The sequence below is a fragment of the Mesorhizobium amorphae genome (genome assembly GCF_014843845.1).
Lineage (GTDB): Bacteria > Pseudomonadota > Alphaproteobacteria > Rhizobiales > Rhizobiaceae > Mesorhizobium > Mesorhizobium amorphae_A.
In genome coordinates, this window is sequence record NZ_JHQS01000062.1 from 1 (window position 1) to 53,991 (window position 53,991).

Here is a 53,991-nt window from a genome sequence, read left to right on the forward strand (position 1 = left end):
CCCTCACAGGCGTCGAACATCGTCTCTCACAGCGCGATCCGAAAGGTGGCGTCAGAACACCGCTTACCGCGCGCTGGCGGGGCTCCTACCTAAGCTGCGGCTAGGGCCAAGGCTTAGAGGCACGGAATTTGCGACTGCATCATCATCAGGAAGCGGAGGCAAAATGATGCGTCAAGATGGAACAACAGCGCGAAAAGCAACAACACGGCATGTGCCAGAATGGCGCCTCAACAAGAGAGCGTTTGAGGTTCCGTACCTCATGAAGCTCGGCAACATTGGCCACCAGGAAGCGCTGGCTTTGATCGCTAGGCATAGTGGGGACAGAGATGAAATCACTGCCGAGCTGTTTTCGCAAAGGGGTCGATCACAATTAGCTATCACAACAGGGTTGGACCCATGACCCACTGAGCGTTCGCCGAAAGGTCCTGATCTACACGCCCGACAGCAGCCCCAAGGATGGCTGAACAGTGAGGCATCTTGCGCGGGCTTAGAGTCCATTGCGCTGCATAAACTTTGACGTCAGAAGTGCGACCGCCAGCGGTATCATGGAGGTGTACATCAGAGTTTCACTGCGCGTGGTGACACCCCAGACGAGCATGACCAAAAACAGGACGTAGCCAGCGCCGGCAACTGTACGGCACAGGACTTTCACCCCTAGCCTTAGGCGGTTTGTGCCAACAGTCAGGTTAGGTGCCGTCAGGAGAACTGCCATGATGATCGCGATAGCTGCGGCAAAAGCCCCTATGACGTGGATGTAAGAGAACGCCATAACCCCTTCCTCATGCGTCAGGACGGCGCATTCCCGCCGTTAGAAGCCAAGGGTGCCCCGACGAAGACCTTCGCCACGCCTCGCTGCAGTGACGAAGGGCTAGCGCGCAGACTGTTTCTTGGCGTGTGTGGCGACTGCGCAGAGGAAAGCCAAAGCGGCAGCATCGCACGCAATCCGCGACGGGCCGTTGGCGAAAAGCACGGCGTCCGCAGCCGGTATCGTCAGGCCATGCTTTTCGGCGAAAGAGGTAACTTCGTAAGGCTGATCGTCAGATCGAATGGCGATGCCAAAATCGTAATTCATGGGCTAGATCCTCCCAGTTCGCGGCCTCTTCCCCCCTTTTGGCCGACGCAAAAGTTAACTGCCGGTGCATCGCGCGAGTCCAGCAATTGGGGATTGTGTAAAACGATACACTCCGCAATCGCGCCTACATTTCGCTGTTTTCGATGATGCCGAGTTCGCCCTCGGGCAGGTGGTGCCGAACCGATATCGGCAGGATGTCGAGCAGGAGCACGCCGGCACAGCACCCCCTCGAAAGGCATGAAGCGGCCGGCGACGCAGTGGGTCAAGCCGGGGCTAATCGGCCGCGTGAAGCACCTGCGGGGAGAGGAAGACTTGCGGCATGCCTCGTTGCAGGATTTTCGGGAGGAGTAGCTGGCGTTTCCGAAAGTAGGGGTGGACATTTCCCGGAAACCCACGCTGCTCGAGCGCAGGGAGAATGGCCTTGCGCCAATAGTCCGCTCGCGTACGACCAACGATCGCTGTGGCGATTTCCAAATCGGTAGCGAAAAGCGGAAGCCTGTCTAGCGCTGCGTTGGTGACGGTTCTCGGCTCAGGACTCGTCATATGCGCGCAAGGCTATCCGGCATTTCTACCCAGCCAGCGCGAAACCGACGGCGACACCAAGGCCAAACACGATGCCCGCGGCGAATTTGCCGCCAAGGTCGATGGCAAAGGCGCTGACGACACCGCGCCAGCTCAAGCGGGGACGCAAAACTGCGATCGAAAGCGCGTCAAAGATATGATCATATTTCACGGACGCAGCCCGCAGTTACATCGGATGCCTATCGATTCCACAGATAAACGTGGAAGTCCATATAGATTTTTAGAGCTACAAACTCATATTATAAGGTTCTAATAGGCGTTTTCACATGTTTGTACTTCCCAAACTAGGCGTTTTCGCAAGTTCTTGAAAAAGGCGGTGGAGCGTTGCCGTCGCGATCTATTCATTCTACTGTTGAATTGGCACGCCGGATTCGGGCGTGCTGGTTTCGGCAGACCGGCATCGACGCCTCGATGACAGGGCGCGCCCTGAATTTGTGATAGGGGCGCGCTTTTCTATGCTGGCTCGAGGCGCCTACATCTCGCTGTTTTCGATTATGCCAGCCTCGCCGTCCGCTAGGGGGGTGGGTGCCTTCCGATCGCGCAAACGCACTCCACGACCTTCAGTGGAAGCCTGTCCATCTTCCAGCAGCTCAACGCCTGCGGCGCTGAAGGCATCTTTTATGGATTGCATTGTGTCCAGGCGCCCGCGAACAACCGCACTGCCCCATCCCTCAAAATTCCTGACCGTATTGATTCCAATGTTTGCCGCGTCGGCCAGTGCCTTCTGGTCCATTCCAGCTAGTGCTCGAGCTGCTTTGATTTGGTTTCCTGTTACAGGCATGTGTGTTTCCCAAATTACAATGTGGTGTTTATACTCAAAATAGCGCTTGACCGCAAGCGACGATTCGCAATATGGTTATTTCACCCAACTAAAGGGCGTTTGAAACCATGTAAGGAGCCATCTAGATGTCGAACACCTCAATCACTCGCCGCTCTGTTCTCACGGGCGCTGTTGCGCTAGTTGCCGGCACCGCTGTAACCGTTTCCGCCCCTCTGCCGGTCAAAGCGTGGTCGTTCGATGTTGGGCAGCTAGTGTCACACGCAGACCAGCCGATGCTGGCAGTGGTCGTGAGCCGTGTGCGTTCGAGTAAGGGCCGCGAAATCATAGGCGTCAGGCGCCTTGCCGACGTTCAGGTCATTGATCTGATGATCCTGGCCGAGTCTCTCGTATGTGTTCCCATACATGAGGCGGAGGCCGTTCTTGCGGCGGAGGCCGCTTGGCGCGCATTGTGACCGGATCCGCGAACCAAAAACCCCGCCTTTTGCGCGGGGTTCTTTATACCGCCCGTCGGGCGTTCACGCGTGCGCGAGGAGAACCGCATGAGCCGCACCGCTGCCAATGATAATACACCAGATGCCTTGCTGTGGACGTCGAAACAGACTGCCGCGGCGCTGGGCATCACCACCAAGACCCTGTTAGCGCATGTCACATCTGGCGAGCTTCCATATGTTCCGGCTGGCCGTGGTGTTGTTAGGCCGCGAATGAGCTTCGTTCCGAATGACGTAATTAGCTTCATCGAATTGAGGAGGACACGCAATTGTCCGTCTACAAACCCAAGAACAGCCCGTTCTACCAATTTGACTTCCAACTCGCAGGGCAGCGGTTTCACGGCTCTACGGGCAGCAAAAATGAACGAGACGCGCGCGGAATAGAGCGCGATCACCGAGCTAAGGCTAGGGCTGCCATTCAGGCCGCTAAGGCAGCAAAAGGCGGTCCGCTGACGATTGATGATGCGGCTGCCCGCTACTGGCTCGAGGTCGGCGAGCGCCATGCCAATGCCAAGACGACCTGGACGGACATCGGTCGTTTGGTCGACTATTTCGGCCCCGGCAAACTGATGGTGGAAATTACCGACGAGGACGTTGCCAAGCTAGTTCAATGGCGCCGTGCGCAAACCGCTTGGGGGAAGGTGGAAACGAAGGACGGCACTCCGATGCGGAGGGTGTCCGCCGCCACCGTAAACCGTTCCACCACGTTGGCACTCAAGAAGATGTTCACCCGCGCCAAGCGCACGTGGCATTACACCCTCCCTGCAGAGCCCGTCTGGCGCGATCATTTCTTGGCTGAGCCGCGAGAGCGCGTGCGCGAACTCCGCGCGGGCGAAAGTGCAGCGCTTCGGCTGGCAACTCGGTCTGACCACACACCGGTCTTCGAATTCGAACGCGCTAGCGGACTCCGGCTTGATGAATGCCTATTGCGATGGAGCGAGGTCGACTGGGAAACTGGCTGGATCGTCACGACAGGCAAAGGCGGTCGGATGGTGAAGACCGCCCTCACCTCTGCGGTTCGAACAATCCTATTGCCGCTGCGTGGCCATCACAAGGAATGGGTCTTCACCTACCAAGCCAAGCGAACTCGCAAGGCCGACGCCTCTTACAAAGGAGACGGCGAGGCTCGCATCAAAGGCCAGCGATATCCGATCACCTACAGCGGGTTGACCTCCCAATGGAAGCGGATCCGCAAAACGGCAGGCGTCAAAGACTTCCGGTTTCATGATTTTCGGCACGACCTGGCAACCAAGCTATTGCGGGCGACTGGTAATCTGAAAACCGTTCAGAAGGCGCTGTTTCATGCTGATATCAAAACCACAACCCGCTACGCCCATGTGCTTGACGAGGAGGTGGCTGCTGCGCTGGAGTCGCTGCAAAATGCAGCAGCGAAGTCCCGAACAAAGTCCCGAACCAGAAAACCTAAAACAGCGTAACACGATGTCTTCAAAGACTAATTCGCGTTACGCCCAATTTCCTGGGGGTCAAGGGGTCGTCGGTTCGAATCCGGCCACTCCGACCATTAATAAAAACAAGGACTTACCCCCAAAAGTCCACTCTGATTTTTCCTCTCATTTTCCGCACAGGGTACAGCGTCTCGGAAGCGCGAAACAACTTTGTGCATGCATCCTACACGATGTCGCACACCCCGAACGGCCCCGAGCTGTCATCAAGCGTTTTCTTTGGAAACCGCCGATCGAAGAAATTGGTCGACAAAGATCTGCTCGTCGACGCGGAGAAGTGCAGCAGCAACATTCATGCGCTCGACATGTTTTGCCGCAACTTGCTAGCGAGCGCCGCTTTTGGCATGCCGCTTCCCCGAAGACCGCAACTGAACTAGCGAGTAAAAGCCCGCCACCGTGAGGCGGCAGCCTGTTCGCTAGCCGTCCTTGAAGACAATGTGGGCTACGGCGCCTTTGTCCGCTTTGATCGCAGCATGGCAAGCCTTATCCTTGGAAGTCGCTGTTCCGTGTTTGGCGTGAGCCAACCGAATGTAGTCAAGCGCCCCTCGGGCCGTGTCGCTTCGTCCGTTGAACACATATTCCTCTGATGATGTTTTGATCGTGATACTCTCGTACAGCTTGTTCAGCGGCGGTCCTGGATCATTCCGAATGCTCCCGTCGTGCCGGAGAAAAACCCTCATCTCGTTCGCGCTCATTGAAACCCGCCCGCGCCCACCCAATGGCCATCCCATTAATAGTACGGATCGCGGCATAGCGCGACAAATGAAAAGCCCGCCACCGTGAGGCAGCGGGCGCTAGTTCGGGAGGAGTGTCGGGCGCGGTCCCCTTTGCCCGTGAATAACGGTACGCCTCGCTTAGCTGGATAATAAACTCGCGCCGGTTGAAGCTGTGCATATTCAAGCTGCGTGACTTTTCTGCCACAAGATAAGAAAGCCCGCCACCATCGGCAGCCGGGCAGTTTTGCCCGTACGGATCTGTGAGGTTTGTCACAGACGCATCGACGTATCGGCCTAGGCTACGTGCAGTTTCCTGCAGCGGTGAAAGGAGTGCTCCGATGCTTGTGAATCTTCCTCTTGTCGCAGTTGGTCCCCTTGTCGATTGGCTCGATCGCCGAGCCGATCAGAAGGCGCGGTTGAAGGCAATGGACGAACTGAGTGACGCACCAGACGACATGCTCAGCGACATCGGGATTTCCCGTGACGACATCACGACGTATGCGTTCCGCAGCTCGGCGTCGAGACGCAGGGGCTGAGCAATGAAAAGGCCCGCAACCGTGAGGCTGCGGGCCAAAGCGGAAAGGTTTTCCTCTTTCAGCTATATGGGTCGCAGCCTCGATCCCAGAAGTCATCCACTTCGCTAGGACGATGCCAGCCAGTCAGAAGGTGGGCTTTCCACGAGACTCGATGAGAGCTTATGCCAGTTCGGCCATCTCAACTTTGATCAACGAGGAGATACGATCACACATGCCCGACCCTTGTCGACAAGCTCTGCTCTAACTATCAAAATCGCCCCAACACATGTCGGACAGCTATGTCTGCAAACGCAGACATCTGCCGTCGCTCTTACGTCGAGCTCAGCGGGGAAGACATCCCCACGCCAATGAACGGCATTCGCGGCATCTTCGTTGTCGCTCTTGAATGCGCACTGGTCCATGCTGGTTTGGCACATGCGGCCTATGAGTTTCAGGCCGCTTTGAAACGAACACTGGCCGATCCTACAGTCGAGCAGCGATGGCTGAACGGTGAAGATGTTTTCGCCGGTTTGCCTGAAGACCCGAAAGCGCCGGGAGAGGTGGCGGCTCGGCAGAGCTTTATGCTTTATGGCTGCGGCTCTTTCCTGACCGTCGTGATCGTGATCGTCCCGCTCTACATCGCCGCAAATCACCACATCGATGCTCGCTGGCGCCGACTGGCGCTACATGCAGCGCGACGGCACGGCCGTATTCAGTGCCTAGTTGGGGCATTTGCGAGAGTCGGGTCCGCTGCCGGGGAGACAGCGGACTCAAGCTAGGGCCAAGAGGGGACAAGGCCCTTTATGATCCCTATGCGGGGATCATGGTGATAACACTGGGCGGGGACAAAACGTTCCGTCGCTGAAAGATATAATCCGCCCGATTGCGACGGCGCTTGCTAGTCGTTCAAACGTGGAGTCCCATCCTGACGATTGCCATCATCGGTTGGCCATCTTGTCGCCCAGCATCAAGCGGTAGCGCCGGTCCAGATGATTGATGACTACGTTCGCTTCGGCCGTCGTGTAAAAGATGGCTATGCCTTCCACCACTTCGCCGTCTACGCGCTCAAGGCGATAAGCATCCGGCCGCGGAGTGTCTTTGTAGGCCAATGATAAGCGCTCCCCAAGAGGGGGTATTTTAGGCGCGTTTCAATGAACTTTTCTTAAGGCGGCAAAAGGCCTGCCTGTCGGCGCCGTCTAGCGTTGTCGTTCGAAAGTCGGCTTCCAGTCGCGGTTCCGCTCCCTTTGCTGGCCAGCGTAGTCAGGAATGCATGTGAAAAACACCGGGCTGCGGTGGCGGTCCTCTGCCTTGCATTTCGAGCATCCAAACAGCCTACCAGATCGTCCTGCGGCGCCTTTATTGTTTTCGGAACGAAGGCGCTCAATTCGCTGTAATCACAGATGCTGCGAACTGGTGTTGTTGGGACGAGACGCGGGCCGATGGAACCAGGCCAACCGCGTTCGCGCCTTGATTTTCCACTTCGGCACAAGGCGCCAGTGGGTCCTGCTCAGGGGCGAATAGGGATCCCGCGAGCTTGCTCTCCTGTCGAAATGCACCGCGAGTGCCTGGTCTAGGGCGCACAAAACGGCGTACCGCTCAATCTGTTCGTCGGATAGCTCGCAGTCGGGCACTTTGTCTCGCACCGACTGAACTGCCGAATAGGTCGAAATGATACGTCCGGGACCAGCACAGTCGATATATCGCTGCACAGCGTCAATGACGTCGTCAGGAACAGGAAAGTTAAATTGGCGCAAACTGGTTGTGGTGGGAGTTATCCGCTCTAGCATTTCGCCTTCTGAAAGCCCCGGGCGACGCTGCGCCTGGATAGATGCATCAGCAAGCGCTAATGTTAGGCGCGAGGGCGTTATGCACCGAAATCTGATGCCGGGCGCGATCTTTGGCGAATCTTGTTCGGATACGCATGGGACGGCCGCTATTCGCAAGCGCCAGCAACCTGGCCCGCTAGGACTAAAAAGCCCGCCAGGGCAAACCATGGCGGGCTCGTTGGGCGGGACCCATTTTCGACTATTGCATGGACTGATTTTCGGCCGTCGGTATGTCGATCAAAACGCTTTCCGGCACCTGCAGCGCCAGGGCAATTCGTCTGAGCTTCGACGGATCGGCGTCCTTGCCGTTTTCAATGTCGGCAATCTCATGGACCGAGAGGCCGCATGTCAGGGACAGCTCTTCGACGCTGTATCCCCTGGTTTCGCGGACGGCCTTGAGGGCGCTGTAGCCGGACGTGGCAATCAATTCGGGCGGAACTTCGCGTGTTGCAGTAGCGGGCATTGGCAACTCCGTGGGCTGAAAGGTCTGATCAAATGATGGGTTGCCTGAGACGAGCGGGAGAATGCCCGCTCGCGGGCGATTTGCCAAGCGCCAAAACAGGCGTCACGGCAACGTGAATTGCCGCGAGGGAATGGCTTGCCGGAGCGGAAACCGCGCAAATGCGCCATCTCTCCCGTCATGACTTCCAATCAAGTTCTTTTGAAGAATCGAACGCCGAGTTGATCGACGTTTTCGCGCCCGCGTTCGTTACGCAGATGTCGCTGGCACCGACAGGTCGGGCCAGCCATTTTCCAGAAGGATCGAATCCCATGAATTTGAAGATATTCGCGATCGTGCTCGGCACGATTCCGGGCCTTGCCGCTGCGGCAGAGGCTCAGGCGGCAGACACGATGCGCGTGCGCGGCACGGTCGTCGGCCTTGCCGGATCGACGCTGACAGTGAAAGACCAGGCGGGCAAGACAGATGCGATAGCGTTGGCGCAGGGTTGGAAAATCTCCGGCGTCGCCAAGGCATCGGCCGCCGACATCAAACAGGGCGATTTCCTCGGCATTGCGTCCGTCTCCAAGGCCGATGGTGGCAGCGGCGCGCTGGAAGTCGTGATCTTCCCGGCCGCATTGAAAGGCACGGGAGAAGGCGACCGGCCATGGGACCTGCAACCCAACAGCCGGATGACCAACGGCACAGTCGCCGACGTGACCGATATCGATGGCCGGACGGTGACGCTGACCTATGACAATGGCCAGAAGAAGCAGATCGCGATTCCGCAGTCGACGCCGATCGTGACCTTCGCGACCGCCACGCCGGCGGACCTGACGCCCGGTGCGGCGGTATTCATTACCACCGAGCGCGGCAGCGACGGCACGCTCACCTCCCGGAGAGTCGTCGTCGGCAACCATGGCGTCGTTCCGCCGATGTGAGGCGGCGCCCGCACGGGACGACCAGGGCTTCAGACACAATCCGGAAACAAAATTCTACAGTCGGGAAAAATTGTCGAAAAAATCCAGGACGATAGTCCCGATCGCGGCGCTCGAGTCATCGATATGGTCCGGTGATCTCCAGATTGCGGCCCGCACAAAAGGAAACAATGTCATGAAGAAGTCCCTCCTCTCCGCCCTTGGGCTGGCTTTTGCCCTGGCTGTCTCGATGCCGCTCCTCGGCGCGACCAGCGCTGATGCTGCTCCGGTGCATCACAAGCATCACCGCCATCATCACCGCAAGCATCATCACCACCGTCACCATCATCACCACCACCACAAGAAGGTGGAAGCGAAGAAGGCCTAAGCATACCGGCTTACCCCGACAGGAAGGCCGGTTTTGGTTTTGGCCAAGAGCGGTTTTCCTGACGGGGCCCTGCACCTCGCGGGATGAAGGACGAACCCAAATTCCTGGGTTGGATGAAGACCAGCGCCGATATCCCGACGAGACGCCGCTTCGTCCTTCGCAATTGCCGCCTGCTGCCCACTCTCGTCACCCGGCCCTTCTCGCCCGCCTCGCCATGCGGCTCGGCTATCTGCCCAATCCCGCCTCCATCACGAGCGTATGCGCTGGCGAAAAAACGTCGACCACGATCCATTCTTTGCGCCGCCGACCGGCAAGCTCGCGGCCAAAGCCTGCCAGTTCCCGAAACGCAGCGGGCCGGGCGCGTCCTGCCGAGATCCCGGCCTGACTGCTCGCTGACGACGTCGTGGTGCCAACGCGGTGGACGCCAGATAGGTGGTCGACGCCGGCAATCGTTGACCAACAGCAGCCGCCCGCTCCCTCGAACCGGATCGAAGATCGCACCGACACCGCGCGGCAAAAAGTTGAACCGAGGCATGAACCTTTCCTCTCTCGGCCGCACTAAACCGGCATGGACGCCAAGAAGGCGATCCCCAAACCAGAAGGACGCCATGACGGCGATCCTCAAATCAAAGAGAAGGAAATGCTCAAATGACCAACTTCACCAACTTCAAGCGCATCTCGCTCGCCGCTGTCATCGCCGTCTCGGCGTTTGGCTCGGTTTCGGTTCCGAGCTCGGCTTTCGCAGGCACGCACCCCACCGGCGACGGCGGCGCGGTCTGCAAGGGTTCGGGCTCCTGTCTGGTGCTGCAGCTCGACTGTAAGGGTACCTACACCGATGCCACCGACAAGAACGGCACCGTTTACGGCAAGTGCAGCCAGGTCATGAAGATCGACCCGAAGACCCGGCTCAAGCTCGCCAACTGATCGCCTGTCGTCGAAGAAAATGGCGGCCGTCCGCGCGACGGCCGCCATTTTCTTGTCTGTAGCTTTGAGGTTCAGCGTCTGCTGAGGACGAGGCTGGCGATGAGCCCAACGACAACCAGCCCCACCGCAGCCACGGTCGCCGGATGGTCGCGTGCCGTCCTTTCGATCGCCCTGCCCTTGTTCCTGATCGCGGGCAGCGCATCCGTGAGGCGCCCGGCCAGTTCGGAATAGTAGTCGGAAGCAGCGTCGCGACCGTCCTCGAAGTAAGCGCCACCTCGTTTGGCTACGGCTTTCCGCAAGGCCGCGAGTTCCCTGGAAAGGGTCGCGACCTGCTTTTCGAGGTCAAGATCGGAGAGGGTCGAAAGCGATGCCATGATTGTCTGTCCTTCCTTTTTCAGTGAAGGCCAAACGCATGGCCGCAGAAGCGGTTCCGGTTTTGCCGGCGGGATGTCCCGTGGCGGCGGGTCGAGGGGTCAGAGCAGCTCAGCAATTGATAGAATTGCTGAGCTGCTCTGACTCTTTGCCTTTGCGCAATTCCGGACGGAAAACCGTTCACACTTTTCCTGGAATTGCTAGCGCACCTGGTCGAGCAGGCGCTTGCATTCCAGAAGATCGAACAGCGCCTCCTGCAGCAAGGCGCGATTGTCGCGCGACAGTTTCGACGAGCCCGGCTGCACCGGTCCCTCGTCGTCGCTCTTGCCCATGCCGAAAAAGCGGCGGCTCGGCTTCACCTTGGGCTGGCCGACCAGCATCTCGTCATCCGCGCCACGTGGCTGGGCTGCCGGCGTCAGCGGCACCTGATCGGCCTGACGGCGCTGTGCGATCGCCTCGACGGCGGCCATGTCGCCATTGCCGATGGCGACCAGGAAATGATTGCCGTTCTCGCGCAGCAGCTTCTGCACGCCCTTGATCGTATAGCCCTGGTCATAGAGCATGTGGCGGATGCCCTTGATCAGCTCGACATCTTGTGGCCGGTAGTAGCGGCGGCCGCCGCCACGCTTCATCGGCTTGATCTGGTTGAAGCGCGTTTCCCAGAAGCGCAGCACATGCTGCGGCAGATCGAGATCCTCCGCGACCTCGCTGATGGTACGGAATGCATCCGGGCTCTTGTCCATGGGCGAAATCCTCCACGCTGGACGGCGATTGGGCCTGTTGTGCCGAATCGGGTATTATTTCAGCGGTTTATGAAACAACATTCAAGCCCGGCGTCAAAATCGACCGCCGTTTTCAACCGAAGCTTTCTATGTCCTTGTTTTTACGCAATTCTGGAAATCCGGACGGAAAACCGCTTCCCATTTTTCCTGGAATTGCGTCCTTGTTTTTACGCAATTCCGGACGGAAAACCGCTTCACACTTTTCCTGGAATTGCTGTAGCCGGCTATTTGCCGCCCTTGGCCTTGCTGTTCTGATGCGAGCGCAGGATACGGCTCTTCAGCACATTCGACGACTTGAACGTCATCACCCGGCGCGGCAGGATCGGCACTTCCTCGCCGGTCTTGGGATTGCGGCCGATGCGCTCGTTCTTGGAACGAACATGGAAAGTGGCGAAGGACGACAGCTTCACCGTCTCGCCGCGAACGATGGCCTCGCAGATCTCGTCCAGGACCGCTTCGACGAGTTCGGCCGATTCAGTTCTCGACAAGCCAACCTTGCGGTAAACAGCTTCGGCAAGGTCGGCGCGCGTCAGTGTCTTTCCCCCCATGCGACCGTCCCATCAGCTCAAAAACATAAATCGATACAAGCAACGGCAGAGCCTAAGTAATTGATCCGTCAAGGTCAAGGACCGAACCCGTACGTTCGGCACTTACCAGCGAACCAAAACCGCGCCCCAGGTGAAGCCCCCACCCATCGCCTCGAGCAGCACCAGGTCACCCTTCTTGATGCGGCCGTCGGCGACCGCCACAGAGAGCGCCAGCGGCACGGAGGCAGCCGAGGTGTTACCGTGCAAATCGACCGTAACCACCACCTTTTGCTCGGCAATCCCAAGCTTCTTGGCGGAAGCGTCAATAATCCGTTTATTGGCCTGATGCGGCACGAACCAGTCGAGATCGTCGGCGGTGATGCCAGCCTGCGCGAAGGTCGCCTCGATGACATCGGTGATCATGCCAACGGCGTGCTTGAACACTTCGCGGCCTTCCATCCTGAGATGGCCGACCGTCCCGGTGGTCGAGGGTCCGCCATCGACGAAAAGCTTGTCCTTGTGGACGCCGTCGGAGCGCAGGCTGGCCGCGAGCACACCGCGGTCGGCGACGCCGCCAACCCCCTCGCCCGCTTCCAGCACCAGCGCGCCGGCGCCGTCACCGAACAGGACGCAGGTCGAACGGTCGCTCCAGTCGAGGATGCGCGAGAAGGTCTCCGAGCCGATCACCAGGACCCGCTTTGCCAGGCCGCCGCGGATGTAGAGGTCGGCGGTCGCCACCGCATAGACGAAGCCGGAGCATACGGCCTGCATGTCGAAGGCAAAGCCGTGGTGCATGCCGAGCCGGTTCTGGATCTCGACGGCGGTCGCCGGAAAGGTGTTGTTGGGCGTCGAGGTGGCCAGCACGATGAGGTCGATGTCGGCGGGCGTCAGCCCAGCGCTGTCGAGGGCGGCGCGCGCCGCCGCCTCGCCAAGCGAGGCCGTCGTCTCGTCGTCGGCCGCGACATGGCGCTGCCGGATACCGGTGCGCTGGACGATCCACTCGTCGGAGGTCTCGACCATGCCTTCGAAATCGGCATTCTTCATGATGCGGCGGGGCAGCGCGGCGCCCGAGCCGCGCACGACTGATCTGATCAAAGCTCTTTCCTATTCCTTTGCGTCGACGACGACGTCGGATTTCCTGTTTGCCTGGGCATGCGGATTGCGCGCATGGAACAGATCGAGATCGGCCTCGATGCGGTCAAGCAGATTGTTGCGCACCATGTCGTAGCCGAGCTCGATCGCCGCCGCAAAGCCGTTCGAATCGGCGCCGCCATGGCTTTTCACCACGATGCCGTTGAGGCCCAGGAAGACGCCGCCGTTGGAGCGGCCGACATCCATCTTCTCGCGCAGCCGGTCAAAGGCGCCCTTGGCGAAGACATAGCCGATCCTGGCCATCAGCGTGCGGCTCATGGCGGCGCGCAGATAGCCGCCGATCTGCCTTGCGGTGCCTTCCGCCGTCTTCAGGGCGATGTTGCCGGCAAAGCCTTCGGTGACGACCACGTCGACCGTGCCCTTGCCGATGTCGTCGCCCTCGACGAAGCCGCGATAGTTCATCGAGGCCATGTTGGCCTCGCGCAGCATGCGGCCAGCCTCCTTGACCTCTTCCTGGCCCTTGATCTCCTCGACGCCGACATTGAGCAGGCCGACGGTAGGCCGTTCGATGCCGAAAACCGAGCGCGCCATGCCGGTGCCCAGAATGGCGAAATCGATGAGCTGGTGCGCATCGGCGCCGATTGTGGCGCCGACGTCCAGCACCACGCTTTCGCCGCGCGTATTCGGCCAAAGGGCCGCGATCGCCGGGCGATCGATGGTCGCCATGGTGCGCAGGCAGAATTTCGACATCGCCATCAGCGCGCCGGTGTTGCCGGCCGAGATGCAGGCCTGCGCGGTGCCCGATTTGACCGCCTCGACCGCCTTCCACATAGACGACTTCCAGCGGCCGTGGCGCAGCGCCTGGCTCGGCTTGTCGTCCATCCTGACCGCGATCTCGCAATGGACGAAATCGCTGATCTCGGCCAGCTTGGGGAACTTGGCAAGCTCGGGGCGAACCGCTTCCTCACGTCCATAAATGATGAAGCGGATGTCGGGACGGCGGATGGCGACGGTCATGAGCGCCGGGATGACCACGCTCGGTCCGTGATCGCCGCCCATGGCATCGATGGAAATCCTGATCACGCGGTATTCATCTCACGGTTTGCCTGGCCTGCGACTGAGGGCTTGCCAAGGTACGGGGGGCTCGCGAAGGTTCGGCGAAAATAGCGGTTTTGGGCTGCCGCACAACCGGCTTTTCTAATATCTCGTCCGCTTTCAGGATTTTCCAAGCAGGGACCGCAGCTTTTGCTGGAATTCGCTTTCGGCGGGCTCGGTATCGCCGGCGGCCTCCACCGATGCCCCCGCCTTGCGCGGATAAGGATCGATCGCCAGGCCGAAAAACTGCTCGGCAAGCGCTCCGACGTCGATCGTATTGCCGGAAAAAGTCTCCGGGCTGTCGGGCCCGTCGGCATCCAGCACGATCTCGCCGCCGCCTTCGAAACCCTGCCGCCCGAGCTTGGACTGCTCCGGCAGGAACAGCGCCTCGACCGGCTCGTCGATATGTGCCGCGACCGGGTCGAGTGTGACGATGCAGGCCTGGGTGATGTCAGCCTCGACACGGCCGCTGACCTTGACGCCATTGCGTTTCCACGGCGCTACCAGAAGCTCGGCGCGGTAGCGTTCGACCGAGAGCAGTTCGTGCTCGCCGGCGAGTGCGGCGCGCTGCCGGTCGTCGGCATCGATCACGACAGGCAGTCCCTTGTGCGGCAGGCGGGCGACGTTGGCCACAAAGGACACTGGGCCTCGGGCATCGGCATGCTTCATCTTCCCCTCCTTCAACCTGCCCTGGCCATGGGAAACACCACCGTGCCGGACACGATCGATTCGACCGGCTGCGCGGCGAGTTGCCGTGAGGCATCGGCGACATAGGCCGCCAGCAGCGGCGCCTGCGGCCAGGCGCCGGCATCGGGCCGGACATTGCGGGCAAGCGCGGCAGCGAGCGCCTCGCGGTCGTCGCGCTCCAGCGCATCGTCATAGGCGGCCGTGCGGCCGTAGAACATTTTTGCCAGCTTCTTCATGCGCTTGGGCACACCGACATCGCCTATGCCCAGTTCCCTCAGCGAATGCTCGACATCGAGGAAGAACTCGTCGATCAGCACCTGAGCAAGCTCGGTCGCAGCACCGCTCTCGCCGCGCAGCCGGTGCTGGAACAGGAACATGTGCAGCGACAGCATCTCGAAACGGCCGAGCGGCGTGTCCGGCACATTCCAGTCGGAATAAAATATGGTTTGCCGCGCCGCTGCCACGATTTGTGCGTAGAGCGCCTCGGTGATGGCGCGGTTGGCGTGGCGTTCGCGGCCAAAAAGGCGCTGGAACATTGAGGGTGGTCTCCCGGGGACCGTTTGTTTGAATTGGCCTTGTTGCATCGGCAGGCAAGCTGGTTTACCGGTTTTGCCGCCCAGCGCAAGTTGCGGCCAGCTAATGGAGTTGTTGTTGCGCGCGCTGAAATTCAAGTCGTCTTTTTTGCCCAGGCCCGCCGGCATGGTCTCGCTGCTGGTGGTGGCTGCAGCGCTTTCCGCCTGCAATACGTCCAAGATGGTCGGTGACCTCAACCCCAGCGAGACGCTGACGCAAGGTTATGTGATCGACCAGCAGGCGATCGATTCGGTGCCGGTCGGATCCAGCCGCGAACAGGTGCTGCTGGCGCTCGGCACACCGTCTACGACGGCCACCTTCGACAACGAGGCCTTCTACTACATCTCGCAGACACGTAAGCGTTACGTCGCCTTCGACAAGCCGCGTCTGGTCGACCAGAAAGTGCTGGCTGTCTATTTCGGCGCCGACGGGCGCGTCACCCAGATCGCCAATTACGGCCTGAAGGACGGCAGGATGTTCGACTTCATCTCGCGCACCACGCCGACAGGCGGCAAGGACCAGAACTTCCTCAGCCAGATCATCAAGGGGGCCAGCAAGCTGGCGCCCGGTATTCCCGGCGGCGGCACGCCCTGATCTGTCCTTTATTCCCTTTCTTGCTTCTTCCCTGAAGCAGCAAACATCTCAGGCAGCCAAGAGCCCGCGGGAGCAATCCTGCGGGCTTTTGTTTTGACGAGGCGTTGATCGTCGCAAGAAAAACCCGCGGGATCGCTCCCGCGGGTTTTGTTTTCGAGCGATGGCTCCGTGCTCAGCCGTGCGCGAGCACGGCCAAGAGCAGCAAGGCGACAATGTTGGTGATCTTGATCGCCGGGTTGACCGCCGGGCCGGCGGTGTCCTTGTAGGGATCGCCGACCGTGTCGCCGGTGACCGAGGCCTTGTGCGCCTCGGAGCCCTTCAGGTGCTTGACGCCGTCCTTGTCGACAAAACCGTCCTCGAACGATTTTTTCGCGTTGTCCCAGGCGCCGCCGCCCGAGGTCATCGAGATGGCAACGAACAGGCCGTTGACGATGACGCCAAGCAGCGAGGCGCCGAGCGCGGCAAAGGCGGACGCCTTAGAACCCGAAATCAGCAGCACGCCGAAATAGACGACGAGCGGCGCCAGGACCGGCAGCAACGAGGGGATGATCATCTCGCGGATCGCCGCCTTGGTCAGCAGGTCGACCGCGCGCGCATAGTTCGGCTTCGAGGTTCCGGCCATGATGCCCGGATCCTCGCGGAATTGCTTGCGCACTTCCTCGACGATGGCGCCTGCCGCGCGGCCGACAGCCGTCATGGCGATGCCGCCGAACAGATACGGGATCAGGCCGCCGAAGATCAGGCCGGCTACGACGTAAGGGTTGGAGAGATCGAAGGAGATCTCGCCCATGCCCTGGAAGTAAGGATATTTGTCGCCATTGGCGGCAAAGAACTTCAGGTCGTTCGAATAGGCCGCAAACAGCACCAGCGCGCCGAGGCCGGCCGAACCGATGGCGTAGCCCTTGGTCACCGCCTTGGTGGTGTTGCCGACCGCGTCGAGCGCATCGGTCGAGTGGCGCACTTCCTTGGGCAGGCCGGCCATTTCGGCGATGCCGCCGGCATTGTCGGTGACCGGGCCGAAGGCGTCGAGCGCGACGATCATGCCGGCAAGGCCGAGCATGGTGGTGACCGCGATCGCCGTGCCGAACAGGCCGGCGAGCTGATAGGTCGAGATGATGCCGCCAACGATGACGATCGCCGGAAGCGCGGTCGATTCCAGTGACACTGCAAGGCCCTGGATGACGTTGGTGCCGTGGCCGGTCACCGAAGCCTGGGCGATGGAGTTCACCGGGCGCTTGTTGGTGCCGGTGTAGTATTCGGTGATCACCACGATAAGGCCGGTCACCACAAGGCCGATCAGGCCGCAGATGAACAGGTTCTTGCCGGTGATGGCCATGCCGGCAACCGTGCCGATCTCGCCCCAGCCGAGGGTCGCCGAAGTGGCGGCGCCGAGGCCGACGATGGACAGCAGGCCGGTGACGATCAGGCCTTTGTAAAGCGCGCCCATGATCGAGCCGTTGGAACCGAGCTTGACGAAGAAGGTGCCGACGATCGAAGTCAGGATGCAGGCGCCGCAGATGGCCAGCGGATAGAGCATGGCGGCGCCGAGAACGGGAGTGCCGCCGAAGAAGATGGCGGCGAGAACCATGGTGGCGACGACGGTCACCGCATAGGTCTCGAACAGGTCGGCGGCCATGCCGGCGCAGTCGCCGACATTGTCGCCGACATTGTCGGCGATGGTGGCCGGGTTGCGCGGATCGTCTTCGGGAATGCCGGCTTCGACCTTGCCGACGAGATCGCCGCCGACGTCGGCGCCCTTGGTGAAGATACCGCCGCCGAGACGGGCGAAGATCGAGATCAGCGAGGCGCCGAAGCCGAGCGAGACCAGCGAGTCGATGACGATGCGGTCATTGGGCTGGAGGCCCATGAAATGGGTCAGGATGAGGTAGTAGATCGAGACGCCGAGCAGCGCCAGGCCCGCGACCAGCATGCCGGTGATGGCGCCCGACTTGAAGGCGATGTCGAGGCCGGCAGCCAGGCTGTTCGACGCCGCCTGCGCGGTGCGCACATTGGCGCGCACCGAGACGTGCATGCCGATGAAGCCGGCGGCGCCCGAAAGCACGGCACCGATCAGGAAGCCGATGGCGGCGGTGATCGACAGCAGCCACCATGCGAGCAGCAGGACGACGACGCCGACGACGGCGATGGTGGTGTACTGGCGCGCCAGATAGGCCTGCGCGCCTTCGCGGATGGCCGCGGAGATTTCCTGCATGCGTGCATTGCCCTGATCGGACGCGAGGACCGATCGGGTCGCCCAGATTGCGTAAAGGACTGAAAGCAGGCCGCAGGCGATGACGGCGGAAATGATGGTCATTGCCGAATTTTCCTCGATTGATGGCCCAAAAGAACCCCTCCCTGGGCCGTTGAGACGGGGAGCGGCATTCCGCCAGGCGGATTCCGTCCCTTCGCAGCGGTGTATGCGAAACAGGGCTCGGAACGTCAAGATATTGTTCGGTTTTTGCCCGGCTTTCGGCCAAAAGGCGCAGACGGCGGCGCAGCTTCGAGCGCCGCCTTCCTTTTAGATCGATTGAAATGACGCTGCGGAATAAGGTCGCCTACTGCAATCCTGGGCGGTGCTACGCCGTCTCCTGCCCCATGCGGCGCGCCGTGTAGCGCTCGATGGCCGACAGCCCGTCATAGATCAGCACCGCAAGGGCGGCGACGATCAGGCCGCCCTGCAGGACGAAGGCGAGGTTGTTCGACAGCAGGCCGGCGATGATCACCTCGCCCAGCGTCTTGGCCGCCACCGTCGAGCCGATGGTGGCGGTGGCGAGGCTGATGACCACCGACAGCCTTATGCCGCCGAGGATGATCGGGGCACTCAGCGGCAACTCGACCTTGGTGAGCCTTTGCCAACCGGTCATGCCGGCGCCGCGCGCCGCCTCCATGACATTGGCCGGCAGCGTCGTGAGACCAGTCAGCGCGTTCTCGAAGATCGGCAAGAGGCCATAGAGAAACAGCGCGATCAGCGTCGGCTTCTCGCCGAAGCCGACGGCGGGCACGGCCAGCGCCAGCACCGCCACCGGCGGAAAGGTCTGGCCGATATTGACCAGGCTGCGCGACAGCGGCAGGAACTCGGCGCCGGCCGGCCTGGTGACGAGGATGGCGAGCGCCACGGCGACGATGGTCGCGGCCACGGTAGCAATCAGCACGGTCCTCAGATGCAGGAACGTCAGCGTCAGCAGGCTGCCCTGATTGTAGATCGCCGGCGCCCCGTTCTCGGTCAGCGGCTTCAGAAGCGGCTGGAACCAGCCGGGATTGGTGACGAAGGCGACGAGCAGCACCACCAGCAAAAGCCTGAGCAGCGAGGGCAGCCAGGCCTTCATGCCGGCCTCGCCGCGCGTTTAACCAGCCCGTCCACAGTGACGCGGCCGAGCGGCTTGCCGTCTTCGCCCTTGACCGGCAGCGCCGGGCGGCCGGACCAGAGCAGCTCAGCCAGCGCGTCGCGCTGGCTGGCATCGCCGGGGATCGCCTCGCCTTCGGCGGTCCCCTTCTCCACCGCGTCGCTGACGCGGCCGAGCGACAGCAGCCTGAACGGCTTTTCGCTGGCGCCGACGAGGGTCTCGACGAAGGCGCTGGCCGGCTTCGCCAGGATCTCGGCGGGCTTGGCGTATTGCACCAGCTTGCCGGCATCCATGACGGCGATCTTGTCGCCCATGTGCACGGCCTCCTCCATGTCATGGGTGACGAGGATGATGGTGGTGCCGAAGCGCTTCTGGATCGCCAGCAGATCCTCCTGCGCCTTGTTGCGGATGATCGGGTCGAGCGCGCCGAACGGCTCGTCCATCAAAAGCACATTGGGTTCGGCGGCAAGCGCACGGGCGACGCCGACACGCTGCTGCTGGCCGCCGGACAGCTCGTGCGGATAGCGCGGCCCGTAAGCCTCGGGATCAAGCTGGTAGAGCGTCATCAATTCATCGACGCGCGCCTTTATGCGGGCCTTGTCCCAGCCGAGCAGCACCGGCACGGTGGCGATGTTCTGTGCCACGGTGCGGTGCGGAAACAGGCCGTGACCCTGAATGGCATAGCCGATGCTGCGGCGCAGCTCATAGCCCGGCAACGAGCGGTTGTCTTTGCCGTCGAGCTTGATGATGCCCGCGGTCGGCTCGACCAGCCGGTTGATCATGCGCAAAAGCGTCGTCTTGCCGGAGCCGGAGGTGCCTACGATGACAGCAATGGTGCGCGGCTCGATCACCATCGACACGTCGTCGACGACGGTCGTTTCGTCATAGCGCTTGGTAATGCCTTCGATCTCGATCATGCCGTTTCAACCCTGCGCTTGGTGGCGGTCATTTCGATCACTGCGTCGAGGATGATGGCTGCGGCAAAGGCGAGCGCAACCGTTGGCACCGCGCCGAGCAGCACCAGATCCATCGCCGTCTGGCCGACACCTTGGAAGACGAACACGCCAAAACCGCCGCCGCCGATCAGCGCGGCGATGGTAGCAAGGCCGATGTTCTGGACCAGGACGATGCGGATGCCGGTGAGGATGACCGGAAAGGCCAGTGGAAACTCGACACCGAACAGGCGCTGGCGGTCGGTCATGCCCATGCCGCGCGCGGCGTCGTTGGCCGCGCGTGGCACGCCGGCGAGGCCGACCACGGTGTTGGCCACCACCGGCAGCAGCGAATAGAGAAACAAAGCGACGAAAGCGGGCGCGGTGCCGATGCCTCTGATACCGAGCGCGGCAGCACCCGGCACGTGCGCGGCGACCCAGCCGAGCGGCGCGATCAAGAGGCCGAACAACGCGATCGAGGGGATGGTCTGGATGATGTTCAGCACGTTGAGCACCCCTGCCCGCAATTTTTCGACGCGGTGGCAGAGAATGCCGAGCGGCAGGCCGACAATCACTGCGGCGGCCAGCGAACCCAGCGCCAGCGTGACGTGCTTGGAGCCTTCGGCCCAGAAACTGTCGGCACGGTTGGCATATTCCTTGAGGATCGACAGGCTGTTCCATTGCCCCGATATCAACAGCAGGCCGATGGCCAGAGCCGCGACGACCAGCACACCGACGCGCGCCCAAGGTGACAGATTCAGACGCGTCAGCACGTCGGCCAACAGAAGTGTGAAGGCGAAGATCAGCAGCCAGAAGCCGGAGGCCGGCGAGATGCGAGCGAAGGTATTGCCCGCCGGCGTGAGAAAGCTGCCGGCGATGCCGATCAGGATGGCGAGAGCTATCAGCGCCACCACGCTGGCGGCGAGGCGCAGGACGAGCGGGGTTTTCAGCAAGGCAATGAGCGCGCCGACAATCACGATCGCCAGCAGCAGCGGCCCGACCGCAGTCGGCAACGCCTCGAGGACGGAGCGCGCCTCGCCGGGCACGATTCGGTTGGCGCGGAAGGTGGCGAACGGGGCAACGAGCGCCGCATAGGCCGCGATCGCGGCGATGACCACGCCGAGCTTGTCGAAGCGGATGGTCATGAGGCGCGCCCGTACGCAACGGCTTGCCCTGATGCCGTTACAGGATTGTCAGCTATGCGCGAGGCACCCCCCTCTGGCCTGCCGGCCATCTCCCCCTCAAGGGGGGAGATCGGATGTCGCGCGGGCTTTCGCCAATTGTCAGCGCGGCAAGATGTGTGCCTGCGCCGGAGCTGCCAATCTCCCCCCTTGAGGGGGAGATGGCCGGCAGGCCAGAGGGGGGTGCCTCGCACCAGCGTCACGATTTCAGCTGGCTACTTCAAAAACCCGTTCTTCTTCAAAAAGTCCTCCGCCACCCCCTTGACCGGCTCGCCGCCGACCTGCACGCGGCCGTTGAGTTCCTGCAGCGTGACCAAATCGAGTTTGGCGAAGACCGGTTTCAACAACGTCTCGATCTCGGGATGCTCCTTCAGCACCGCTTCGCGGATGATCGGCGCCGGCTGGTAGACGGGTTGCACGCCCTTGTCGTCGTCGAGCGCGACAAGACCGGAGGGCGCGATGCCACCGTCGGTGCCATAGACCATGGCGGCATTGGCGCCATTGGTCTGGTTGGCCGCCGCCGCAATGGTCGCAGCGGTGTCGCCACCGGAGAGCGTGATCAGCTGGTCGGGTTTCAGCGTGAAGCCATAAGTGGTCTGGAAGGCCGGCAGTGCAGCCGCCGAATTGACGAACTCTGCCGAAGCCGCGAGCACCACCTTGCCGCCGCCGGCGACGTATTTGCCGAAGTCGGAGAGCGTCGCCAGCTTGTTCTCGTCGGCGACTTCCTTGCGCAGCGCGATCGCCCAGGTGTTGTTGGCCGGTGACGGCGACAGCCAGACGATCTTGTTGGCGTCATAGTCAAGCTTCTTGGCAGTCTCGTAAGCCTTGGCGGCGTCCTTCCACACCGGGTCGTCGGCCTTCTCGAAGAAGAAGGCGGCGTTGCCGGTGTATTCGGGATAGATGTCGATCTCACCGGCGCTGATCGCCTTGCGCACCACCGGCGTGCCGCCGAGCTGGATGCGGTCGGTGGTCTTGATGTTGTTGGCGTTCAGCACCAGCTGGATGATGTTGCCGAGCACGCCGCCCTCGGTGTCGATCTTCGAGGAGACGACCACCTGGGCATTTGCCGAGGCCGCGGAAATACCGAGCGCAAGCGCGGCGCCGGCCAGGAGCTTGATTGAAAACATGATGGGAATCCCTTGCTGTGAACCGGACTACGGTTGCCGCATATGAGCATGGCTTCAACGCCCCGTCGGGGCACACGGTTTCATAACAAGAGAGATGCACGCAATAATTTTGTGCGGGCTAGCCCAATCCGACGCCGCCCATCCAGACAAGGTGGTGTCAGGTGGCCGGGCGCAAGCTCGTCATCTTCAGCGCGCCCAGCGCCACGAAGCAGAGCGCAGTGACCGGGAAGACGATCCAGTTCAGCATCTCCCAGCCCCAGGCGTTGTAGACCGCGCCCGACATCAGCGAGGCGAAGGCGACGGAGCCGAACAGGACGAAGTCGTGAAAGCCCTGCACCTTGCCCTTTTCCGACGGCCGGTAGCTGTCGGCGACCATGGCGGTGGCGCCGATGAAGCCGAAATTCCAGCCGAGGCCGAGCAGGATCAGCGCCGTCCAGAACTGCCATAGCGCCAGTCCCGACAGAGCCACCACGGCGCAAGCGACGAGCAGGATCAGGCCGGCTGCAACAATGCGCTCGGCGCCGAAGCGGTGGATCAGCGAGCCGGTGAAGAAACTCGGCGCGAACATCGCCATGACATGCCAGGAAATGCCGAGCATCGCATCATCGGTCGACAGGCCGCAGCCGACCATGGCGAGCGGCGCGCCGGTCATGACGAAACTCATCAGCGCGTAGCTGCCGACAGCGCAGAAGAGCGCTGCGACGAAACGCGGCCGGGTGACAATCTCGGAGAGCGGCCGCGCGTCGCTGTCGGCGATCTCCGCCTTGCCGGCAGCCCGGGACGGAATGCGCAGGAACGAGAGGATGATGGCGCCGACAGCCGCCAGCACGAGGATGGACGCGAACGAGCCGGCAAACATCACGGGCGCGAACAATTCGCGGGTGAAGATGACGATCTGCGGCCCGAGTATGGCGGTGACGATGCCGCCGGCCAGCACGAAGGAAATGGCACGCGCCTTGAATTCCGAAGGTGCATTGTCGGCGGCGGCGAAGCGGAACTGCTGGACGAAAGCGCCGCCGATCCCGATCACCGCCAGACCGAAGGCGAACAGCCAAAAGTTCGGATGGAAGAGCGCCAGCGTAGCGACCAGCCCGCCGAGCGCGGTGATGATGGTGCCGGTCATGAAACCGCCGCGCTGGCCGAGGCTGCGAATGATTGCGGCAGCCGGCAGTGCGCCGAGCGCCACACCGACATTGAAGCCGGTGATCGGCGCCGTCGCCAGCGACTTGTCGGCGGCGAGCAGGTATTGGCCGGCCAGCCCGCCCACGGAAATGGCGATAGGTGCGGCCGAACCGATGATCGCCTGCGCGGCGGCAAGGATGAATGCCGTGCGGCGTGCTTCCCTGCTTGCCTCAGCAATGACAGCCGCGGCCGTCACGAAGCGTCCTTGCCGCGGCCCTCGCCGCGCACCCGGCGTGACACGCGATCGAGCACGGCATTGGTAAGCTTCGGCTCATCTTCCTCGTAGAAGGCCTTGGCGATGTCGACATATTCCGAAACGATGACGGCGACCGGCACGTCATCGCGCTTCATCAATTCATAGACGCCGGCGCGCAGGATGGCGCGCAGCGTCGAATCGAGCCTTGACAATGGCCAGTCGTCGGTCAGCGCCTGGCGGATGACCGGATCGATGGTCTTCTGGTTTTCGACGACGCCGGTGAGGATGGCGCGAAACCACTGCGCGTCGGCCTCGCGATAGAGCGCGCCGTCGACCTCCTTGCCGAGCCTGAACGCCTCATATTCCGCCGTGATCTCGAAGATGCCGCTGCCGGCCACGTCCATCTGGTAGAGCGCCTGCACGGCGGCCAGACGGGCGGCGCCGCGCTTGTTGGCGTGGCGTATCGCGGGCTGGCCGGGCGCTGCGGGGTCGCTCACGACTGCGCTCCCAACTGCTCTTTGAGAGCGATCATGGTCAGCGCCGCACGCGCGGCAAAGCCGCCCTTGTCGCCTTCCGAACGCTTGGCGCGCGTCCAGGCCTGCGCATCGTTCTCGGTGGTCAGGATGCCGTTGCCGATGCAGACCGAATCCTGGACCGAAATGTCCATCAGCGCACGGCTGGATTCATTGGCGACGATGTCGAAATGATAGGTATCGCCGCGGATGATGGTGCCAAGCGCAACAAAACCGTCATAGCCGGTCCCACCGTCGGCAGCACCATCGAGGGCGAAGGTGATCACGGCCGGAATCTCCAGCGAGCCTGGAACGGTGACGACGTCATAGGTCGCGCCGGCCTCGTCGAGCGCGCTTGTCGCGCCTTCGAGCAGCGCGTCGGCAAGGTCGTCATGGAAGCGCGCCTCGATGACGAGAAGGTGGGCCTTCTTCTTCGGACGGATAAACGCTTTGCCGTGTTGGGATGTGCCAGCCATAAATGTCTCCGGGGATCGCCGGTGACTTAGGCCGAAGCGGCCGCATTCGCAAGCTTTGTCGGACGTTCAGGCCCGGTCTAATTTTCCAGGGTGGCTCAAAGCCCCTCTTTCGCCGCTTCCACCAGGCGTGCCGCGTAGCGGGCCATGGTGTCGATCTCGAGGTTCACGCGGTCGCCTACCTGACGCTCGCCCCAGGTGGTCACGGTCAGCGAATGGTGGATCAGCAGCACATCGAAGCGGGTGCCTTCGACCTTGTTGACAGTGAGCGAGGTGCCGTCGAGGGCAACGGAGCCCTTTGGCGCGATGAACCTGGCCAGCTCGCGCGGCGCTTCGAGCGTAAAGCGTACGGCATCGCCCTCGTCCTTGCGCGCCACGATCTCGGCCGTGCCGTCGACATGGCCGGAGACGATGTGGCCGCCGAGCTCGTCGCCGATCTTCAGCGCCCGTTCGAGATTGATGCGCGTGCCCGATTTCCATCCAGCTGCTGTCGTCAACCGCAATGCTTCTTCCCAGGCTTCGACCTCGAACCAGCGCGCGTTCGAGCCACCGTCTGGCAGCGCCGTTACCGTCAGGCAGACACCGCCGCAGGAGATCGACGCGCCGATGGCGATGGTCTCGGGATCGTAGGCGGTGTCGATGCGCAGACCGACACCCTCCCTGAGCGGCCTGACGGCAGCGACGCTACCGACATCGGTGACAATTCCGGTGAACATCAGATGTCCCTCACCCATTCCAGGTAGCTGTCCTCGCCGAACTTCATGTCGCGCAGTTTGCGAAATCCCGCCGGGATATGGTTGGCGTCGATGGGCGATGCAATGCCGCCCTCGCCGATCGCCTCAGGTCCATGGAACAGCACTATGCGGTCGACCAGTCCGTCGGCGAGGAAGGCTCGAGCCACCTTGGCGCCGCCCTCGACCAGCACGCTGGCCATGCCGAGCGCCGCCAGATCTTCCAGCAGCTCGGGCAAGGCAACGCCGCCCTCATGGGTCTCGGTGCCGATGAAGCGGACGCCGGCGCGTTCGAGCGCGGCGCGCCGGTGCGGGTCGGCCTCCAGGCAAGCAGCCACATAGAGCGGAACGCGGTCGACACCGGAAACCAGTTTCGAAGCTTCCGGCAAGCGGATCTGTCGGTCGAGCACGATGCGCGCCGGGGAACGGTTCTCCAATCCGGGCAATCGCACGGTCAGCGCCGGATCGTCTTCCAGCGCGGTGCCGATGCCGACCAGGATGCCGTCGGCCTCGGCCCGCATCAGATAGACTTCGCGCCGCGCGATGTCGCCGGTGATCGTGACCTGGCCCTCGCCTTCCACACCGATCTTGCCGTCGCTGGAAAGCGCAAGTTTCAAAATCACTTCCGGGCGTTTTTTAAGAGACCGAATCAGATAGCCGGCCATCTGCTCCGAAGCCTCGGCCGCCAGCACTTTTTCGACCACCTCGATGCCTGCGGCACGCAGGATCGCGTAACCCTGGCCGGAAACGCGCGGATCGGGATCACTCGCCGCACCAACCACGCGCGCGACGCCGGCGTTGACCAGCGCATTGGCGCAAGGCGGCGTGCGACCGTGATGGGCGCAAGGCTCCAGCGTGACATAGGCAGTGGCGCCCCGGGCCAGTTCACCGGCCTCGGCCAAGGCCTCGGTCTCGGCATGCGGCCGGCCGCCAACCGCGGTGACCCCGGTGCCGACGATCATCGGCCCGGCACCATCGTCGCGCACGATCAGCGTGCCGACGGATGGATTGGTCGAGGTGCGGCCGGCATTCTTGCGCGAAAGCCTGAGCGCCGCCGCCATGAAGCGGCGATCGAGGGCCTGCTGTTCGGCCTGGCTTAGCTTCGGGCTTGCCATGCTCACCCTGCGTCCTCTTCGCTCTTCACCTCGTCGCCCTTGAGCTCGCCCAGCACCTCATGAAAATCCTTGGCCTCGCGGAAATTGCGGTAAACCGAGGCGAAGCGCACATAGGCGACGTCGTCGAGCGACTTCAGCGCCTCCATGACCAGCCGCCCGACCTCACCCGAGGCCACTTCCGTCTCGCCCGAGCTTTCGAGTTGGCGCACGATGCCGGTGACGGCGCGGTCGATGCGTTCGGGGTCGACATTGCGCTTGCGCACCGCGATCTCGACCGAGCGCAGCAGCTTGTCGCGGTCGAACGGCACCTTGCGGCCGGACTTCTTGACCACGACGAGATCACGCAGTTGCACGCGCTCGAACGTGGTGAAACGGCCGCCGCAATCGGGGCAGACACGCCGCCTGCGGATCGCCGCGCCATCCTCGGCGGGTCGCGAATCCTTCACCTGCGTATCTTCAGACTGGCAGTAGGGACAGCGCATGGACAGCCTTCGGTTCGCGATTCTCGTGGGACGGAAGGCTTAGAGCTTTTTGCCGCAATGGCAAAGCACGGACGGCCTTCCGTGCCTCAGAGATAGCGAGGCGCGAGGAAGATTGCCAGCGCCGCGACCAGCCATACCGCGATGCCGGCGAGAACGGCGAGGCGATAGTCGACGCGATCGATGAACAGCCAGCAGGCGCCGAGGAAGGCGAGATAGGCAGGGATCGTCTTGAAACCGGCCAGGCAGGCCTCGCGAAAACCGGTCGGGTTGCCCTTGGCGCCGACGGCGAGCAGCGCGATCACCGCGAAGGTCGGCGCCAGCGGCAGGATGCCGGGCAAGATGTTGCCGCGCTTCGAGGCCCAGACGATCAGCGCGGTGACCAGGCCGCCGACCACGCCTTTCCAGAGAATGTCCATGGCGCGCGGTTCCTTGCTGCGCTTTACCGGCGCGCCGCGTCAGGGCGCTACGTCGGTGGTCGGGAAGCCGCAGGATGCGCCGAGGCTGCGATAGGCCTTGGTGAAGCCGTCCATCGAGATGGTCGCGACCGGCGCGTTGGCGAAGGCGACGTCGAGCGCGCCGGCGCGGCGCATGGCACGCAGGACCGCCAGCGTGGTCTCGGCCTTGTTGTTCATCATCCACTGGTCGCCAATATCGGCGCTAACCGTCGCCTTGACCTTGCCCTTGTCGTCGCCGAACACGGCGGGAATGTTCTCACCGGTCGGCAACTCCTTGTTCCTCAAGGCAATGATGAGGCTCGGATAACCGTTGGGCGGCAGCACGTCGCCGTTGGAGATGGCGAGCGTCAGCGTGCCGCTGGTGCCGTTCGCGTCAAGGAAGGCGGTCGAGGCGGCGCAGGTTCTGCGCACATCCTCGCCGGTGTTGACCTCGTCGACGATCGTCGACCATTTGCCGAAGGTTTCCGTCTTGGGTGTGGTGGCTTCCGGTGCCGTGGCCTGGGGCGCGGCTTGAGTGGCAGTGGTCTGCGCCGAGGCGACGCCGGCCAATTGCAGCATGGCCAGCACGCCAAGGCCGGCAAGTCGAAGAAATCGCATCATCAAGGCTCCTGTCCGCAACGCCGCTCCAGCAGCAGCGGCGCTTCTCGTCATCGCCAATAAGGGATGAGGCCGGGCGTCAGGTCAACCGAGATAGGGATAGAGCGGGAAGCGATCGGTCAAAGCCACGACCTTGGCCTTCACCGCCGCCTCGACGGCCGCATTGCCTTCGTCGGAATTCGCCACTTTCAGCCCGTCCAGCACCTCGGCGATCAGCTTGCCGATTTCGCGGAACTCGGCCTGGCCAAAGCCGCGCGTGGTGCCGGCAGGCGTGCCGAGGCGCACGCCCGAGGTGACGAAGGGCTTTTCCGGATCGAAGGGGATGCCGTTCTTGTTGCAGGTGATGTTGGCGCGACCGAGCGCCGCCTCGGCGCGCTTGCCAGTGGCGTTCTTGGGGCGCAGATCGACCAGCATCAGATGGTTGTCGGTGCCGCCGGAGACGATGTCGAGGCCGGTTTCCTTGAGGCTGGAAGCCAGCGCCTTGGCATTGGCCGCGACGCTCTCGGCATAGACCTTGAAGCTTGGCTTCAGCGCCTCGCCGAAGGCCACCGCCTTGGCGGCGATGACATGCATCAGCGGGCCGCCCTGCAGGCCCGGGAAGACGGCCGAGTTCATCTTCTTGGCGATGTCCTCGTCATTGCACAGGATCATGCCGCCGCGCGGGCCGCGCAGCGACTTGTGCGTCGTCGTCGTCACGACATGGGCATGCGGCAGCGGCGACGGGTGGACGCCGCCGGCAACGAGGCCGGCGATGTGGGCCATGTCGACCATCAGATAGGCGCCGACCGCATCGGCGATCTCGCGAAAGCGCTTCCAGTCCCAGACGCGCGAATAGGCGGTGCCACCGGCCAGGATCAGCTTCGGCTTGGTCTCATGCGCGGTCTTCTCGATCGCGTCCATGTCGAGCAGATGGTCTTCCTTGCGCACACCGTAGGAGACGACCTTGAACCATTTGCCGCTCATGTTGACCGGCGAGCCGTGGGTCAAATGGCCGCCGGAATTGAGGTCGAGGCCCATGAAGGTGTCGCCGGGCTGCAGCAAAGCCAGGAACACCGCCTGGTTCATCTGGCTGCCGGAATTCGGCTGAACGTTGGCGAAGTTGCAGCCAAACAGTTTTTTGGCGCGCTCGATGGCCAGTTCCTCGGCCACGTCGACGAACTGGCAGCCGCCATAGTAGCGCTTGCCCGGGTAGCCCTCGGCATATTTGTTGGTCATGATCGAGCCTTGCGCCTCGAGCACGGCGCGCGAGACGATGTTTTCCGACGCGATCAGCTCGATCTCGTGGCGCTGGCGGCCGAGTTCGTTGCGGATGGCGCCGAAAATCTCCGGATCGGCATCTTCCAGCGTGGTTTCGAAGAAGGATTCGAATTTGTTCGACACTGCCGCTGCTGTAGCCATGGACTGAAATCCTCGGGGTTCGGGGGCAATTTGTTTATGCATATCGTGGCCCCAAAACCGCTGCACACTTTTGGGCGACATGCATTGCCGCGCCATTAACACAGTTGTTTTCGCCTCGCCACGTTTGCGGCGCGAAATTTGCTGGCCGAATTGCGCCAGTGAAGTTGCGCGACGTCTATTTCCGCTCCTGCCGGCCTTTCAGCAGAGCCTCGGTCAGCGTGATCTCGGCAAACAGCGCCTGCGCCGTATGGTCGTTGATTTCGCTGCTGCGCAACATAGCGCGCACGGCCGTGCGCTCGGCCTCGATGGCGGCGAAGCGGAGTTCCAACTCCAGCCGCCCGGCTTCGCGAGCCTCGGCGCGGGCTTCATCGGCCTCGTCGGAGGCGGCGATGCGGCGACGGTAGCCGGCGACGATGCTGTCGGCGACGGCAAGGCGGGCATCGGCCGCCTCCCCTTCGCTTGCGTCATTGGCAATAATCTCGATGCGAGCGATGGCCGCATTGGCCGCGCCAACGCGTGCCCGGCGCTCCTCGGCGGCACCAGGATCCTCGCCCGGTTCGACCAGCCCGCGCGCGATCTTCGGCAAGGCGAGGCTGGCGATGGTGAGCGAGCAGATGATGACGCCGGCGGCGAGGAAGATGACGATGTCGCGCGCCGGAAAGGGCGAGCCGTCAGGCATAGCCAGAGGCAGCGACAGGATGCCGGCCAAAGTGATCGCGCCGCGCACGCCGGCCACCGAGCCGGCAAGCCGCACGCGCAAACCGAACGGTTCGGCCTTGCGCTTGCCAAACCGCGCGGCAAGGCGCTGCGCAATGTCGCCGACCCAGATCCACAGGAAGCGCAGGCCGATCAGGCACAGGGTCAGGATCAGCACCGTGGCGACCGGCTCGATCAGCCAGTGCCGGGTCGAAAGCTCGGGCGGCACCTTGCGGATGATATCGGGAAGCTGCAGGCCGAGCAGGATGAACAGCGCGCCGTTGAAGACGAAGGACAGCGTCGTCCACAGCGACATGGTCTGCATGCGCGCCGAAACGCCGAGATGGCGGAATATGCCGGAGCCGCTGGTGAGCACACCGGCAGTGACCGCCGCCAGGATGCCGGAAGCGCCGGCATGTTCGGCGCCGAGATAGGCGATGAAGGGGATCAGGATCATCACCAGCACCTGCGCCTCGGCCGGCACGCCGCCGATGCGGTTGAGGAGCTGCAGTGTCTTTGCGGCGACGATCAACGCCACCACGCCGGCCAGGATGCCGGCCGCCACGGCGTAGAGGAAGCCGAGCGACGCGGCGCCCAAGGAAAAGCTGCCGGTCAGCGCTGCCGCCACGGCGAAGCGGAACATGACCAGGCCCGATGCGTCGTTGAGCAGCGACTCGCCTTCGAGGATATGCATCAGCCGCGCCGGCACCACATTGCGGTCGACGATCGAGGACACGGCCACCGCGTCGGTCGGTGACAGCACTGCGGCCAGCGCGAAGGCGACGACGAGCGGGATGCTCGGCACCAACCAGTGCAAGGCGTAGCCGAAGCCGACGATGGTGAAGAAGACGAGACCGATGGCAAGGTCGAGAATCGGGCCGCGCAGTGCCAGCAATTCACGCTTCGGCGCGGTGGCGGCGTCGCTGAACAGCAGCGGCGGGATGAACACCAGGAGGAACAGTTCTGGGTCGATCTCGACATGCAGGCCGCTCGCCGGCCAGGCAAGCGCGGCACCGATTGCAATCTGCAGCATGGGCAGCGGCACCCGCACCAGCCGCACCAGCGCGCCGGAAAGCGCGACGAAGGCGAGCACGACCAGGATGAAGATGGCGACTTGCATGGTGCGATTCCGGGTGTTGGCGGACCATGCGCAATGGAGACCGCGCCGTCCAGTCAGGTCTCTGGCGAAGGCCGTAAGCCTGTGGCGGAAAGCAAAAAGGCCGCCCTGTCGGCGGCCTTTTCGAAAAGATATCAGCTATTTACAGCGAAGACGTAATCTGCAGCTCGTCGTTGCCGTCGAGGCCGTAGATGTCGTCGCGGAACTGTACAACGCCAGGCCCCGTCGACCACGCCGACAGATAGAGGAAGTGGACCGGCACCGGGTTGACGACCTGAACCGGGATGTTCTCGCCGGTCTTGATCGTACCCTCGAAATGCTGGCGGTCCCAGCCGGGCGTGTCGCGCAAGATCCAGGTGACGAGGTCGCGCACGTTCTGGACGCGCACGCAGCCCGAAGAATCGAAACGCATCAGCTTGCCGAACAAGCTCTGCTGCGGCGTGTCGTGCATATAGACGCCGTCCGGGCTCGGGAAATTGATCTTCACCGAGGCCATGGCATTGCCGGCGCCCGGATCCTGGCGGAAACGGTACTTCTCGGCATCGTCGGTCGACCAGTCGACGGTCATCGGATCGACCTCGCTGCCGTCCGGCGCGAACAGGCGGATATGGCTGTCCTTGAGATAGTTCGGGTCCTTGCGCATCAGCGGAATGATGTCCTTGCGCACGATCGAAACCGGGGCATTCCAGTAGGGATTGACGATGATCTCGTTGATCTTGGAGTTGACGATCGGCGTCTGGCGATCGATCTTGCCGACGACTGCGGTGTGGCGAAGCACGACGCGGTCGTTCTCGACCGCCTCGACCTGGGCCGCCGGGATGTCGACCAGCACGTAACGGTTGCCCAGCGTGCCGGCCTTTTCACGCAGACGCTGCAGGTTGGTCTGCAACTGACCGAGCCGGATCTGCGCCGAGACGTTCATCGCCGTATAGGTGTATTTGCCCATCGCACCGTCGGCGGGTAGGCCGTGGCGAGCCTGGAAACGCTTGACCGCGGCATCGACATAGGAATCGAAGGCGGTCGAGATGCCGGCGCTCTGCGCCAGGTCGCCAGACATCATCAGGCGCTTGCGCAGCGGCACCACATCCGGGTCGTCGACGCCGAGCTGCAGCTTCTTGGTCGCGGGAACCTCGCCCCAGCCGCCCTGGGCGACGATGTTCTGATATTGCGCCACCGCCTGCTCGGTGAAGGCGACGGTCTGCAGGCTGAAGATCGGCAGCGTCGAAGCCACCTTGCCGCCCTCGCTGGCACGGGCGTCGAACTGGTCGTCCCAATTGCCGCGGCCCGAGGACTTCAGGATATCCCCGATGACGTCCTGAGCGCTGGCGCTGTTCGCCACAAGAGCGGCGGCGAGCGCGGAGGCTCCGGAAAGGAAGAAACGGCGGCTGGTTCTCATGGACGTTCCAGACATTTTAGCGGTGTTCGATCTCGCTCAGTTCGCTCTAGCGGGCGATTACGCCCGCACTCTAGGGCTGGCAATGTTAACAATTAGCCAACCATGACCTGCATCACTTGGGCGTGAAACGCGCTGTCGCGATGCCGGTTCGAGTGAGCGCAAGCGCTGGCCCGCAGCATCACCCGCATCCTCGCTTCCACTGGGATTATGGCGGCAACGTGGCCTTGGCCCGCGATTTGCATCGGGCGGCGCCGCGAAAAGAATGGACCGGTGCTTTTCGGCACCGGTGACAGAAGCGGGTCTTAGACCTCAACCCCACAGTCGCGCGCCGACGATCGCCACGCGTACCGGTGGAGTTGCAGGCTATCTCATGCCCTCTCAGCGCGAAGTTTCAACCTTTGGGGTCCGGACTTGGCTGCGCCTTCAATTCCGAGCATCGTTGCAACACCTCATTTTGAGGATAGCGCAGGACTTTGTTGTCCAGTTTGAGCAGCAGCTCCCGTCTCTTGTCCGTGCTCTCACCGTCCGAGCAAGTCATGTCCAGAAGGACGGCGTCCAGGCGATTGATTTTCTGAACTTTTTCCAGTGTGCAGCCGACCTCCCACATCTCCACTGCCTTGTCGGTAAACGTCACGATCGAGTCATTGTTGTCGCACTGGGTGCTGCCTTCCGTGGCAAAGGAATCCTTCCACCACTCCTCGGCGAAAGCCGTTTGCGAGACCAACAAAAGCATCACGGCAACCGAGCAAATCTTCGAGTGTTTTCCCAGATACATCAGGCGCTCCCCGTCAAGCGTGACATTAGGTACTGCTGCAACGAAAGCAAAGCAGGGATATTGCGGACGGGGCGGCTGGGCGTCGGGATCAGGAAAAGAAAAGGACCGGCGCCTTCCGGCACAGGTCCCCATTGCTGCCCCCGCCGCGCTTCTGTGGCGCGGCTTCAAGTCCTTGGCGCTGTAGGCGCCTTACATCCGATAAGCGATGGTGTCGTTCCAGAAGCGATCCAGCCGCTGCAACGCGCGGTTCATCTGCTTGAACTCGTCGGTGTTGATGCCGCCGACCTGCTCGATGGAGCCGACATGGCGCTCGTAGAGGCCGGCGACGACGTCAGCCACCTCATTGCCCTTCGGCGTCAGCGAGACGCGGACCGAACGGCGATCGATGCGCGAGCGCTGGTGGTTGATGAAGCCGAGGTCGACCAGCTTCTTCAGATTGTAGGAGACATTCGAGCCGAGATAATAACCCCGCGAGCGCAGTTCGCCGGCGGTCAGCTCGGAATTGCCGATGTTGAACAGCAGCAGCGCCTGGATGGCGTTGATGTCGGAACGGCCGTTGCGGTCGAACTCGTCCTTGATAACGTCAAGCAGGCGGCGGTGCAGGCGCTCCACCAGCTGCAGCGATTCCATGTACAGCGAACGGATCGCCTCGCGGCGGTCGTCGGATACGGTGGCGGGCTTCGCCGCCGGACGCGAATTGATCATTGTCTTAGCCTCTCGTTTGTCGCCCGGTGATTTTTTGTTTTTCACCTTGATCGCGACACTATCGAATACTCATAAAATTCGACTTAAACGCCAAGGCTAACAAGAGCTTACCGGTAAGAGGTTTCGAAAGAGGCTTAACGATCGGTCACCCGAGCAAGGATAATTAACCTAAAGATTTAGCCAATGATTTCGGGCGGAAATTCGCTAGCGCCGCGCCTGGCGCTTCTGCAGCCAGATCACCACCCGGAAGACGATGTAGAGCAGCGCCACCGCGGCATGCGAGGCAATGATCAGCAACCGGTGGCCGAACAGGTTGGGAAAGCCGGCATACATGACGACCTCGGTCACCGCGCAGATGAACCAGATCACCGGGCCCCATGAGGCGAGCATCCAGAGGCCGGCGGCGGCGAAGGGAAAGAAGACGGCGAGCATCACCGCCGCCACCTGCCAGTGCACCGGCATCAGGTCGAAGCGCCACAGCGGGCCTGGATAGAAGCCGATCAGCCGGATCCAGTAGAGGATGCCGAACAGCAGGCAGTAGCCGGCGACGACGCGCTGGAACCAGGCGAAGATGATTTCGGTGGCCGAGGGCTGCAGCACGACGCGCCTGGAGGTGACCTCGCTCACAAGTCGAGCTCCCGCTCGCCGAGCCGCGCGAAATAGGCGTCGACGTCCGCTGCCCGTACCGCATCGAGGCGATCCGGGCGCCATTGCGGTTTCGAGCCCTTGTCTATGATGGCGGCGCGGATGCCTTCGTAAAAATCGTGGCCCGCCAGCATCCGGTTGAGGATGCGGAATTCCATCTTCATGCACTCGTCCATCGACAGCGTCAGCCCGGCGCCGATCTGTCGCCAGGCGACGTGCAGGCTGGTCGGCGAGCGCGTCCTGATCGTCGCCAGCGTCTTTGCGGCGAACTCGTCGGCGGGCGCCGCCCGCTCCAGGCTGGCGATGATATCCGACAGAGACGGTTGCGCGAAATGGCGGGCGATCGCCTCCAGCACCGGCCGGTCGGTCTCGCGCTTTGCCGGGACGAAAAAGCCGCGCAGCACCGTTTCCGGATCGCCGGTCGCGCAGAGCCGGTCGAGAAAACCCGACTGGTCCTCGGCCTTGATGGTGTGCGTGGCTAGGCCCGACCACAGCGCATCGCCATGGCGGATGCGGTTTCCGGTCAGCGCCAGATACATGCCGAAGCTGCCGCCGAGGTCGGGCAAAAGGTGGCTGGCGCCAACATCGGGGAAAAAGCCGATGCCGACTTCCGGCATGGCGAACTGTGCGTTCTCGGTCATCACGCGCTGCGAACCATGGAACGAGATGCCGACGCCGCCACCCATGACGATGCCGTCGATCAGCGCGACATAGGGCTTTTTGAACCGGTTGATGCGGGCATTCAGCCGGTATTCGTCGGCGAAAAACTCGACCGGGGGCTGTCCGGCCCGGCCCGCTTCGTAGATGTGCAGGATGTCGCCGCCTGCGGAAAACGCCCTGCCCTCGGCCTTGACGATGACGACATCGACGCCGTCATCGCGCTCCCAGGCGCGCAACGCCTTGTCGAGCGCCTTGACCATGCGATGGGTGACGGCATTGAGCGCCTGCGGCCGCGTCAGCGTGACGACGCCGGCCCTGCCCAACCGTTCGAAGCGAATCTCGTCGCCTCCATCAAAATCCATCGCCAGAGAATCCCTCCCCCGCTTGTGCGGGTCTGAAGTGCTAAGCGGCGACTGGACGAACGTCAATTGTCGGGTGCCGCGATAGCTGGCTTCGCATGTGAGTGCGGCGCCTGGATGCGTCAATGCCGTCGGCGCAAGCGCGGCGTCTTGGCGGCCGGCCTTGCCCGGTGCTAAAAAGCGGCCGCCTCGAACCGGACGGCAAGCCATGCCTGGGTTTTCGCGCTTTCTGCTGGCGATGATCAACCTGACGGCCGCCCTGTCGATCGTTCGGCCCGCAGACGCTGCGGGCACGGCAGAGCTCTACCAGGCGCAGACCATCGTTACCGGCCAGGGCGAAGTGAACCGCCAGATCGGCTTCAGGGACTGCCTGGACCGGGTGCTGGTCAGGGTTTCCGGCGATCAGCGCCTGCCGCAGAAGCCGGAAATGCTGGCTCTGCGCGACAAGGCCGGCGATTTCGTCGCCTCTTTCCGCTACCGCGACCGGCTGGAAGGCATTCCGGTGCATGACGAGCAAGGCACGCATGACCGGCCGCACGACCTCACCTGCCTCTACAAACCGGAGGTGATCGACAAGTTACTCACTCAGCTGGGTAGCCAGCCGTGGCTTGGCGCGCGGCCGCGGCTCTCGATTGTTCTGGCCGTGGACGATTCACGCCGACATTTCGTCCTCGCCAGTGACGGAGACGAAAGCCAGTACATGATAGAGTCCTTCCAATCGGCAGCCCGCCCCATGGCTATGTCGATCGTCATTCCAAATAAGGCCACGCTCGCCAAGGCCGGACTGATTTTCGAAGAGGTGCGCGCTATCTCACCTGAACTGCTGGGCAGCACTGCCGCGAGTATTGGCAGCCGCCAAATCCTAGCTGGCAGCATCGTGTGGAGCGACAAGGAACTCGGTTGGATCGCCGACTGGCGGCTCAAAGCGGGCGACGATATTTACACCTGGCAAGTGCGCGGCGTCAGTTTTGACGAGGCATTCCGCGTTGCCATGCGCGGAGCCGCGCAGGTGCTGTCGGGGAACGGGCAGCCCGATTGAAGCCTGGCACAATCGTGTCGCATTGGTCAGCGGCGGAGGTGCGTGGTAAAAAGCCGGCCAAACGAGAGTTTTGGCGATGAACAGATTCACCCCCGCAAAGCCTGCCGGTGCGCGCAGCGTCGATGAGATCACCGGTAGCCGCCGCTTGCGGCGCATGCGCAAGGCCGACTGGTCGCGCCGGCTGGTGCAGGAGAACCGGCTTTCGGTCGACGATCTGATCTGGCCGATCTTCGTCGTCGACGGCAGACAAGTGCGCGAGCCGATCGCTGCCATGCCCGGCGTCTTCCGCCTGTCGCTCGATCTCGCGGTCAAGGAAGCGGAGCGCGCCGCCAAGCTCGGCATCCCGGCGATCGCCACCTTCCCCAATGTCGAACTTTCCCTGCGTGACCAGACCGGCTCGCACATCCTCGATCCCGAAAACATCGTCAACCGCGCCACCCGCGCCATCAAGCATGCGGTGCCGGAGATCGGTATCATCACCGACGCCGCGCTCGATCCGTTCACCAGCCACGGCCATGACGGCATCCTGCGCGAGGGCATCATCGTCAATGACGAGACGGTGGAACAGGTCACCGCCGCTGCCGTCATCCAGGCTGCCGCAGGCGCCGATATCATTGCGCCTTCCGACATGATGGACGGCCGCATCGGCGCCATCCGCGACGCACTCGACGCCAACGGTTTTCAGGACGTGGCGATCATGTCCTACGCGACGAAGTTCGCCTCCGCCTTCTACGGCCCCTATCGCGAAGCGGTCGGCACCGCCGGACTGCTCAAGGGCGACAAGAAGACCTACTACATCGACCAGGCCAATTCCGACGAAGCGGTACGCGAGGCCGAACAGGACCTCGCCGAAGGCGCCGACATGCTGATGGTCAAGCCCGGCCTGCCCTATCTCGACATCATCCGCCGGCTGAAGGACGAGCTTCAGATGCCGACCTTCGCCTACCAGGTGTCTGGCGAATATTCGATGATCAAGGCCGCGGCCGCCAATGGCTGGATCGACGGCGAAAAGGCGATGCTTGAGAGCCTGCTTGCCTTCAAGCGCGCCGGCTGCGACGGCATCCTCACCTATTTCGCGCCGCAAGTGGCGGCGATGCTGAAGGGGTAGTCCCTTCCGGTCGCGCCAACCGGCTGGCCGACCGCGACGTCTCGATCCAAGACCCGATCGTCACTGCACGAGCGACCGCTTCCCGCAGCGGCTGATCGCATCCCAGAAAAAACCGCTTGCTTTTTGCAATCGGTATGGCTAGAAACTAACTGATTGCAAATAACAACTGGTTATGGAGGAGGAGGCTTCGATGTCCAAGCTGCGCGTCAATGCATTCACCCTGTCGCTTGACGGCTATGGCGCCGGTCCCGATCAGACCCTCGAAAACCCTCTCGGGATCGGCGGTGAGGCCCTGCACAAATGGATGGTTGGCACTCGCAGCTTTCATCAGATGGTCGGCAAGGACGGCGGCACCATTGATGTGGATGACAGGTTCACCGTGCGCAGCTTCGAGAATGTCGGCGCCTGGATCCTCGGCCGCAATATGTTCGGGCCGATCCGCGGCGAATGGCCTGACGAAAGCTGGAAAGGCTGGTGGGGCGATAACCCACCCTACCATGTGCCGGTCTTCGTGCTGACCCATTACAAACGCGAACCAATCATCATGGAGGGTGGCACGACCTTCTATTTCGTCACCAACGGCATCCATGCGGCGCTCGAACAGGCGAAGGCCGCGGCCGACGGCAAGGATGTGCGGATCGGCGGCGGCGTTTCGACCATCCGACAGTATCTCCAGGAGAAGCTCATCGACGAGATGCATCTGGCGATCTCGCCGATGCTGCTCGGCTCGGGCGAGCATCTTTTCGCCGGCCTCGATATGCTGAAGCTTGGGTATCGGTGCACAGAGCAAGTCACGACGGCGGACGCCACGCATGTCATGATCGGGCGGGTATAGCGCTGGCGATTGGCGAAAGCCGTGGCGCGCTTCTTTCTCCCCGTCACTATACGGGGAGAAATGCCCGGCAGGGCAATGAGGGGCAGCGCAACCGTCTGGAGATTTGCGAAATCTGCCGATGGCGAAATTGGGACTCAATCTTAGACGTCGGCGCCCGCCCCTCATCCGCCCTTCGGGCACCTTCTCCCCGTAAACGGGGAGAAGGAAATGGCCTCAATACTTCTCCGGCACGTAAAGTTCGCGCGGCAGCGTCTGGCGCTCATATTCGGGATTGAAGACGCGTTCTGGCAGCGTGATCTCCTCGTGCGGCACCTCCTCGTAAGGCACCTGCTGCAAGAGATGGTCGATGCAGTTCAGCCGCGCCCGCTTCTTGTCGTTGCCCTCGACGATGAACCACGGCGCTTCCGGGATGTTGGTGCGAGCGAAGGTCTCTTCCTTGGCTTTTGTGTACTGTTCCCAGCGCACGCGCGACTGCAGATCCATCGGCGACAGCTTCCACTGCTTCATCGGATCGTGGATGCGCATCAGGAAGCGCATCTGCTGTTCCTCGTCGGTGATGGAGAACCAGTACTTCACCAGCGTGATACCGGAACGCACCAGCATGCGCTCGAACTCCGGCACGTCGCGGAAGAACTCCTCCACCTGGTCCGGCCCGGCGAAACCCATCACCCGCTCGACGCCGGAGCGGTTATACCAGGAGCGGTCGAACAGCACGATCTCGCCGCCGGCCGGCAGATGCGGAACATAACGCTGGAAATACCATTGCGATTTCTCGCGCTCCGTCGGCGCCGGAAGTGCGACGACGCGGCAGATGCGCGGGTTGAGCCGCTGGGTGATGCGCTTGATGACGCCGCCCTTGCCGGCGGAATCGCGGCCCTCGAAGACCACCACGACCTTCTTCTTGTGATAGGCCACCCAGGACTGCAGCTTGATCAGTTCGGACTGCAGGCTGATCAGGTCGCGAAAATACTGCATGCGATCGATCGATGGCGGATGCGCGTTCTTGTAGATCTTGGCGATCTCCATCGACAGCGCGGGCTCCGACATTTCGAGCTCATAGTCTTCGTCGAGCGTGTCGGCGAGCTCGGTTTCAAGCCAGTCCTTGGCGGGAGAATTCTGTTTTAGCTCGGTCATTGCTCTGCTCCGCTTGCAAGCCCTGTCGGGTCATTTCCGGCGCCTCGAGCCCTGCCCGCGGCTGGAATGGAAACACCTTGAGCCGACTTCAATATAGGCCGGCAATGACGGTTTTATTGCAGTGACCCGATGCGCCGTCCGTCAAGCCAATCGGTGAGATTGTAATCGGCCAGGGCCAGCGGAGGGGCGACAAGCGGCGGGAATTGTCCTACAAATGCGACGAGCTCACCCGAGCCCGCTTCTCAATCAAATCGCGAGGACCTGACATGGAATACCGCACCCTCGGCCGTTCCGGCTTGAAAGTTTCGACGCTGACCATGGGCACCATGACCTTCGGCGGTGCCGGCGCATTCGCGGCGGTCGGCAAGACCGATCTCGCGGAGGCAAAGCGAATGATCGACATGTGCATCGATGCCGGCATCAACCTCATCGACACCGCCAATGTCTATTCGAACGGAATTTCGGAAGAGATCATCGGCGAGGCGCTCGGCGGCAAGCGCAAGGCCGATGTGCTGATCGCCTCCAAGGCGCGCATGCGCATCGGCAGCGGCCCCAACGACGAAGGCCTGTCGCGCCATCACCTGATCCGCGAATGCGAGAGGAGCCTGAAGCGGCTCAAGACCGATGTCATCGACATCTACTTCCTGCACGAGTGGGACGGTGTGACGCCGCTGGAGGAGACCATGGCCGCCCTCGACACCTTGGTCGGCCAGGGCAAGGTCCGCTATGTCGGCTGTTCCAATTATTCCGGCTGGCAGGTGATGAAGGGGCTCGGCATCAGCGACAGAAGCCACCAGCCGCGCTTCGTCACCCAGCAGATCCACTACACGCTGGAAGCGCGCGAGGCTGAGTACGAACTGCTGCCGATCTCTGTCGACCAGGGCCTCGGCGTTCTGGTGTGGAGTCCGCTGGCCGGCGGATTGCTGTCCGGCAAGTACCATCGCGACAGCCCCACCGCCCGCCAGGTCGGCGGCTGGTCGGAACCGCCGATCCGCGACGAGGACCGGCTGTGGCGGATCGTCGACGTGCTCAATGAGATCGGCAAGGCGCGTGGCGTGTCGGCAGCGCAGGTCGCGCTCGCCTGGCTGCTCGGCAGGCCGGCCGTCGCCTCGCTGGTGATCGGCGCCCGCAACGAAACCCAGCTCAAGGACAACATCGCCGCCGCTAGCCTGACGCTGTCCTTCGACGAGCGCCAGCGCCTTGACGCCGTCAGCAGGCCACCGGTGCTCTATCCCTACTGGCACCAGCAATTCACAGCCAAGGAGCGCTTCGGCGCGGCCGATCTGGTTCTCGACCGCAGCGGCCTCTGACAAGGCCACGTGGTGAGCCTCGTCTAGCTCGAGATAAAACGCCAGACGTCGGGATCGGGCTCGACCTGGCCGCTGAGCACGAAATATTTGTAGAGCACGAGCAGGGAAATCGCCTGCTCGTCCCGCTCGTTGCAGAACTTGCGGCAATAGGCGTTGGCTGCGCCAATGATGCGTTCGGCCGCGGCCGGGTGCCGCTCGAAATGGCGCACCTTGTCGGCAAGATCGGCAAAGTCCGGCTCGAGCGGCACATAGTGGACGTTGGCCTCGATCTGCCCTTCAGTGAACCAGGTCTCGTATGTCGGCGGCGGCATCAGGCACAGCGAGTTCGAACTCATGATCCATTTGAGGTTGGTCGCCACGTCGTTGCCTTCGAGCGAAACGATGTAGCGGTAGTGCCGCTGCTGCTCGATGGTGAGGTAGGGCTTGCGATATTGTTCCGCCGCTGTCCGTTTGGGTGTGCCGACGTCGCAGAAAGACAGGTTGCGCGTGGCCTCGAGAAACACGGTCCGTATCGGATTGTTGAGCTCGCCGCGCCAGACCACGGCCGGACGCTTGTCCGCGAAATGCATCCTGTCGGCCGGCATGTGGAAGTGACGGAACTTGTCGAGCTTCATCAGGACGGCATTGCTGTTGTCGTCGTTGATCGGTCGATCCTTCACGACCGCCGGCATACTGGGCACGTTGATGACGTCGCCGAATTCCACATCGATGAGCAGTCCGGGATCGAAGTAGCGCGCAAACTCCTTCAGGTCGTAGTAGTACATGCTCGGCGAAAACGGCAGTCTGCTGACAGGCACCGCAGCCGGGCTCGGCACGAAGGCATGCTGCAGCTTGTTGTAGTAATTCAGCCGCTCGCGGACCGTGGCGTCCGAGAGCCTGACCTGGTCAAGCCAGCCGATGAGCCTGCGACGGAACAGTGCCTGCGGCACGATATCGCGCGCGGCATTGCGTGCGTAATAGAACACCTTTACCGCGTTGCGCAGAGCTGTGGCCATCGGTCACTTGATCAAAACAAAGGGCGGCTCCCACAAATCTCGGCCCCCCGGTTCTCTCCTACACCATTGTGCCACGCATCTTGCAAGCCCGGAACCGTGCAGGAGCAAACTGCCGGCACCATCGCTTCAGCTGTTGTGTTTGCCGACCAATGCTCCTAGGCAGGGTCAGGAGCCTCCGGGCATACGAAAGGGAACCGATATGGCGCGAGCACCGAATTACGGACAGGAACGCAAGGAGCGTGACCGCCAGAAGGCCGCCAAGAAGGCCGAAAAGCTGGCGGCCAAGGTCGCGGCAAAGGAACGCGACAAGCCTGAGGACCGGACCAGCGTTGAAGCCGAGGCGGAAACCGCAGAGTAGCAAAGCATCCGAGTGGGATGCCGCTCAAGATTCAGCTGTGTTCAGGCCGGCGCCTTGTCGCTGACGAAGACGTTCACTTCGCGCGCAGCGGCAATGAAGGCGCGCCTTGCAATCATGGCCGGCTTGTCGCCGGCCAGCGCATCATGGCAAGCCTGCAGCGCTTCGCGATGCTTGGGACTGCGCTTGCCCGGCCAACTGTTGAGCAGATAATCGGAAGCCTCACGCGCCGAACGCAAGAGCTGATTGGGTCCGGCCGCGGCCGACTTGACGGTCACGGGTGTTTCAAATCGGTTGTTTTCCATCGCCGCTCTTACGCCATCGGCGGCGGCGAAGCGAGACCGAAAGTGCGTTTCATCGTCGGGTGCCGGCTTTTCACGCGGCGATGACGGCGAAGCCCCTGGCGCGCAGGCCACGCCGGTCGTTGTGAAGCGATGTCACCAGCCGGTCGCGGCTGCCGATGATGTGAGCCGATAGCAGCCGCGCCGCCGCGTCCGCGTTGCCGGCGCGCACCGCCGCCAGGATGGCATGGTGCTCCGTCCAGGCACGGCCGAGGGCGGCCTCGTCGCGAACTTCCAGCCACCGGGCGCGCGACAGCCTCGTCATGGCGTCGCGCACCGCCCTGAACAGAAAGTCGTTGCCGGACAGGCGCGCCAGCTCGATATGGAAATCCATGCCGACGCGGTGCCATTCCTCGCGCGGGGTATCGGCATCGCAGGAATCGAGCATCGCCTCGATGTCGTCGATGACGCTTTTGTCGCTTAGCGTGCAGGTCAGCCGCACCGCGGCGACTTCGACCGCCTCGCGGTAGACCGCGATCTGCTCCAGCTCGGCCAGATTGATCGGAGAGACCGTCCAGCCGCGCCCGTCGCGGCAGATCAGGCCCTCGGTCTCGAGTCGCAGCAATGCCGCCCTGACCGGCGTGCGCGAAGCGCCGAAGCGGCTTTCGATCCAGCGCTCGGTCAGGCGCTCGCCGGGACCGATCTCGAGGCCGAGGATCATCTCGCGAAGCTGTTTCTCGACGCTCTGCATCTGCGACATGGTGGTTCCGTTCGTATCGGCCGCATTGACAGCGACGGGGCTGGGGTTCATGACGAATACCAGCTTGGTATCCCAAAATGGTATCCGCAACAAGGTCGATACCGGGCAGGACAGGACATGGCGCAGGACCGCACCGAACAAAGCGCGTACAACGTCCACTGGCGGCGCAATCTCGCCGTGTGCTTTGCAGGTTCGTTCAGCACGCTCATCGCCATGACATTGCTGCTGCCTTTCCTGCCGCTCTATGTCGAGCAACTGGGTGCAGAGGGCCACGCAGCGATCGTGCAATGGTCGGGTATTGCCTATGGCGCGACCTTTCTTGCCGCCGCGCTCGTTGCGCCGCTGTGGGGACGGCTCGGAGACCGCTACGGTCGTAAATTGATGCTGGTGCGCGCCAGCTTCGGCATGGCCATCTGCATGTCGCTGACCGGCATGGTCGAGACGGTCTGGCAACTGGTGCTGCTGCGTCTGCTGATCGGGTTTGCCGGCGGCTATTCCTCGGGCTCGACCATCCTGGTCGCCATGCAGACGCCGAAGGACCGCTCCGGCTGGGCGCTCGGCGTGATGTCGTCCGGCATCACCGCAGGCAGCCTGGTCGGCCCGCTGCTCGGTGGCGCGCTGCCGCCGCTGATCGGTATCCGCGCCACCTTCCTGTTGTCGGGCGGCGTCATCTTCCTCGCCTTCCTGGCGACGACCTTTCTCATCAAGGAAAATCCTCGCCCGCCGGCCGCCAAGACGGCCGCGAAACCGCAGAGCGGCTGGTCGCAGATCCCCGACAAGCGTCCCGTCGTCGCCATGCTGGCGACCGGCATGCTGCTCGCCTTCGCCACCATGTCGATCGAGCCGATCATCACCGTCTATGTGCAGCAGCTGATCGAGGATCAGAGCCGGGTGACGATGGTCGCCGGCGTCGTCATGTCTGCGGCAGCACTCGGCGCCATCCTGTCGGCCTCGTGGATGGGCAAGCTTGCCGACCGCATCGGACACTGGAATGTCGTCGTTGCTGCACTCGCGGTGTCGGCGCTGCTGCTCATTCCGCAGGCCTTCGTCACCGAGGGCTGGCAGCTTATCGGCCTGCGCTTCCTGATGGGGCTGGCACTGGGCGGCCTGCTGCCCTGCATAACCAGCGTCATCCGCCACAATGTTCCCGATGGCGTCGGCGGCAACGTGCTGGGTTTGTCGATCTCGGCGCAATATGTCGGCCAAGTCGCCGGACCGCTGCTCGGCGGCTTCGCCGGCGGCCATTTCGGCATGCGCTCGGTGTTTCTCGGCACGTCGGTGCTGATGGCAGGCGGCGCGGCCTACAACTGGATTGTCCAGTCGCGCCGCACGCGCAACATGCTGGCGCAAGCCGGCAAATCCTGACGCTGTTTCGGTGTCCCGGTTTGACTGGCAGCCGTCACCTATTGCGGATAAACCCGTCCCATGAACGGAAGGCTGAAAGACTGGGCACGCACGATCAAGCGAGACGTGCACGCGATCTACCTCGCAGCCGGCGACCCCCGCACCCCATGGTATGCGAAGGCGCTGGCGCTGTGTGTCGCCGGATATGCGCTGTCACCAATAGACCTGATCCCCGACTTCATACCGGTGCTGGGATATCTCGATGACGCGATCATTGTGCCGCTCGGCATTCTGGCCGTGCTGAAAATGATCCCGCCAGAAGTCATGGCAGAACATCGAGCCGCCGCCGCGCTTGCAGCACAGCGCCCGGCGAATCGAACCGCCGGCGTCGTGATTGCCTGCATCTGGGGAGCATTCGCCGCATTGGCAGCGTGGCTCGGCTATCGCTACTTCACCGACTGAGCTCAGCGACACTATCAACATCCACGCTTCGCAACACCGCATTCGTCGTTTGACAATTCACGGAGGCACCATGGACACAACTGAACAACCGGCAGGCTACAGCCGCCTCCTTGTGCTGGCCGGCGGCCTTTGCGGCGCGGCGGGGGTGGCGTTGTCAGCCGCTGCCGCGCATTTGGGCGGCGCCTTCGTGAGCACCGCCGCGTCCTTCCTTTTGATGCATGCGCCGGTCTTTCTCGCCGTCGGCCTTGTCGGCGCAGGCCGGGTGCTGCGGATCGCAAGCCTTATCCTGCTTGTCGGGCTGGTGCTTTTCTGCGGTGATCTTCTCGCCCGCGATTTCATGGGTTCGCGGCTGTTTCCGATGTCGGCGCCGATCGGCGGCACCTTGCTCATCGCCGGTTGGCTGGCGATCGCCGGCTCGGCGCTGCTGCGCCCTCGCCCCTGAAATTGCCTGGGGCGCGAAAGCTCAATCCTGCCGGCGTTCGCGCCTGGCCAACAATTCGCGGTCACGCGCGGCCGGTCCTGTCAGTCGCCGCCGCTCAGGCCGGTCGGAAGCCGGTGAGATGCCCCAATAATTGCGATAGATGTCCTCGAACAGATGGCTGATCGGGTGCATGGCTTGGTCTCCTTTCTTGACTTGAATCGATCCAAACAACGGTCGCGAAAACGGCAGCCTGCTTAGCCGCGCTTGCGTTCCACGAGGATTCGCAGGTCGCGCTTCCAGGCGCTGGTAGTGCCACGGCGCTTTTCGGTCCCGGCGATCAAGGCGAGGCCCCAATCGTTGCGGTAGATGTCTTCGAACAGGTAATTGACGGGATGCATGGCACCCTCCTCTCGGTTTGCCCAATCAATGCGATTGGATCGATTCAAAAATAGGCTGTGGCACGCCAATGTCAAGCAAAAATTTGAATCGATCCAACGAAAGTGCTAAGTGAGGGCCCGGAGGCAGCAAAAATGGCATCACTCGTCACAGGCAACCCAAGACCGGTCCGGCTGGCCGACATAGCCAAGGCTGCCGGCGTATCGCACGGCACGGCGTCCAATGTCTTCAGCCGTCCCGAGATCGTGCGCGAGGAAGTGCGCGAGCGGGTCAAGGCGATGGCCGAAGCAATGGGCTATGCCGGCCCAGACCCCAAGGGCCGCCTGCTGCGAGCCGGCAAGGTGAACGCGATCGGGGTCGCCACGACAGAGCCCCTCTCCTATTTCTTCGACGATCCGTTCGCACGCGTCATGATGGCTGGCATCTCCGAGGCCTGCGACGCCACTGGCGCTGGGATCGCGCTCGTCTCGGCCGGCAATGACGAGAAACTCGCCTGGAACATCCAGAGTGCGCTGGTCGACGGTTTTGTCCTGTTTTGCATCGACGGCGGCCCCCGCCTGGTCGAGCTGACGCGCGAGCGCAAGCTGCCTTTCGTCGCGCTCGAGCTCGGCTTCGAGGACGACACGGTTTCGGCGATCGGCGTCGACAATGTCGCCGGCGCCCGCCTTGCGGCGCGCCATCTCTGCGAGCTTGGCCACCGCCGCTTCGCCGTGCTGTCGCTGCAGTTCGCCGATGACAGAACCGGTCTTGTTTCGGCCGAGCAAGTCGAGGCCGCGGTCTATACCGGAACCCGTGACCGCCTTGCCGGCTACTTTGACGAGCTCTGCCGCTTCGGCGTCGATACCGCCAAGGTACCGGTCTACGAGACCGAAAACGAAGAAGCCAGCACCAGGGCTGGCCTCGAAACGATTTTCGCCGGCGCCGAGCCACCCACCGCCATACTGGCGATGTCGGACCGGATCGCCATGGTCGCGATCGAATGGCTGACCGAGCGCGGCATGCAGGTTCCCGGCGATGTCTCCATCGTCGGCTTCGACGGCGTGCCGGATGGCGCGCTGTGCGATCCTCCGCTGACCACCGTCGCCCAACCCATCACCGAGATCGGCCGCCGGGCGGCGCGCATGATCCTCGATTTCGACGGCGCGGTGCGGCGCGAAACGCTCGATGTCGAGCTGGTCGTCAGGGCGTCGTCCGGACCTCCGCCCTCAGGCAGTTGAACCAGCTCCCTGCTTTCAACGATTGACCACCGTTGCCGGCTGAGCGCCGAAGGCGGTGCGTGCGGGTGCTGTCTCGCTGCGAACAGGCTTCTTGCCCGACGAGCCGATGCCCGAAAGCCATTCGAGATAGAAGGCGAGCGCGAATTGCATGGCTATGCCGGCCGCGATCAGCAGCGTGTCATAGGCAAGGCCGCCCGGATTGATCAGCTTCATCACCTGCGCCACCATGGCGATCACCGTGCCGGCGATAAAGACCGGCAGCGACCGTTTGCCGAGTATGGCCAGCGGATGGTCGGGCGCGCTGCGGAACAGATTCGAGACGGCCGGAATGGCCACGATCAGGTAGCTGACCGCAAGGATGTGCAACAGCCGCGGCAGCGACAGGAACGTCTTGTCGAAACCGCTCAGCACCACCGGCAGGTCCAGCCACGACACGTGCCCCCAAAGCGGGCTGTGCACCCAGATGAGCGCCCCGGCGACATAGGTTGCGGCAACGCCGACCAGCCAGCGATTGACCGGAATTGTGCCGCCGCGCCTGACATGCAGCATGACCGCCAGGCCGATATTGAACAGGAACTGCCAGGACAGCGGATTGAGGAACCAGAAGCCGGGCTCGGGATAGTTGGGCGGGGCGATCTGGTAGATGCCTGCAAGCAGCCACAGCGCTCCGGACACGGCGAGCGCCGCCAGCGGCCGGTAGCTGACGAAGAGCAGGAACAGCGGCGCCAGCAACAGCAGCACCGCATAGACCGGCAGGATGTTGTTGTAGCCGAGCTGATGGCCGAGCGTGACGATGCCGATAAGCACTTCCGGCGTGTTCTTCATCAGCGGCTCGATGTTGATCAGCTTCAGCAGATCCGGGCGCCTGGCAAACACCGCCGCCGCGCAGAACATGGCCATCACCACCATCGTCGTGACGATGTGGGCGGTATAGAGGACACCTGCCCGGCGCCACATCTTGAGCGTGGCGAGCAGCCGGCCTCCCGGCTGGAATTTGCCGCCATAGGCAAGAGCGACGGACATGCCGGAAATCAGCACGAAGGCTTCCGCCGCGTCCGAAAAGCCGAGATTCTTGTAGGTCAGGGTTTCAAAGACGGTGCCCGGCACATGGTCGATGAAAATGGTGAGCAGCGCGAGAGCGCGAAACACATCGATGCGCGTGTCGCGCTCCGGGATACGCACACTGCGATCCGGCGAAATCTGGGTGGTCATCGACAAAAGGCCTCAAAGGGAGAGCAGAGGATGCTCTCGTTGTTCACACCAGCAATGCGACCGCCCGGCGCATCGCTTCGATTCCTCCCGCAGGAGCATATCCGCGAAGAAACGGACTGAAATGCGCCCGGTTCAATCAACTTTCGCGGAGCAAGAAAATATTCCGTTTTGAAGCCGGCAAAGCAAAAAAACGGCCATGGAATCAATAGGATATAAGCATGCCCGAATATACCGACGAGAACGGCTTGCTGCATCGCGATCTGGCCTTCCCCTACCGCATCTTCAGGCCAGCAGACGCAAGCGGCGAATGCCTGTTCCTGCTGCATGGTTCCGGCGTCGACGAGACGACATTGATGCCCTTGGCGAGGCAGATCGCACCCAAGGCTACCCTTGTCGCAGCGCGTGGCCGCATCGCCCAGGAGGACGGCTTCCGCTGGTTCGCTCGGATCACGCCGACCCGCTTCGAACAGGAAAGCATACGCACGGAGACGGACGCGTTCGCGGGATTTGTCGCCGAAGTCGCGCAGCGCCACGAACTCGATCTCTCCCGCAGCACCTTCTTCGGCTATTCAAATGGCGCCAATCTGGTTTCGAGCCTGATGCTGCTGCATCCGGGGCTTGTCGAGCGCGCCGCACTGCTCAGGCCAATGCCGGTGCTGGACGAGGTGCCGGCGACCGACCTGACCGGCACGAAGGCACTGATCATCGCCGGCGCCGTCGACCTCACCTACGCGCCTTTCGCGCCGGCGCTGGTCACGCTGCTCAGCCGGCACGGCGCTGAGGTCGATGCGCGGATCGTTTCATCAGGTCATGAATTCGGCGATGCGGACGCCGCAATCGTCAGGCAATGGATGGGCGGCAGGACAATCGCGGTCTCGCCGGCAAGCTAGCGGTCCGGGAGCTACCCCTGCCCCATCCTGTTCCAGGCATCGAGCCCGGCGATCTTGTAGGCCTCAGCCAGCGTCGGGTAGTTGAAGGTGTTGTTGACGAAGAAGTCGACGGTGCCGCCGAGATTGATCACCGCCTGGCCGATATGGATCAGTTCGGTCGCGCCCTCGCCGACGATATGGGCGCCGAGCAGCCGGCGCGTTTCGACCGAGAACAGAAGTTTCAGGAAGCCGGTGTTGACGCCCATGATGTGGCCGCGCGAGGTCTCGCGGAAGCGCGCCAGGCCGACCTCGTAAGCGGCACCGCTCTCGCGCACCTGCTCCTCGGACTGGCCAACGGTGGAGATTTCCGGCACGGCGTAGATGCCATAGGGAAAGGTTTCAGGCGGCGGCGGCAGCGCCACGCCGAAGGCATGGCAGGCGGCCACCCTGCCCTGTTCCATCGAGGTCGAGGCAAGGCTCGGAAAGCCGATGACGTCGCCGGTGGCGTAGATGTTCTGCGCACTGGTCTGGAACGTTAGCGGGTCGACCTTGATACGACCCCGGGAGTCGGCCTCGATGCCGACCACATCCAGCCCGAGACTGCCGAGATTGCCGCTGCGGCCGGCTGCGTAAAGCACGATCTCGGAGCGGATGGTGCGGCCATCGGCAAGCGTCACCTCTGCATAGTCGGGCTTGGAGGCGATCTCCTTGACCGTGCTGCCCAGACGGATGGTCATGCCGCGGTCGCGCATTTGATGAATGAAATCGTCGACGATTTCGCGGTCGACGAAATCGAGGATGGTGTTGCGCGGCTCGACCAGCGTCACCGGCACGTCGAGCGCCGAAAAGATCGTCGCATATTCGACGCCGATAACGCCGGCGCCGATCACCGTCAGCGTGCGCGGCAAGCGACCGAGTTCCAGCATTTCGTCACTGTCGAAGACACGGGTCTGGTCGAAGGGCACGTCGCGCGGCCGGTGCGGCCTGGTGCCGACCGCGATCAGCGCGTTGGCGAAACCGATCTCGCTGTAATCGCCATTGTCGCTCGTCAGGCTGACCTTGTTGGGGCCGAGGAATTTCGCCGTGGCGCGCACGCTCTTGACCGCGTTGCGCATGAACTGGTGCTGCAGCACCTCGACCTCGTGGTCGAGCGTCTTGTGCAGGCGCTCGACCAGATCGCCGATGGAAATGTCCTGCTTGACCCGGTAGCCGCGGCCGTAGAAGCCGCGTTCGCGCCAGCCGGACAGGTTGAGCACGGTCTCGCGCAGCGTCTTCGACGGGATGGTGCCGGTGTGCACGGAGACGCCGCCGAGGCGCCGGCCCCTGTCGACCACCAGCACCGATTTGCCGAGCTTGGCCGACTGCACGGCAGCACGGCGCCCGGAAGGGCCGCTGCCGATGACCAGCATGTCGTAATCCATATTGCCCCGTCCCTCGTCTCTACCCCTGCGCTTTGTTGCGCCGCAGCAAGCTAATGCCATCCGCGCGGCAAATTCAACCGATTCGAAGGGCGTTGGCGTAGCCTGATCATGTATGCCGGGCAGGCGCCGATCTTGATTCCGCAGCAGGCCTTCACCATTTCATCAGCAGTGCGCCCGCACCCTATTGTGGGCCAGGTTACGAGGATATGACATGAACGCGCGCGTTCTCGACGGAGAAATCATCACCAGCAGGCTCGACGATGTCAGGGCCTATGACGGCGTGCGCACGCGGCGCATCCTGGCCTTCATCATCGACTATTGCATTGTCGCGCTGCTCACCATCCCCTTCGCGATTCTGGTGCTCCTGCTTGGGCTGCTGACGCTCGGCCTTGGCTGGATGCTGTTTTCCGTGCTCGTGCCGGCGGTCGCCATTCTCTACATCTGGAACACGCTGGGCAGCCGCGATCAGGCCACGACCGGCATGAAGATGATGGGCATCCGACTCGATCGCCTCGACGGCACCCGCATCGACGGGCTGACCGCCGTCGTGCATTCGGTGCTGTTCTGGGCCGCCAACGTCATCCTGACACCGCTGGTTCTTCTGGTGACGCTGTTTTCCGACCGCAAGCGCACGCTGCACGACCTGCTGCTCGGCACCGTGGTCAGCCGCAGGGATCGTTGAAACAGCATTTCGAGGGGCTGCTAGGGCGCTTATGCGCAAGTATGACGGCCTTCGGTCGGCCGCTGCTTCACAATCCTGTTGAATTTTTCGCAGACCGGGCCAAAGGTAAGGCGATTCGCAGGAGTGTTTTCTAGGCTCGATGACGCAGCACCCGACCCAGTCGCCGCAGTTCTTCCTGACCGCGCCGTCGCCGTGCCCGTATCTCGAGGGCCAGTTCGAGCGCAAGGTGTTCACGCACCTGGTCGGCGACAAGGCGCCGGAGATGAACGATCTGCTGACGCAAGGCGGGTTCCGGCGCTCGCAGAACATCGCCTACAGGCCGGCCTGCGAAACCTGCCGCGCCTGTGTTTCGGTGCGGATCCTGGCGCAGGAATTCACCGCCAGCCGCAACATGAAGCGGGTGATCCAGCACAATTCCGACCTTATCGGCGCCATGCACGACGCGCAGCCCTCCACCGAGCAGTATTCGCTGTTCCGCACCTATCTCGATGCCCGGCACCGCCGCGGCGGCATGTCCGACATGACGGTGCTCGATTACGCCATGATGGTCGAGGACACGCATGTCGACACCAAGATCATCGAATACCGGCGGCGCGGCCCCGACACCTTCATCACCGGCAAGGGCCAGGGCGAGCTGATCGCGGTGGCGCTCACCGACAAGATGGCCGACGGCCTGTCGATGGTCTATTCCTACTTCAATCCCGATTTCGAGGACCGCTCGCTCGGCACCTTCATGATCCTCGATCATATCGCCCGTGCCAGGGCAATGGGTCTGCCCCACGTCTATCTCGGCTACTGGGTCAACGGCTCGCGCAAGATGAATTATAAGATGCGCTTCATGCCGCAGGAGCATCTCGGCCCGAAGGGCTGGGAACGCTACGACCACGAAGCGGTTTCGCGCTGACTTTTCCTTCCGCCATTCATCTCTAAACTGTTTCAAGGAGGAGGATGCTGGTCTTCCGGCCGCGCGGCTGGAAGACGGGCGACGGGCCGATATTGCGGCCTGCCTCCCCATTCATTGCGAGACCGGCATGTCATCCCACCACGATCATCAGAAGGGGCTCCTCATCACCGCCATCGGCGGACTGACGCTTACCATCGACATCCCGCTGATCCGGCTCGCCGACGGCAGCCCATGGACCATCATGATATTGCGCAACGCCACGACCTTGATCGCCGCACTCGTGGTCTGGGCTGTCTGGCGCAGGCTGAGCAGGAACGCGCCACAGCTCATCCCAGGCTGGTCAGGCTTGGCGGTGGCCATATGCTATGGCCTGACCGGCATCACCTTCATCACCGCCGTCTTCCACACCTCGACCGCAAATCTGGTCTTCATCCTCGCCTTCAGCACCGTGTTCGCGGCGTTCTTGTCCTGGCTGTTCCTCCGCGAGCGGCCGCGACTGGTGAAGCTCGTGACGATGCTGGTCATGATCCTTGGCGTGCTGATCATCGTCGGCGGTTCGGTCGGCACCGGGCACCTGTTCGGCGATTTCATGGCGCTCTGCTCAGCCTTCTTCGTCGCTCTAGCCATCACCATCTCGAGCGCCAGCGGCAAGGACATGGGCTTCACCTCGCTGGTCGGCGTCGTCCTGCCGCTGGCGGTTGCCGCGTTCATGGTCTCGGGCGAAGGCTTTCACGTCAACGCGCCATGGTGGATCATCTTCAACGGCGCCGTGATCATGCCGATATCGTTCTTCTGCCTTGCCAACGGACCGAAATACATTTCCGGACCGGAGGTGGCGATGTTCTATCTCTTGGAAACCGTGCTGGCGCCGGTCTGGGTGTGGATGATCTTTGCCGAAACACCGTCGCGCAACAGCCTGATCGGCGGCGTCATCCTGATCGCCGCGCTGGTCGCCCACTCACTGTGGCAGCTGCATGAAGGACGCAAGCGCCGTGCCGCGCTCGCCGTCAGTCACCCGGCTTGACTCTTTTTCGGCACGCCGTGCTCGGCGGCGATCTCGATCTGCGGCGGATGATCGTCCAGTTCCTCAGGTGCTGCAGGAGCGGCCTCGTCCATCAGCTCGACCTCGCGCAGCCATTCGCGCCAGATCGCGACCAGCAGCGCCATCAGCACCGGACCGATGAACAGGCCGAGGAAGCCCATCGTCTTGACGCCGCCGATCAGGCCGAAAAAGGTCGGCAGGAAGGGTAGCTTGATCGGCCCGCCGACCAGCTTCGGGCGCAGCGTCTTGTCGACGATGAAGAGTTCGACCGCGCCCCAGATGAACAGCGCGAA

At 62.7% G+C, this 53,991-nt stretch carries 62 protein-coding genes (1 of these 62 only partly in view); 20 read left to right on the top strand and 42 right to left on the bottom strand.

Annotation, left to right across the window (positions count from 1 at the left end):
• Positions 1-487 precede the first annotated feature (487 nt).
• The 3 genes from DH08_RS28465 to DH08_RS28475 form a co-directional block, all read right to left on the bottom strand.
• The gene (locus DH08_RS28465) at positions 488-769 is read right to left on the bottom strand and encodes a hypothetical protein (RefSeq protein WP_192182595.1); all 282 of its coding nucleotides are present in this window, start codon (positions 767-769) and stop codon (positions 488-490) included.
• A gap of 871 nt (positions 770-1,640) precedes the next feature.
• Positions 1,641-1,805, bottom strand: coding sequence for a hypothetical protein (locus tag DH08_RS28470; protein ID WP_192182596.1), 165 nt, complete (start codon positions 1,803-1,805; stop codon positions 1,641-1,643).
• 321 nt (positions 1,806-2,126) lie between these two features.
• Positions 2,127-2,435 (bottom strand): helix-turn-helix domain-containing protein, encoded by a 309-nt coding sequence (locus tag DH08_RS28475; RefSeq protein ID WP_192182597.1) that lies wholly within the window; start codon positions 2,433-2,435, stop codon positions 2,127-2,129.
• Between the two features lie 757 nt (positions 2,436-3,192).
• On the opposite strand from DH08_RS28475, the gene DH08_RS28480 reads away from it, so the two are divergent.
• Positions 3,193-4,359 carry a tyrosine-type recombinase/integrase gene (locus DH08_RS28480; RefSeq protein ID WP_192182598.1) on the top strand — a complete coding sequence of 389 codons (1,167 nt, stop codon included), beginning with the start codon at positions 3,193-3,195 and terminating at the stop codon, positions 4,357-4,359.
• Between the two features lie 443 nt (positions 4,360-4,802).
• Here DH08_RS28480 and DH08_RS28485 read toward each other — a convergent pair whose 3' ends face one another.
• Positions 4,803-5,081, bottom strand: a complete 279-nt coding sequence (locus tag DH08_RS28485) for a hypothetical protein (protein WP_192182599.1) — start codon at positions 5,079-5,081, stop codon at positions 4,803-4,805.
• Between the two features lie 359 nt (positions 5,082-5,440).
• Between DH08_RS28485 and DH08_RS28490 the strand changes: the two genes are divergently transcribed.
• Both DH08_RS28490 and DH08_RS28495 read left to right on the top strand, forming a co-directional pair.
• Complete coding sequence (locus DH08_RS28490) at positions 5,441-5,638, top strand: DUF1127 domain-containing protein (protein WP_192182600.1); 198 nt, start codon at positions 5,441-5,443, stop codon at positions 5,636-5,638.
• A gap of 347 nt (positions 5,639-5,985) precedes the next feature.
• The gene (locus DH08_RS28495) at positions 5,986-6,396 is read left to right on the top strand and encodes a hypothetical protein (RefSeq protein ID WP_192182601.1); all 411 of its coding nucleotides are present in this window, start codon (positions 5,986-5,988) and stop codon (positions 6,394-6,396) included.
• 159 nt (positions 6,397-6,555) lie between these two features.
• Here the strand turns inward: DH08_RS28495 and DH08_RS28500 are convergent, their stop codons facing one another.
• Entirely contained in the window at positions 6,556-6,726 is a 171-nt protein-coding gene (locus tag DH08_RS28500) for a hypothetical protein (RefSeq protein ID WP_192182602.1), read from the bottom strand.
• A gap of 916 nt (positions 6,727-7,642) precedes the next feature.
• Complete coding sequence (locus DH08_RS28505) at positions 7,643-7,906, bottom strand: helix-turn-helix domain-containing protein (protein WP_192182603.1); 264 nt, start codon at positions 7,904-7,906, stop codon at positions 7,643-7,645.
• 308 nt (positions 7,907-8,214) lie between these two features.
• Here DH08_RS28505 and DH08_RS28510 point away from each other — a divergent pair, with 308 nt between their 5' ends.
• The 3 genes from DH08_RS28510 (at position 8,215) to DH08_RS28520 (ending at position 10,111) form a co-directional block, all read left to right on the top strand.
• Positions 8,215-8,823 carry a hypothetical protein gene (locus DH08_RS28510; RefSeq protein WP_192182734.1) on the top strand — a complete coding sequence of 203 codons (609 nt, stop codon included), beginning with the start codon at positions 8,215-8,217 and terminating at the stop codon, positions 8,821-8,823.
• A gap of 172 nt (positions 8,824-8,995) precedes the next feature.
• Positions 8,996-9,187 (top strand): hypothetical protein, encoded by a 192-nt coding sequence (locus DH08_RS28515; RefSeq protein ID WP_192182604.1) that lies wholly within the window; start codon positions 8,996-8,998, stop codon positions 9,185-9,187.
• Positions 9,188-9,835: 648 nt separating this feature from the next.
• Positions 9,836-10,111: a hypothetical protein gene (locus DH08_RS28520; protein ID WP_006201888.1), complete on the top strand. Its 276-nt coding sequence runs from the start codon at positions 9,836-9,838 to the stop codon at positions 10,109-10,111.
• Between the two features lie 71 nt (positions 10,112-10,182).
• On the opposite strand, the gene DH08_RS28525 is transcribed toward DH08_RS28520, so the two are convergent.
• From DH08_RS28525 to DH08_RS28555, 7 genes are all read right to left on the bottom strand, one after another.
• Positions 10,183-10,485, bottom strand: a complete 303-nt coding sequence (locus tag DH08_RS28525) for a hypothetical protein (RefSeq protein ID WP_192182605.1) — start codon at positions 10,483-10,485, stop codon at positions 10,183-10,185.
• A 198-nt stretch (positions 10,486-10,683) separates the two neighbouring features.
• Complete coding sequence (locus tag DH08_RS28530; protein WP_120015907.1) at positions 10,684-11,226, bottom strand: MerR family transcriptional regulator; 543 nt, start codon at positions 11,224-11,226, stop codon at positions 10,684-10,686.
• Between the two features lie 263 nt (positions 11,227-11,489).
• Positions 11,490-11,813: an integration host factor subunit alpha gene (locus DH08_RS28535; protein WP_006201891.1), complete on the bottom strand. Its 324-nt coding sequence runs from the start codon at positions 11,811-11,813 to the stop codon at positions 11,490-11,492.
• Between the two features lie 102 nt (positions 11,814-11,915).
• Positions 11,916-12,887: a beta-ketoacyl-ACP synthase III gene (locus DH08_RS28540; protein WP_192182606.1), complete on the bottom strand. Its 972-nt coding sequence runs from the start codon at positions 12,885-12,887 to the stop codon at positions 11,916-11,918.
• Between the two features lie 9 nt (positions 12,888-12,896).
• On the bottom strand, positions 12,897-13,967 hold the full coding sequence (gene plsX, locus DH08_RS28545) for a phosphate acyltransferase PlsX (protein ID WP_192182607.1): 1,071 nt from the start codon (positions 13,965-13,967) through the stop codon (positions 12,897-12,899).
• Between the two features lie 132 nt (positions 13,968-14,099).
• Positions 14,100-14,648: a YceD family protein gene (locus DH08_RS28550; protein ID WP_192182608.1), complete on the bottom strand. Its 549-nt coding sequence runs from the start codon at positions 14,646-14,648 to the stop codon at positions 14,100-14,102.
• A gap of 11 nt (positions 14,649-14,659) precedes the next feature.
• The gene (locus tag DH08_RS28555) at positions 14,660-15,202 is read right to left on the bottom strand and encodes a ubiquinol-cytochrome C chaperone family protein (protein WP_192182609.1); all 543 of its coding nucleotides are present in this window, start codon (positions 15,200-15,202) and stop codon (positions 14,660-14,662) included.
• 115 nt (positions 15,203-15,317) lie between these two features.
• Here DH08_RS28555 and DH08_RS28560 point away from each other — a divergent pair, with 115 nt between their 5' ends.
• Positions 15,318-15,833 carry an outer membrane protein assembly factor BamE gene (locus DH08_RS28560; protein ID WP_192182610.1) on the top strand — a complete coding sequence of 172 codons (516 nt, stop codon included), beginning with the start codon at positions 15,318-15,320 and terminating at the stop codon, positions 15,831-15,833.
• 172 nt (positions 15,834-16,005) lie between these two features.
• Here DH08_RS28560 and DH08_RS28565 read toward each other — a convergent pair whose 3' ends face one another.
• The 20 genes from DH08_RS28565 to DH08_RS28660 form a co-directional block, all read right to left on the bottom strand.
• Complete coding sequence (locus DH08_RS28565) at positions 16,006-18,147, bottom strand: sodium-translocating pyrophosphatase (protein ID WP_192182611.1); 2,142 nt, start codon at positions 18,145-18,147, stop codon at positions 16,006-16,008.
• Positions 18,148-18,409: 262 nt separating this feature from the next.
• Positions 18,410-19,159: an ABC transporter permease gene (locus DH08_RS28570; protein ID WP_192182612.1), complete on the bottom strand. Its 750-nt coding sequence runs from the start codon at positions 19,157-19,159 to the stop codon at positions 18,410-18,412.
• Positions 19,156-20,094, bottom strand: a complete 939-nt coding sequence (locus DH08_RS28575) for an ABC transporter ATP-binding protein (RefSeq protein ID WP_192182613.1) — start codon at positions 20,092-20,094, stop codon at positions 19,156-19,158. Before DH08_RS28575 ends, DH08_RS28570 begins: the two co-directional genes overlap by 4 nt.
• A complete protein-coding gene (locus DH08_RS28580) occupies positions 20,091-21,254 on the bottom strand; it encodes an ABC transporter permease (RefSeq protein WP_192182614.1) in 1,164 nt (387 codons plus the stop codon). The genes DH08_RS28575 and DH08_RS28580 overlap by 4 nt, the downstream gene beginning before the upstream one ends.
• 251 nt (positions 21,255-21,505) lie before the next feature.
• The gene (gene osmF, locus DH08_RS28585) at positions 21,506-22,417 is read right to left on the bottom strand and encodes a glycine betaine ABC transporter substrate-binding protein OsmF (protein WP_192182615.1); all 912 of its coding nucleotides are present in this window, start codon (positions 22,415-22,417) and stop codon (positions 21,506-21,508) included.
• Between the two features lie 157 nt (positions 22,418-22,574).
• A complete protein-coding gene (locus tag DH08_RS28590; protein ID WP_192182616.1) occupies positions 22,575-23,795 on the bottom strand; it encodes an MFS transporter in 1,221 nt (406 codons plus the stop codon).
• Positions 23,792-24,292: a transcription antitermination factor NusB gene (nusB, locus tag DH08_RS28595; protein ID WP_006201903.1), complete on the bottom strand. Its 501-nt coding sequence runs from the start codon at positions 24,290-24,292 to the stop codon at positions 23,792-23,794. The genes DH08_RS28590 and nusB overlap by 4 nt, the downstream gene beginning before the upstream one ends.
• Positions 24,289-24,783 carry a 6,7-dimethyl-8-ribityllumazine synthase gene (gene ribH / locus DH08_RS28600; protein ID WP_192182617.1) on the bottom strand — a complete coding sequence of 165 codons (495 nt, stop codon included), beginning with the start codon at positions 24,781-24,783 and terminating at the stop codon, positions 24,289-24,291. The genes nusB and ribH overlap by 4 nt, the downstream gene beginning before the upstream one ends.
• A gap of 95 nt (positions 24,784-24,878) precedes the next feature.
• Positions 24,879-25,496, bottom strand: a complete 618-nt coding sequence (locus DH08_RS28605; RefSeq protein WP_192182618.1) for a riboflavin synthase — start codon at positions 25,494-25,496, stop codon at positions 24,879-24,881.
• Complete coding sequence (gene ribD / locus DH08_RS28610; RefSeq protein WP_192182619.1) at positions 25,496-26,626, bottom strand: bifunctional diaminohydroxyphosphoribosylaminopyrimidine deaminase/5-amino-6-(5-phosphoribosylamino)uracil reductase RibD; 1,131 nt, start codon at positions 26,624-26,626, stop codon at positions 25,496-25,498. Before ribD ends, DH08_RS28605 begins: the two co-directional genes overlap by 1 nt.
• A gap of 2 nt (positions 26,627-26,628) precedes the next feature.
• On the bottom strand, positions 26,629-27,108 hold the full coding sequence (gene nrdR, locus DH08_RS28615) for a transcriptional regulator NrdR (RefSeq protein WP_192182620.1): 480 nt from the start codon (positions 27,106-27,108) through the stop codon (positions 26,629-26,631).
• 86 nt (positions 27,109-27,194) lie between these two features.
• Entirely contained in the window at positions 27,195-27,524 is a 330-nt protein-coding gene (locus DH08_RS28620; RefSeq protein ID WP_192182621.1) for a GlpM family protein, read from the bottom strand.
• 39 nt (positions 27,525-27,563) lie between these two features.
• On the bottom strand, positions 27,564-28,160 hold the full coding sequence (locus DH08_RS28625; RefSeq protein WP_192182622.1) for an invasion associated locus B family protein: 597 nt from the start codon (positions 28,158-28,160) through the stop codon (positions 27,564-27,566).
• Positions 28,161-28,244: 84 nt separating this feature from the next.
• Entirely contained in the window at positions 28,245-29,558 is a 1,314-nt protein-coding gene (gene glyA, locus DH08_RS28630; RefSeq protein ID WP_006201910.1) for a serine hydroxymethyltransferase, read from the bottom strand.
• A 175-nt stretch (positions 29,559-29,733) separates the two neighbouring features.
• On the bottom strand, positions 29,734-31,374 hold the full coding sequence (locus tag DH08_RS28635) for a Na+/H+ antiporter (protein ID WP_192182623.1): 1,641 nt from the start codon (positions 31,372-31,374) through the stop codon (positions 29,734-29,736).
• Positions 31,375-31,513: 139 nt separating this feature from the next.
• Positions 31,514-32,767, bottom strand: a complete 1,254-nt coding sequence (locus DH08_RS28640; RefSeq protein ID WP_192182624.1) for a L,D-transpeptidase family protein — start codon at positions 32,765-32,767, stop codon at positions 31,514-31,516.
• Positions 32,768-33,158: 391 nt separating this feature from the next.
• Positions 33,159-33,542, bottom strand: a complete 384-nt coding sequence (locus DH08_RS28645; protein WP_192182625.1) for a hypothetical protein — start codon at positions 33,540-33,542, stop codon at positions 33,159-33,161.
• A gap of 189 nt (positions 33,543-33,731) precedes the next feature.
• Entirely contained in the window at positions 33,732-34,247 is a 516-nt protein-coding gene (ldtR, locus tag DH08_RS28650; RefSeq protein ID WP_006201915.1) for a transcriptional regulator LdtR, read from the bottom strand.
• A gap of 204 nt (positions 34,248-34,451) precedes the next feature.
• A complete protein-coding gene (locus DH08_RS28655; protein WP_192182626.1) occupies positions 34,452-34,874 on the bottom strand; it encodes a DUF6163 family protein in 423 nt (140 codons plus the stop codon).
• Complete coding sequence (locus DH08_RS28660) at positions 34,871-35,914, bottom strand: enoyl-CoA hydratase/isomerase family protein (protein WP_192182627.1); 1,044 nt, start codon at positions 35,912-35,914, stop codon at positions 34,871-34,873. Before DH08_RS28660 ends, DH08_RS28655 begins: the two co-directional genes overlap by 4 nt.
• 205 nt (positions 35,915-36,119) lie before the next feature.
• On the opposite strand from DH08_RS28660, the gene DH08_RS28665 reads away from it, so the two are divergent.
• The 3 genes from DH08_RS28665 to DH08_RS28675 all read left to right on the top strand — a co-directional run bounded on the left by DH08_RS28665 (position 36,120) and on the right by DH08_RS28675 (position 38,893).
• Positions 36,120-36,950: a DUF2066 domain-containing protein gene (locus tag DH08_RS28665; RefSeq protein ID WP_192182628.1), complete on the top strand. Its 831-nt coding sequence runs from the start codon at positions 36,120-36,122 to the stop codon at positions 36,948-36,950.
• Positions 36,951-37,026: 76 nt separating this feature from the next.
• Positions 37,027-38,058: a porphobilinogen synthase gene (gene hemB / locus DH08_RS28670; protein ID WP_192182629.1), complete on the top strand. Its 1,032-nt coding sequence runs from the start codon at positions 37,027-37,029 to the stop codon at positions 38,056-38,058.
• 190 nt (positions 38,059-38,248) lie between these two features.
• Positions 38,249-38,893, top strand: a complete 645-nt coding sequence (locus DH08_RS28675) for a dihydrofolate reductase family protein (RefSeq protein ID WP_192182630.1) — start codon at positions 38,249-38,251, stop codon at positions 38,891-38,893.
• A gap of 213 nt (positions 38,894-39,106) precedes the next feature.
• On the opposite strand, the gene ppk2 is transcribed toward DH08_RS28675, so the two are convergent.
• Entirely contained in the window at positions 39,107-40,027 is a 921-nt protein-coding gene (ppk2, locus tag DH08_RS28680) for a polyphosphate kinase 2 (protein WP_192182631.1), read from the bottom strand.
• Between the two features lie 266 nt (positions 40,028-40,293).
• Between ppk2 and DH08_RS28685 the strand changes: the two genes are divergently transcribed.
• Complete coding sequence (locus DH08_RS28685; RefSeq protein WP_192182632.1) at positions 40,294-41,337, top strand: aldo/keto reductase; 1,044 nt, start codon at positions 40,294-40,296, stop codon at positions 41,335-41,337.
• Between the two features lie 23 nt (positions 41,338-41,360).
• Here the strand turns inward: DH08_RS28685 and DH08_RS28690 are convergent, their stop codons facing one another.
• Positions 41,361-42,332, bottom strand: coding sequence for a glycosyl transferase family 90 (locus tag DH08_RS28690; protein ID WP_192182633.1), 972 nt, complete (start codon positions 42,330-42,332; stop codon positions 41,361-41,363).
• A gap of 199 nt (positions 42,333-42,531) precedes the next feature.
• Between DH08_RS28690 and DH08_RS28695 the strand changes: the two genes are divergently transcribed.
• Positions 42,532-42,690 (top strand): hypothetical protein, encoded by a 159-nt coding sequence (locus DH08_RS28695; protein WP_006201924.1) that lies wholly within the window; start codon positions 42,532-42,534, stop codon positions 42,688-42,690.
• A gap of 41 nt (positions 42,691-42,731) precedes the next feature.
• On the opposite strand, the gene DH08_RS28700 is transcribed toward DH08_RS28695, so the two are convergent.
• Positions 42,732-42,992, bottom strand: coding sequence for a DUF982 domain-containing protein (locus DH08_RS28700; protein WP_192182634.1), 261 nt, complete (start codon positions 42,990-42,992; stop codon positions 42,732-42,734).
• Between the two features lie 70 nt (positions 42,993-43,062).
• Positions 43,063-43,728, bottom strand: a complete 666-nt coding sequence (locus DH08_RS28705; protein WP_192182735.1) for a GntR family transcriptional regulator — start codon at positions 43,726-43,728, stop codon at positions 43,063-43,065.
• A gap of 117 nt (positions 43,729-43,845) precedes the next feature.
• On the opposite strand from DH08_RS28705, the gene DH08_RS28710 reads away from it, so the two are divergent.
• The 3 genes from DH08_RS28710 to DH08_RS28720 all read left to right on the top strand — a co-directional run bounded on the left by DH08_RS28710 (position 43,846) and on the right by DH08_RS28720 (position 45,976).
• Positions 43,846-45,093 (top strand): multidrug efflux MFS transporter, encoded by a 1,248-nt coding sequence (locus tag DH08_RS28710; RefSeq protein ID WP_192182635.1) that lies wholly within the window; start codon positions 43,846-43,848, stop codon positions 45,091-45,093.
• A 60-nt stretch (positions 45,094-45,153) separates the two neighbouring features.
• On the top strand, positions 45,154-45,534 hold the full coding sequence (locus DH08_RS28715) for a YkvA family protein (RefSeq protein ID WP_192182636.1): 381 nt from the start codon (positions 45,154-45,156) through the stop codon (positions 45,532-45,534).
• Between the two features lie 70 nt (positions 45,535-45,604).
• Positions 45,605-45,976 carry a DUF423 domain-containing protein gene (locus DH08_RS28720; RefSeq protein WP_192182637.1) on the top strand — a complete coding sequence of 124 codons (372 nt, stop codon included), beginning with the start codon at positions 45,605-45,607 and terminating at the stop codon, positions 45,974-45,976.
• 21 nt (positions 45,977-45,997) lie between these two features.
• On the opposite strand, the gene DH08_RS28725 is transcribed toward DH08_RS28720, so the two are convergent.
• Both DH08_RS28725 and DH08_RS28730 read right to left on the bottom strand, forming a co-directional pair.
• The gene (locus DH08_RS28725) at positions 45,998-46,147 is read right to left on the bottom strand and encodes a hypothetical protein (protein ID WP_006201930.1); all 150 of its coding nucleotides are present in this window, start codon (positions 46,145-46,147) and stop codon (positions 45,998-46,000) included.
• A gap of 62 nt (positions 46,148-46,209) precedes the next feature.
• Entirely contained in the window at positions 46,210-46,353 is a 144-nt protein-coding gene (locus DH08_RS28730; protein WP_192182638.1) for a hypothetical protein, read from the bottom strand.
• Between the two features lie 132 nt (positions 46,354-46,485).
• On the opposite strand from DH08_RS28730, the gene DH08_RS28735 reads away from it, so the two are divergent.
• Positions 46,486-47,568, top strand: a complete 1,083-nt coding sequence (locus DH08_RS28735) for a LacI family DNA-binding transcriptional regulator (RefSeq protein ID WP_192182639.1) — start codon at positions 46,486-46,488, stop codon at positions 47,566-47,568.
• A gap of 15 nt (positions 47,569-47,583) precedes the next feature.
• On the opposite strand, the gene DH08_RS28740 is transcribed toward DH08_RS28735, so the two are convergent.
• A complete protein-coding gene (locus DH08_RS28740; RefSeq protein WP_192182640.1) occupies positions 47,584-48,780 on the bottom strand; it encodes an OpgC family protein in 1,197 nt (398 codons plus the stop codon).
• Between the two features lie 218 nt (positions 48,781-48,998).
• Between DH08_RS28740 and DH08_RS28745 the strand changes: the two genes are divergently transcribed.
• The gene (locus DH08_RS28745; RefSeq protein ID WP_192182641.1) at positions 48,999-49,670 is read left to right on the top strand and encodes an alpha/beta hydrolase; all 672 of its coding nucleotides are present in this window, start codon (positions 48,999-49,001) and stop codon (positions 49,668-49,670) included.
• Positions 49,671-49,681: 11 nt separating this feature from the next.
• Here DH08_RS28745 and sthA read toward each other — a convergent pair whose 3' ends face one another.
• Positions 49,682-51,070, bottom strand: coding sequence for a Si-specific NAD(P)(+) transhydrogenase (gene sthA, locus DH08_RS28750; protein WP_192182642.1), 1,389 nt, complete (start codon positions 51,068-51,070; stop codon positions 49,682-49,684).
• 211 nt (positions 51,071-51,281) lie between these two features.
• Between sthA and DH08_RS28755 the strand changes: the two genes are divergently transcribed.
• From DH08_RS28755 to DH08_RS28765, 3 genes are all read left to right on the top strand, one after another.
• The gene (locus DH08_RS28755) at positions 51,282-51,752 is read left to right on the top strand and encodes an RDD family protein (RefSeq protein WP_192182643.1); all 471 of its coding nucleotides are present in this window, start codon (positions 51,282-51,284) and stop codon (positions 51,750-51,752) included.
• A gap of 139 nt (positions 51,753-51,891) precedes the next feature.
• Positions 51,892-52,656, top strand: a complete 765-nt coding sequence (locus DH08_RS28760) for an arginyltransferase (RefSeq protein WP_192182644.1) — start codon at positions 51,892-51,894, stop codon at positions 52,654-52,656.
• A gap of 127 nt (positions 52,657-52,783) precedes the next feature.
• On the top strand, positions 52,784-53,680 hold the full coding sequence (locus DH08_RS28765) for a DMT family transporter (RefSeq protein WP_192182645.1): 897 nt from the start codon (positions 52,784-52,786) through the stop codon (positions 53,678-53,680).
• Here the strand turns inward: DH08_RS28765 and DH08_RS28770 are convergent.
• Positions 53,668-53,991 carry the final stretch of an AI-2E family transporter gene (locus DH08_RS28770; RefSeq protein WP_192182646.1) on the bottom strand. It continues 897 nt past the right edge of the window, so only the last 324 of its 1,221 coding nucleotides appear in the window; its start codon lies beyond the right edge, outside the window; it ends in the stop codon at positions 53,668-53,670. The genes DH08_RS28765 and DH08_RS28770 overlap by 13 nt on opposite strands.

What these genes read in the sequence shown, in the direction of transcription:
- DH08_RS28745 (WP_192182641.1), top strand. Translation starts at nt 48,999, where the DNA reads ATGCCCGAATATACCGACGAGAACGGCTTGCTGCATCGCGATCTGGCC.
- DH08_RS28765 (WP_192182645.1), top strand. Translation starts at nt 52,784, where the DNA reads ATGTCATCCCACCACGATCATCAGAAGGGGCTCCTCATCACCGCCATC.
- DH08_RS28760 (WP_192182644.1), top strand. Translation starts at nt 51,892, where the DNA reads ATGACGCAGCACCCGACCCAGTCGCCGCAGTTCTTCCTGACCGCGCCG.
- DH08_RS28660 (WP_192182627.1), bottom strand. Translation starts at nt 35,914, where the DNA reads ATGGATTTTGATGGAGGCGACGAGATTCGCTTCGAACGGTTGGGCAGG.
- ldtR (WP_006201915.1), bottom strand. Translation starts at nt 34,247, where the DNA reads ATGATCAATTCGCGTCCGGCGGCGAAGCCCGCCACCGTATCCGACGAC.
- osmF (WP_192182615.1), bottom strand. Translation starts at nt 22,417, where the DNA reads ATGTTTTCAATCAAGCTCCTGGCCGGCGCCGCGCTTGCGCTCGGTATT.
- DH08_RS28515 (WP_192182604.1), top strand. Translation starts at nt 8,996, where the DNA reads ATGAAGAAGTCCCTCCTCTCCGCCCTTGGGCTGGCTTTTGCCCTGGCT.
- DH08_RS28535 (WP_006201891.1), bottom strand. Translation starts at nt 11,813, where the DNA reads ATGGGGGGAAAGACACTGACGCGCGCCGACCTTGCCGAAGCTGTTTAC.
- ppk2 (WP_192182631.1), bottom strand. Translation starts at nt 40,027, where the DNA reads ATGACCGAGCTAAAACAGAATTCTCCCGCCAAGGACTGGCTTGAAACC.
- DH08_RS28485 (WP_192182599.1), bottom strand. Translation starts at nt 5,081, where the DNA reads ATGAGCGCGAACGAGATGAGGGTTTTTCTCCGGCACGACGGGAGCATT.
- DH08_RS28510 (WP_192182734.1), top strand. Translation starts at nt 8,215, where the DNA reads ATGAATTTGAAGATATTCGCGATCGTGCTCGGCACGATTCCGGGCCTT.
- DH08_RS28705 (WP_192182735.1), bottom strand. Translation starts at nt 43,728, where the DNA reads ATGTCGCAGATGCAGAGCGTCGAGAAACAGCTTCGCGAGATGATCCTC.
- DH08_RS28645 (WP_192182625.1), bottom strand. Translation starts at nt 33,542, where the DNA reads ATGTATCTGGGAAAACACTCGAAGATTTGCTCGGTTGCCGTGATGCTT.
- DH08_RS28465 (WP_192182595.1), bottom strand. Translation starts at nt 769, where the DNA reads ATGGCGTTCTCTTACATCCACGTCATAGGGGCTTTTGCCGCAGCTATC.
- DH08_RS28720 (WP_192182637.1), top strand. Translation starts at nt 45,605, where the DNA reads ATGGACACAACTGAACAACCGGCAGGCTACAGCCGCCTCCTTGTGCTG.
- DH08_RS28505 (WP_192182603.1), bottom strand. Translation starts at nt 7,906, where the DNA reads ATGCCCGCTACTGCAACACGCGAAGTTCCGCCCGAATTGATTGCCACG.
- DH08_RS28620 (WP_192182621.1), bottom strand. Translation starts at nt 27,524, where the DNA reads ATGGACATTCTCTGGAAAGGCGTGGTCGGCGGCCTGGTCACCGCGCTG.
- ribH (WP_192182617.1), bottom strand. Translation starts at nt 24,783, where the DNA reads ATGGCTGGCACATCCCAACACGGCAAAGCGTTTATCCGTCCGAAGAAG.
- DH08_RS28690 (WP_192182633.1), bottom strand. Translation starts at nt 42,332, where the DNA reads ATGGCCACAGCTCTGCGCAACGCGGTAAAGGTGTTCTATTACGCACGC.
- glyA (WP_006201910.1), bottom strand. Translation starts at nt 29,558, where the DNA reads ATGGCTACAGCAGCGGCAGTGTCGAACAAATTCGAATCCTTCTTCGAA.
- DH08_RS28735 (WP_192182639.1), top strand. Translation starts at nt 46,486, where the DNA reads ATGGCATCACTCGTCACAGGCAACCCAAGACCGGTCCGGCTGGCCGAC.
- DH08_RS28710 (WP_192182635.1), top strand. Translation starts at nt 43,846, where the DNA reads ATGGCGCAGGACCGCACCGAACAAAGCGCGTACAACGTCCACTGGCGG.
- DH08_RS28675 (WP_192182630.1), top strand. Translation starts at nt 38,249, where the DNA reads ATGTCCAAGCTGCGCGTCAATGCATTCACCCTGTCGCTTGACGGCTAT.
- DH08_RS28575 (WP_192182613.1), bottom strand. Translation starts at nt 20,094, where the DNA reads ATGATCGAGATCGAAGGCATTACCAAGCGCTATGACGAAACGACCGTC.
- DH08_RS28475 (WP_192182597.1), bottom strand. Translation starts at nt 2,435, where the DNA reads ATGCCTGTAACAGGAAACCAAATCAAAGCAGCTCGAGCACTAGCTGGA.
- DH08_RS28715 (WP_192182636.1), top strand. Translation starts at nt 45,154, where the DNA reads ATGAACGGAAGGCTGAAAGACTGGGCACGCACGATCAAGCGAGACGTG.
- DH08_RS28725 (WP_006201930.1), bottom strand. Translation starts at nt 46,147, where the DNA reads ATGCACCCGATCAGCCATCTGTTCGAGGACATCTATCGCAATTATTGG.
- DH08_RS28730 (WP_192182638.1), bottom strand. Translation starts at nt 46,353, where the DNA reads ATGCATCCCGTCAATTACCTGTTCGAAGACATCTACCGCAACGATTGG.
- DH08_RS28550 (WP_192182608.1), bottom strand. Translation starts at nt 14,648, where the DNA reads ATGAAGCATGCCGATGCCCGAGGCCCAGTGTCCTTTGTGGCCAACGTC.
- DH08_RS28740 (WP_192182640.1), bottom strand. Translation starts at nt 48,780, where the DNA reads ATGACCACCCAGATTTCGCCGGATCGCAGTGTGCGTATCCCGGAGCGC.
- DH08_RS28565 (WP_192182611.1), bottom strand. Translation starts at nt 18,147, where the DNA reads ATGACCATCATTTCCGCCGTCATCGCCTGCGGCCTGCTTTCAGTCCTT.
- DH08_RS28635 (WP_192182623.1), bottom strand. Translation starts at nt 31,374, where the DNA reads ATGCAAGTCGCCATCTTCATCCTGGTCGTGCTCGCCTTCGTCGCGCTT.
- sthA (WP_192182642.1), bottom strand. Translation starts at nt 51,070, where the DNA reads ATGGATTACGACATGCTGGTCATCGGCAGCGGCCCTTCCGGGCGCCGT.
- DH08_RS28530 (WP_120015907.1), bottom strand. Translation starts at nt 11,226, where the DNA reads ATGGACAAGAGCCCGGATGCATTCCGTACCATCAGCGAGGTCGCGGAG.
- DH08_RS28495 (WP_192182601.1), top strand. Translation starts at nt 5,986, where the DNA reads ATGAACGGCATTCGCGGCATCTTCGTTGTCGCTCTTGAATGCGCACTG.
- hemB (WP_192182629.1), top strand. Translation starts at nt 37,027, where the DNA reads ATGAACAGATTCACCCCCGCAAAGCCTGCCGGTGCGCGCAGCGTCGAT.
- DH08_RS28570 (WP_192182612.1), bottom strand. Translation starts at nt 19,159, where the DNA reads ATGAAGGCCTGGCTGCCCTCGCTGCTCAGGCTTTTGCTGGTGGTGCTG.
- DH08_RS28555 (WP_192182609.1), bottom strand. Translation starts at nt 15,202, where the DNA reads ATGTTCCAGCGCCTTTTTGGCCGCGAACGCCACGCCAACCGCGCCATC.
- DH08_RS28755 (WP_192182643.1), top strand. Translation starts at nt 51,282, where the DNA reads ATGAACGCGCGCGTTCTCGACGGAGAAATCATCACCAGCAGGCTCGAC.
- DH08_RS28640 (WP_192182624.1), bottom strand. Translation starts at nt 32,767, where the DNA reads ATGAGAACCAGCCGCCGTTTCTTCCTTTCCGGAGCCTCCGCGCTCGCC.
- DH08_RS28580 (WP_192182614.1), bottom strand. Translation starts at nt 21,254, where the DNA reads ATGACCATCCGCTTCGACAAGCTCGGCGTGGTCATCGCCGCGATCGCG.
- DH08_RS28525 (WP_192182605.1), bottom strand. Translation starts at nt 10,485, where the DNA reads ATGGCATCGCTTTCGACCCTCTCCGATCTTGACCTCGAAAAGCAGGTC.
- nrdR (WP_192182620.1), bottom strand. Translation starts at nt 27,108, where the DNA reads ATGCGCTGTCCCTACTGCCAGTCTGAAGATACGCAGGTGAAGGATTCG.
- DH08_RS28490 (WP_192182600.1), top strand. Translation starts at nt 5,441, where the DNA reads ATGCTTGTGAATCTTCCTCTTGTCGCAGTTGGTCCCCTTGTCGATTGG.
- DH08_RS28605 (WP_192182618.1), bottom strand. Translation starts at nt 25,496, where the DNA reads ATGTTCACCGGAATTGTCACCGATGTCGGTAGCGTCGCTGCCGTCAGG.
- DH08_RS28700 (WP_192182634.1), bottom strand. Translation starts at nt 42,992, where the DNA reads ATGGAAAACAACCGATTTGAAACACCCGTGACCGTCAAGTCGGCCGCG.
- DH08_RS28685 (WP_192182632.1), top strand. Translation starts at nt 40,294, where the DNA reads ATGGAATACCGCACCCTCGGCCGTTCCGGCTTGAAAGTTTCGACGCTG.
- DH08_RS28665 (WP_192182628.1), top strand. Translation starts at nt 36,120, where the DNA reads ATGCCTGGGTTTTCGCGCTTTCTGCTGGCGATGATCAACCTGACGGCC.
- DH08_RS28695 (WP_006201924.1), top strand. Translation starts at nt 42,532, where the DNA reads ATGGCGCGAGCACCGAATTACGGACAGGAACGCAAGGAGCGTGACCGC.
- DH08_RS28625 (WP_192182622.1), bottom strand. Translation starts at nt 28,160, where the DNA reads ATGCGATTTCTTCGACTTGCCGGCCTTGGCGTGCTGGCCATGCTGCAA.
- DH08_RS28520 (WP_006201888.1), top strand. Translation starts at nt 9,836, where the DNA reads ATGACCAACTTCACCAACTTCAAGCGCATCTCGCTCGCCGCTGTCATC.
- ribD (WP_192182619.1), bottom strand. Translation starts at nt 26,626, where the DNA reads ATGGCAAGCCCGAAGCTAAGCCAGGCCGAACAGCAGGCCCTCGATCGC.